The organism is Pseudomonas sp. AOB-7, assembly GCF_003696305.1.
Taxonomy (GTDB): Bacteria; Pseudomonadota; Gammaproteobacteria; order Pseudomonadales; family Pseudomonadaceae; genus Aquipseudomonas.
The window spans coordinates 1-57,671 of sequence record NZ_RFFK01000018.1 but is presented as its reverse complement, the minus strand read 5'-3'; the positions used below and the strand labels follow the sequence as shown (position 1 = coordinate 57,671).

Here is a 57,671-nt window from a genome sequence, read left to right as displayed (position 1 = left end):
GTCTACGACGTGATCATCGTCGGCGGTGGCGGCCACGGTCTGGCCACCGCCTATTACCTGGCCAAGGAGTTCGGCGTGAAGAACGTCGCCGTGGTCGAGAAGGGCTGGCTGGGCGGCGGCAACACCGCGCGCAACACCACCATCGTGCGCTCCAACTACCTGTGGGACGAATCGGCGCAGCTCTACGAGCACGCCATGAAGCTGTGGGAGGGCCTGTCGCAGGACCTCAACTACAACGTCATGTTCTCCCAGCGCGGCGTGTTCAACCTCGGCCACACCCTGCAGGACATGCGCGACATCGAGCGTCGGGTCAGCGCCAACCGCCTCAACGGCATCGACGGCGAAGTGGTCGATGCCAAGCAGGTGGCGGAGATGATCCCCTACCTGGACTGCTCGAAGAACACCCGTTACCCGGTGCTCGGCGCCTCGCTGCAGCGTCGCGGCGGCGTCGCCCGTCACGACGCGGTGGCCTGGGGCTTCGCCCGCGCCGCCGACGCCCTGGGCGTCGACCTGATCCAGCAGACCGAGGTGATCGGTTTCCGCAAGGAAAACGGCGCGGTGATCGGCGTGGAAACCAGCAAGGGCTTCATCGGCGCCAAGCGCGTCGGCGTGGTCACCGCCGGTAACTCCGGGCATATGGCCAAGCTCGCCGGTTTCCGCCTGCCGCTGGAGTCGCACCCGCTGCAGGCGCTGGTCTCCGAGCCGATCAAGCCGATCATCGACACCGTGATCATGTCCAACGCCGTGCACGGCTATATCAGTCAGTCGGACAAGGGCGACCTGGTCATCGGCGCCGGCATCGACGGCTACAACGGCTACGGCCAGCGTGGCTCCTACCCGACCATCGAACACACCCTGCAGGCCATCGTCGAGATGTTCCCGGTGCTCTCGCGGGTGCGCATGAACCGCCAGTGGGGCGGCATCGTCGACACCACCCCGGACGCCTGCCCGATCATCGCCAAGACCCCGGTGAAGAACCTGTTCTTCAACTGTGGCTGGGGCACCGGCGGCTTCAAGGCCACCCCGGGTTCGGGCCACGTGTTCGCCGCCAGCCTGGCCAAGGGCGAGATGCACCCGCTGGCCAAGGCGTTCTCCATCGAGCGCTTCCACAACGGCGCGCTGATCGACGAGCACGGCGCGGCGGGTGTCGCGCACTGATTTTGGCGCCCTCTCTCGCTGAGAGAGGGACGATGGTTTTCTGGAGGTACCGAGCATGTTGCATATCTTCTGCCCTCACTGTGGCGAACTGCGTTCCGAAGAAGAGTTCCACGCCGGCGGCCAGGCGCACATCGCCCGCCCGCTGGACCCGAACGCCTGCACCGACGAGGAGTGGGGCGAGTACCTGTTCTTCCGCGACAACCCGCGCGGCATCCACCACGAGCTGTGGATCCACGCGGCGGGCTGCCGCCAGTACTTCAACGTCACCCGTCACACGGTGAGCTACGAAATCCTCGAAACCTACAAGATCGGCGAGCGCCCCAGCGTGACTGAGGCCTCCCTCGCCGCGAAGAAGGCCGTCGACCAAGGAGTAACGGCATGAGCCAGGTCAATCGTCTTGCCCAGGGCGGCCGCATCGACCGCAGCCAGCCCCTGACTTTCAGCTTCAACGGTCAGACCTTTCAGGGTTACGCCGGCGATACCCTGGCCGCTGCCCTGCTGGCCAACGGCGTCGACGTGGTCGGCCGCAGCTTCAAGTACTCGCGTCCGCGCGGCATAGTCGCCGCCGGTGCCGAAGAGCCCAATGCTGTGCTGCAGATCGGCTCCAGCGAGGCCACCCAGATCCCCAACGTGCGCGCCACCCAGCAGGCGCTTTACCAGGGCCTGACGGCCGCCAGCACCAACGGCTGGCCGAGCGTCAACACCGACCTGATGGGCATTCTCGGCAAGGTCGGCGGCGGCATGATGCCGCCCGGTTTCTACTACAAGACCTTCATGTACCCGCAGAACCTCTGGCTGACCTACGAGAAGTACATCCGTAAGGCCGCAGGCCTGGGCCGTGCGCCGAAGGAAAACGATCCGGACATCTACGACTATATGAACCAGCACTGCGACGTGCTGGTGGTCGGCGCCGGCCCCGCCGGTCTGGCTGCGGCTCTGGCCGCCGGGCGCAGCGGTGCGCGGGTGATCCTCGCCGACGAACAGGAAGAGTTCGGCGGCAGCCTGCTCTCCACCCGCGAGACCCTCGACGGCAAGCCGGCCGCCGAATGGGCCGCCAAGGCCATCGCCGAGCTGGAAAAGATGCCGGAAGTGACCCTGCTGCCGCGCGCCACGGTCAACGGCTACCACGACCACAACTTCCTCACCATCCATCAGCGTCTCACCGATCACCTCGGCGAAGTCGCGCCCATGGGCCAGGCGCGTCAGCGCATGCACCGTGTGCGTGCCGGTCGCGTGGTGCTGGCCACCGGCGCCCACGAGCGGCCGCTGGTGTACGCCGGCAACGACGTGCCCGGCAACATGCTGGCCGATGCGGTATCCACCTACGTGCGCCGCTACGGCGTGGCGCCCGGGCAGAAACTGGTGCTGTCGACCAACAACGATTACGCCTACCGCGTGGTGCTCGACTGGCTGGACGCCGGCCTGCAGGTGGTGGCGGTCGCCGATGCGCGCAGCAACCCGCGCGGCAGCTGGGTCGAGGAGGCGCGCCGGCGTGGCGTGCGCGTGCTCACCGGCAGTGCGGTGGTCGAGGCGCGCGGCAGCAAGCGCGTCACCGGTGCGCGCATCTGCGCCATCGACCTGGCCAAGCACAAGGTCAGCAGCCCCGGCGAAATGCTCGACTGCGACCTGATCGCCAGCTCCGGCGGCTACAGCCCGGTGGTGCACCTGGCCTCGCACCTCGGCGGCCGTCCGCTGTGGCGCGAAGACATCCTCGCCTTCGTCCCCGGCGAAGGCTTCCAGAAGCGCTATTGCGCCGGTGCGGTCAACGGCGTGTTCGGCCTCGGCGACAGCCTCGCCGACGGCTTCGAGGCCGGCGCCAAGGCCGCCGCCGAAGCCGGCTTCAAGGCTGTCGCCGGCAGCCTGCCGAAGGCCGAGAAGCGCATCGAGGAAGCCGCGGTCGCGCTGTTCCAGGTGCCGCACGACAAGGGCACCGCGCGGGCGCCGAAGCAGTTCGTCGACCAGCAGAACGACGTCACCGCGGCCGGCATCGAGCTGGCCACCCGCGAGGGCTTCGAGTCGGTCGAGCACGTCAAGCGCTACACCGCGCTGGGCTTCGGCACCGACCAGGGCAAGCTGGGCAACATTAACGGCCTGGCCATCGCCGCGCGTTCGCTGGGCATCAGCATCGCCGAGATGGGCACCACCATGTTCCGCCCGAACTACACCCCGGTGACCTTCGGCGCCATCGCCGGCCGTCACTGCGGCGAGCTGTTCGAGCCCAAGCGCTACACCGCCATGCACAAGTGGCACCTGGAGAACGGCGCCGAGTTCGAGGACGTCGGCCAGTGGAAGCGTCCCTGGTACTTCCCCAAGAACGGCGAAGACATGCACGCCGCGGTGGCCCGCGAGTGCCTGGCGGTGCGCAACGCGGTGGGCATCCTCGACGCCTCGACCCTGGGCAAGATCGACATCCAGGGCCCGGATGCGCGCGAGTTCCTCAACCGCGTCTACACCAACGCCTGGACCAAGCTGGACGTGGGCAAGGCCCGCTACGGCCTGATGTGCAAGGAAGACGGCATGGTCTTCGACGACGGCGTCACCGCCTGTCTGGCCGACAACCATTTCGTCATGACCACCACCACCGGCGGCGCCGCCCGGGTGATGGAGTGGCTGGAGATCTACCACCAGACCGAGTGGCCGGAGCTGAAGGTGTACTTCACCTCGGTCACCGACCACTGGGCGACCATGACCCTGTCCGGCCCCAATAGCCGCAAGCTGCTGGCGGAAGTGACGGATATCGATCTCGATAAAGACGCCTTCCCCTTCATGAGCTGGAAGGAAGGCAAGGTCGGCGGCGTACCGGCGCGGGTGTTCCGCATCTCCTTCACCGGCGAGCTGTCCTACGAGGTCAACGTGCAGGCCAACTACGCCCTCGGCGTGTGGGAGAAGATCATCGCCGCCGGCCAGAAGCACGGCCTGACCCCCTACGGCACCGAGACCATGCACGTGCTGCGTGCCGAGAAGGGTTTCATCATCATCGGCCAGGACACCGACGGCTCGGTCACCCCGGACGATCTGGGCATGGGCTGGTGCGTCGGTCGCACCAAGCCGTTCTCCTGGATCGGCTGGCGCGGCATGAACCGCGAGGACTGCCTCAAGGAAAACCGCAAGCAGCTGATCGGCCTCAAGCCCCTGGACCCGAACAAGGTCCTGCCCGAAGGCGCGCAGCTGGTGTTCGACCCCAAGCAGCCGGTGCCGATGACCATGGTCGGTCACGTCACCTCCAGCTATATGAGCGCGGCCATGGGTTACAGCTTCGCCATGGCCCTGGTGCGGGGCGGCCTCTCGCGGATCGGCGAGCGCGTGTTCGCGCCGCTGGCCGATGGCAGCGTGATCGAAGCCGAAATCGTCAGCCCCGTGTTCTATGACCCGAAAGGGGATCGCCAGAATGTCTAACGTGAACGTTTACCAGCAACGCCCCGCCGACATCGCCGGGCAATCGCCGCTGCACCACGCCGGCCTGCACGAGCTGGCCGGCAAGGGCCCCAAGCGCGCCGGGGTGACCCTGCGCGAGAAGAAGCTGCTGGGTCACCTGATCCTGCGCGGCGACGCCGACGATGCCGAGTTCGCCGGCGGCGTGCACAAGGCCCTGGGCCTGGAGCTGCCGGTGGCGCTGACCCTGGTGGCCAGCGGCGACAGCTCGCTGCAGTGGCTGGGCCCGGACGAGTGGCTGCTGATCGTGCCTGGCGGCAGCGAGTTCGAGGTCGAGGCCAAGCTGCGCGAGGCGCTGGCCGGCCAGCACATCTCGGTGGTCAACGTCAGCGGCGGGCAGACCCTGCTGGAACTGTCCGGGCCCAAGGTGCGCGAGCTGCTGATGAAGTCCAGCAGCTACGACGTGCACCCGAGCAACTTCCCGGTGGGCAAGGCGGTGGGCACGGTGTTCGCCAAGTCGCAGCTGATCATCCGCCACACCGCCGAGGAAACCTGGGAACTGCTGATCCGCCGCAGCTTCTCCGACTACTTCTGGCTGTGGCTGCAGGATGCCAGCGCCGAGTACGGGCTGGCGGTAGAAGCCTGATCGACAAGGGGCTCTGGGTAGGTTGGTGCCGAGCGCAGCGAGGCCCAACGCAGGGAGCCCCGGAAGGCCGCAGGGAGCGCCGTGCGCCCCTTGTTGGGCTTCGCAAGCTCAGCCCAACCTACGTCGTTGCGCTTTGGAGATCGACATGAGCCGCACCCCCGATACCTGGATTCTCACCGCCCACTGCCCGAGCGTGCTCGGCACGGTGGACGCGGTGACGCGCTTTCTGTTCGAGCAGCGCTGCTACGTCACCGAGCACCACAGTTTCGATGACCGGCTGTCCTCGCGCTTCTTCATTCGCGTCGAGTTCCGCCAGCCGGACGGTTTCGACGAGGCCGCCTTCCGCGCCGGAGTGGCCGAGCGTCTGGCGCCCTTCGCCATGCAGGTGGAGCTGACCCCGCCGGGCTACCGGGCCAAGGTGGTGCTGATGGTGTCCAAGGCCGACCACTGCCTGAACGACCTGCTCTACCGCCAGCGCATCGGCCAGCTGGCCATGGACGTGGTGGCGGTGGTGTCCAACCACCCGGATCTGGAGCCGCTGGCGCGCTGGCACGGCATCCCCTATCACCACTTCCCGCTCGACCCGGCCGACAAGCCGGCGCAGGAGCGCAAGGTCATGCAGGTGGTCGAGGACACCGGCGCCGAGCTGGTGGTGCTCGCCCGCTACATGCAGGTGCTGTCGCCCGAGCTGTGCCGCAAGCTGGACGGCTGGGCGATCAATATCCACCACTCGCTGCTGCCCGGCTTCAAGGGCGCCAAGCCCTACCACCAGGCCTATCAGAAGGGCGTCAAGCTGGTCGGCGCCACCGCCCACTATGTCAACGACCACCTCGACGAGGGGCCGATCATCGCCCAGGGCGTGGAGGCGGTGGACCATGCCCACTACCCCGAGGACCTGATCGCCAAGGGCCGCGACATCGAGTGCCTGACCCTGGCCCGCGCCGTCGGCTACCACATCGACCGCCGCGTGTTCCTCAACGCCAACCGCACGGTGGTGCTCAACCCCTGAGGGCAATCGCAGTCGCGTAGGGTGGGCTTCAGCCCACAGGCTTTTTCGGTGGGCTGAAGCGGATCGCCGCCCGGCCCACCCTAATCAAAACGGTCGCGAGCATCGCCGCGCGCACCGGGTATCACGCAAGAACATAGGTGCGCACGGCGCACCCTAGATTCGTTCACCGCTCTGCCAGGCTTCACCGGCGGTGTCCGGCAACAGACGAAAAGCTCCAGTGCAAGGCCGCGCGGCCCTTCGGTCGCGTCTTGTATCCACAACAACAAAGGAGAGTGACGCATGTCTGGTAATCGTGGTGTGGTTTATCTCGGTGCGGGCAAGGTCGAAGTGCAAAAGATCGACTACCCGAAAATGCAGGACCCGCGCGGCAAGAAGATCGAGCACGGGGTCATCCTGAAAGTGGTTTCCACCAATATCTGCGGCTCCGACCAGCATATGGTGCGCGGTCGTACCACCGCCCAGGTCGGCCTGGTGCTGGGCCACGAGATCACCGGCGAGGTGATCGAGAAGGGCCGCGACGTCGAGCGCCTGCAGATCGGCGACCTGGTTTCGGTGCCGTTCAACGTCGCCTGCGGCCGCTGCCGCAGCTGCAAGGAACAGCACACCGGCGTCTGCCTGACCGTCAACCCGGCGCGTGCCGGCGGCGCCTACGGCTACGTCGACATGGGCGACTGGACCGGCGGCCAGGCCGAATACGTGCTGGTGCCCTACGCCGACTTCAACCTGCTCAAGCTGCCGGATCGCGACAAGGCCATGGAGAAGATCCGCGACCTGACCTGCCTGTCCGACATCCTGCCCACCGGCTATCACGGCGCGGTCACCGCCGGGGTCGGCCCCGGCAGCACCGTCTACGTCGCCGGCGCCGGTCCGGTCGGCCTGGCCGCCGCCGCTTCGGCGCGTCTGCTCGGCGCCGCCGTGGTCATAGTCGGCGACGTCAACCCGGTGCGCCTGGCCCATGCCAAGGCGGTGGGCTTCGAGATCGCCGACCTGTCCAAGGATACTCCGCTGCATGAGCAGATCGCCGCGCTGCTCGGCGAGCCGGAAGTCGACTGCGCCATCGACTGCGTAGGCTTCGAGGCCCGCGGTCACGGCCATGACGGCGTGCAGCACGAGGCTCCGGCCACCGTGCTCAACTCGCTGATGCAGGTCACCCGCGTGGCCGGCAAGATCGGCATTCCCGGCCTCTACGTCACCGAAGACCCGGGCGCGGTGGACGCGGCGGCGAAGATCGGCGCCCTGAGCATCCGCTTCGGCCTCGGCTGGGCCAAGTCGCACAGCTTCCACACCGGCCAGACCCCGGTGATGAAGTACAACCGTGCGCTGATGCAGGCCATCATGTGGGATCGCATCAACATCGCCGAGGTGGTCGGCGTGCAGGTCATCAGCTTGGACCAGGCCCCCAACGGCTACCACGAGTTCGATGCCGGGGTGCCGAAGAAATTCGTCATCGACCCGCACAAGACCTTCAGCGCGGCCTGATCGCGCTGCGCTGCACGGTGGACGGGCCGCGTGCCCGTCCGCCCCGATTCAATGTTGGTGCTACGGCCAGGCGCATTGGTCCGCGCCTTTTTTCGGGAGCCTGCGGGCTCCCTTTTTTCGTGCCGGCGTCACGCGCCCTCGGCGCGAATCTGCGCGATGCGCGCGTCCTTGTCCTGCCACAGCTGCGTCACCCAGCCCTGCAGGTACTGGCGAAATTCGCCGTCGTTCTCGTAGTCGCCCTGCCACAGCGCCGGGTCCAGCTCGCGGGTCTGGATATCCACTATGACCTTCGCCACCTGGCCGCTGAGCAGTGCCCAGAAGCCCGGCACGCCTTGGCCCGGATAGACCAGGGTGACGTCCAGCACGGCGTCGATCTGCTCGCCCAGGGTGGCGAGGACGAAGGCCACGCCGCCGGCCTTGGGCTTGAGCAGATGCTGGTAGGGCGAGCCCTGCTGCGCCTGCTTGGCCGGGGTGAAGCGGGTGCCTTCGAGGTAGTTGACCACGGTCACCGGCAGGCGCTTGAACTTCTCGCAAGCGGCCCTGGTGATCTCCAGGTCCTTGCCCTTCATCTGCGGATTCTTCTCCAGAAACGCTTTCGAATAGCGCTTCATGAAGGGGTAGTCGAGCGCCCAGAAGGCCAGGCCGAGCAGCGGCACCCAGATCAGCTGCTGCTTGAGGAAGAACTTGAAGTAGGGCGTCTTGCGGTTGAACGCCTGCACCAGCGCCGGGATGTCGACCCAGGACTGGTGGTTGCTGATCACCAGGTAGGAGCGGTCGCGGCGCAGCTCGGCGTTGCCGCGGATGTCCCAGTGGGTCGGGGTGGTCAGGGCGAAGATGCGCTTGCAGTTCTCCGCCCAGAACTCGGCCACCCACATCACCCCGCGCGAGCAGGCGTCGCGCGCCGTCTGGCCGGGCAGGACGAACTTGGCCAGGGCGATCAGCAGCAGCGGTCCGATCAGGATCAGGGTGTTGGCGAGCAACAGCACGAGGTTGGCAAGGCCGGTCAGCAGCGGGCGCATATCGACTCCATGATGGGCGGTGGCCAGCCATGATAAGCAAGGCGCGGCGCGGCCTCCAAGGGCAGCGGCGGGCCGCTTGGTAACACCTTGTCACGCCGCCCGGGGAACAGGGCGGCGCCGCGGGCGGTCGGAAATCCGGTCTATCCCCTTACAGGAGTACCGACCTTGAACCATGTCCTGATCTTGCTGGCCGCGCTGCTCAGCCTGCCGGCCCTGGCCAATCAGCAACCCACGCTGTACGGCCGTTACGAGCTGATCGCACTGCCCGAGCTGGGCCAGACCCTCAAGGCCAAGATGGACACCGGCGCCATGACCGCCTCGCTGTCGGCCAAGGACATCCAGCGCTTCGAGCGCGACGGCGAGGACTGGGTGCGCTTTCGCCTGGCGGTGGACGGCGCCGAGCAGCGTGTGCATGAGCACCCGCTGGTGCGCATCGCCGAGATCAAGACGCGCAGCGAGGAGCTGGCCGGCCAGCCGCTGAAGACGGCGGCGGCCTCGCAGCGCCCGGTGATCGAGCTGCCGGTGTGCCTGGGCGAGCAGCAGCGCACCATCGAGGTCAACCTCACCGACCGCAGCACCTTCAACTACCCCCTGCTGATCGGCGCCAGCGCCCTGCGCGATTTCGGCGCGGCGGTGAACCCCGCCGAACGCTACACCCGCGAGCGGCCGCAGTGCTGAACTAGGTTCAGTACGAAAAGTCGTCGAGCGAAGGTCAGGCAAGGCAAAAATCGGTGAGGAAGCGGAGTGTACGAGCTGTACATGAGCATTCCGAACCGATTTTTAACGCAGCATCACCGAGCGCAGGCACTTTTCGTGCAGAACCTAGACTGCGGGCACGGGGCCATAGCCACCTGCCCGCGGTCGCCGAGTGCTCCAGGATGGCGGCCTGTTTCTTGCTTGATGCAGTTTCTTACCTGGCCCGCGAGGGCCCGTGGAACTCGTTGAGGTGTCGCGATGACTGGAGTACTCAAACCGGGTGTGCGGCTGCTGGAGCGGTTCAGCTTCGCGCGCAAGTTTCAGCTGGTGTTCCTGCTGTTCGCCCTGCCGCTGGGCTACGCCCTGTGGGTGATCAGCAGCGACTACCTGGGTCGCCTGCAGGCCATCGACCACGAGCTGGAAGGCGCGCAGGCGCTGCAGTCCATGGCCCTGGTGCAGCGCGAGCTGATCGCCCAGCGCACCCTGCTGGCGCGCTGGAAGGGCACCGATAACGCCGCCGAGGGGCTGCTGCGCCAGCGCGAGGCGCAGCTCGACGAGGCCCTGCAGCAGGCCGCCGTGCCACTGCAGAGCGCGCTGATCGGCGCCCAGGCGCGCGAACATTTCCAGGCGCTGCAAGCCGAACGCGCTGGGCTTCAGGCGCAGGCCCTGGCCCCTGTGGCGTTACCGGATGCGCTGGAACGTTACCAGAAGACCCTGCTGCACCTGCTCGCCCTGCGCGAACAGGTGGCCACCGACAGCGGCCTGATCCTCGATCCGCGCCTGGCCACCTACCTGATGATGGAGCAGCTCACCTACATCCTGCCGCGCCTGCTCGAGCAGCTCGGTACCTTCGCCGCCCAGGGCCATGGTGCGGTGGTGTCGCAGCATTTCACCCTGCAGAGCCGGGTGCTGATCCGCGACCTGCGCCGCGGCCTCGACGAGCAGCGCGCGCAGCTGATCAAGGCGCAGAGCACCCTGCAGCGCGAGGCGCCGCAGGCCATGCGCCAGCTGGCCGGGCCGTTCGAGGCGGCGCTGGCCGGCTTCGACCAGTTCCTCGCGCAGATCGACCGCGACATGTTCGAGGCCAGCCCCATGGCGCTGACCCCGGAGCAGTTCGTGCAGCGCGTCGAGGCCCTGGAGGCGCAGTTGCAGGGGCTGCAGCAGGCGGTCTACGACCAGTTCGCCGCGAGCCTGGGGCAGCATCGCCAGCGCGCGCTGCTGACCATGGTCGAGGTGATCGGCGCCTTCGTCCTGCTCACCCTGCTGGCGCTGTACGTGCTGCTGTGCCTCAACGCCTCGATCCGCCGTAGCACCGCTGGCATCATCGAAGCGGCGGAAAGCCTGCGCGACGGCGACCTGCGCGTGCGCATGCAGGTGCATGGCGCCGACGACCTGGCCTCCATCGCCCAGGCGCTGAACAGCGCCGTGGCGCAGCTGCGCGACTCGCTGCAGGGCGTCGGTCGTGAGAGCCGTCAGCTCGACGACACGGTGCAGCTGCTCGGCGGCCAGGCCCGCGACGCGCTGGATGCGGTGGAGCAGCAGCAGGCGCAGATGAGCCAGATCGCCACCGCCGCCACGCAGATGGCCGCCACCGCGCAGAGCGTGGCGCAGAGCTGCGAGCAGGCCGCGGTGGAGGCGCAGCAGACCCGCGAGGTGGCGCTGGGCAGCAACCAGCGCAGCGCCCGCACCAGCGCCAGCATGCGCCAACTCAGCAGCCGCCTGGGCGACAGCGCCGCGGCGCTGCAGCAGCTGCGCGAGCAGACCCAGCAGATCAACCGGGTGGTGGANTGCAGCAGCTGCGCGAGCAGACCCAGCAGATCAACCGGGTGGTGGAGGTGATCAAGGGCATCGCCGAGCAGACCAACCTGCTCGCGCTCAACGCGGCGATCGAGGCGGCGCGCGCCGGCGAGGCCGGGCGCGGTTTCGCCGTGGTCGCCGACGAGGTGCGCTCGCTGTCCAAGCGCACCCAGGATTCCACCCAGGAAATCGCCCAGACGGTGGACAACCTGCAGCGCGTGGTCGGCCAGTCGGTGAGCCTGATGGAGGAGGCCTGCAGCCAGGCCGACGGCGATATCGGCAGCGTGCTGGCCATGGGCGACGACCTGCAGGCCATAGTCGAGTCGGTGCAGCGGGTCAGCGACCGCCTGGCGCAGATCGCCACCGCCGCCGAACAGCAGGCCGCCACCGCCGACGAGGTCAGCGGCAATATCCAGCAGGTCGATCAGGCCGCCGGCCAGCTGCTCGACGGCGCCCAGGCGGTGAGCAGCGCCGCCGAACAGCTGCGCCGCGGCAGCGAGGGCCTGGCGCAGAACACCGGGCGTTTCCAGCTCGGCTAGCGCCGTTGCGCAGAAAACCGCCAACCCGGCGCAGCCCCCGCGGTGCCGGGCCTGGCAGCGGGCATCCCGAGCTTATCCACAGCGCCGTCCCCAGTATCTGTGCATAGCCAGGGCCCCTGAGGTGCCCCGCACGCAGCACCTGTGACTAACCCTGCGCCACCCTCGCCGTACACAAATCGCACAATCGCCCGCAGCCCCCGGCCAGCGCCGCCTGCAGCGCATTACTCCAAGGTTATCAACAACTTGGCCCCCAGCTTCTGTGGGTTTGTGAACGCCCCCGGGGGGCGCGATGCGCACCGCTGTCTCGCCTGAATGCTCGGCGCCGCGCAGAAATCAGCCAGCCGCCGCAGAGCCAGGCACCATCTGGCCCGGCGCCAACTGCTCCAAGCTTATCCACAGCGCCATCCCCAGTTTCTGTGCATCGATTGCGTCGCCTTGACGGGCTGTTCGGGCTGGCGCAGTCTGCCGGCCGTGACCGCCCCGCCGAGCAGGACGCCCGATGCCGCAGATACTGATAGTCGAAGACGAAGCCGCGATTGCCGATACCCTGGTCTACGCGCTGCAGGCCGAAGGCTTCGCCACCCGCTGGGTGGCGCTCGCCGGCGAGGCGCTGGCGCTGCTGGAAAACCAGGCCTTCGACCTGGCGATACTCGATGTCGGCCTGCCGGACATCAGCGGCTTCGAGGCCTGCAAGCGGCTGCGGCGCTTCTCCGAGGTGCCGGTGATCTTCCTCACCGCGCGCAGCGAGGAGATCGACCGCGTGGTGGGCCTGGAGATCGGCGCCGACGACTACGTGGTCAAACCGTTCAGCCCGCGCGAGGTGGCCGCCAGGGTCAAGGCCATTCTCAAGCGGGTGGCGCCACGCGCCGCCGCGCCTGTGGATAACGCCGCGACCGGGCCCTTTCGCCTCGACCTGGCGCGCTACCAGATCGCCTTCCACGGCCAGCCCCTGGCCCTGACCCGCCACGAGTTCCGCCTGCTGCAGACCCTGCTCGGCCAGCCGCGGCGGGTGTTCTCCCGCGAGCAGTTGCTCGACGCCCTCGGCGTGGCCAGCGAGGCCGGCTACGAGCGCAATATCGACAGCCATGTCAAGAGCCTGCGCGCCAAGCTGCGCGCGGTGGTGGCCGCCGCCGAGCCGATCCAGACCCACCGCGGCCTGGGCTACAGCTACGATCCTGAGGGCTGAACCATGCCCTTGGGCGTGCGCATCTTTCTCGTCTATTTCCTCTTCGTCGGCCTGGCCGGCTGGTTCGTGCTGAGCACGGTGATGGACGAGATCCGCCCCGGCGTGCGCCAGAGCACCGAGGAAACCCTGGTCGACACCGCCAACCTGCTGGCCGAGATTCTGCGCGACGAGGTCAAGGCCGGCAGCCTGCAGCACAGCCGCCTGCCCGAGGCGCTGGAGGCCTATGGCCGGCGCCAGCCCGGGGCGAATATCTGGGGCGTGAGCAAGGCCCAGGTCAACCACCGCATCTACGTCACCGACGCCCGGGGCATCGTCCTGCTCGACTCCAGCGGCCAGGCCGTCGGCCAGGACTACTCGCGCTGGAACGACGTGCTGCTGACCCTGCGCGGCGAGTACGGCGCGCGCTCGACCAGGGAAGACCCCAGCGATCCGGATTCCTCGGTGATGTACGTGGCGGCGCCGATCAAGGACGGCGAGCGGATCATCGGCGTGGTCTCGGTGGCCAAGCCCAACCGCAGCCTGCAGCCCTATATCGAGCGCTCGCAGACCCGCCTGGGCTGGCTCGGCGCCGGCCTGATCGGCCTCGGTCTGCTGATTGGCGCGGCGCTGTCCTGGTGGCTCGGCGCCGCGCTGGGCAAGCTGACCCGCTACGCCCAGGCGGTCAGCGAGGGCCGTCGCGCCGAGGCGCCACGGGTGCGCGGCGGCGAGCTGGGCCAGCTGGCCGTGGCGGTGGAGCGTATGCGCACCGAACTGGAGGGCAAGGCCTACGTCGAGCGCTACGTACACACCCTGACCCACGAACTGAAGAGCCCGCTGGCGGCCATCCGCGGCGCCGCCGAACTGCTCGACGGCGAGATGCCGGCCGCGCAGCGCCAGCGTTTCGTGGCCAATATCCAGCAGGAAAGCGCGCGCCTGCAGCAACTGATCGAACGCCTGCTGCATCTGGCCCAGGTGGAACAGCGCCAGGGCCTGGAGGAGCGGGTGGCGGTGCCGCTGGCGGCGCTGGTGGACGAACTGCTGCAGGCGCAGCAGGCGCGCATCCTCGCCGCCGACCTGAGGGTCGAGCAGGCCGTGCCGGCGAACCTGAGCCTGCGCGGCGAACGCTTTCTGCTGCGCCAGGCGCTGGCCAACCTGCTCGACAACGCCCTGGACTTCACCCCGCCCGGCGGCACGATCCGCATCGGTGCCGAACGCCAAGGCCAGCGGGTGACGCTGCGCCTGTTCAACCAGGGCCAGGCGATCCCCGACTACGCCCTGGCGCGCCTGACCGAACGCTTCTACTCCCTGCCGCGCCCCGGCAGCGGCCGCAAGAGCACCGGCCTGGGCCTCAACTTCGTCCAGGAAGTAGCCGAGCTGCATGGCGGCGAGCTGCACATCGGCAATGTCGAGGGTGGGGTGGAGGTGTGCCTGGTTCTGCCGAGTGGGTAGGCGCTAGCTTGCTGGCGATGGATTGGGTAAGAGGGGTGTAGAAACGGATTAGCACGATGGAGGGGTTTCATATTATGGATCTGTACGGAATCAAATCTCACTTGGAGCGAGCCAAGGCTCATCTGAATAGTCCAGAAGAACACTCACTTCGATACTCTGCACTTGAACTGCGTTTCTGTCTGGAGACAGTGGCCTACCGCCAATTGCAGCAATACGGAGATGTGTTTCCCGGTCATATGGTTGGGGTCTGGAAAGCAGATCAAATTCTGAAGTTGCTGGCTTCTTTCGACCCTCTGTCCAACCAAGAGGGGGAGCTGTCCATAGCTCCGCACGCTAAAGACGGTGAAGTTCCATCCGAATGGACACCGCTCGGGAAGACCAAGATAATTCCCTGGCGAAAATTTAGAACGTTTTACAACAAGCTTGGCTCATTCCTGCATGCTCCCGCCCCCAAGCCGGCTGGGGAGGAGAGAAAGCCGATAACCAGAGAATCTTTTAGCGAAATAATTCAAGCTCTAGAAAGTGTCACTAAGGCAACGGTGATATTGGCAATGAAGGCCGTTATACATGCCAAATGCGATTGCGGGGCTACTGTATATATCGGGCAGAGCGAGTTTGATAACGACGAGCTTGTTGTATGCGGCAATACGAAATGTAATTCGATCTACGCCAAGAACACAACGGAGAGCGGTGAGCAGGTATTGAATCGAATCAATGCCATTACATTTACTTGCCAGAAATGTGAGGCAAAAGTTCCAGTGCTTCTGGAACGTATATGGGCCCCAGTAAGATGCTCTCACTGCTCGGCCACCTACCGGCTTGACCTAGCATTCACTAGTGCAAAGATTGTTGAGTGAGTATGGCGATTCATGGAAGAAATTGGCCGTGGGTGGCGTTTCGCATCAGGCTGGAGCCGGTGAAAGATAACTGTAGTGTTTCTGCGCAGAGGAACAATCGGAGACAGACCACGGTATTGATGCTGAGAGGCCGCTCCTAGCCGGTAACGGCCGATAAGGCAGAAATAATCCCCGCCACCCAACGCCCCCAACCAAGACCCGCCTACAATACGCCCCCGATCACCCTGGGCCATGCATATGGCTGTCTCGAACAAGGAACCCGCCCCTATGGCCTCCCCGGATAAACAGAAAAAGCGCGCCCAGCGGGCCAAAGCCAAGGCCAAGCAGAACCGCATGGGCAAGCCCAAAGCCAATCTGGTGCATCCGCTGCTGGCCAACCCGCTGATCGACGAGCCGTTCGACGATGTCGCCATCGACCTGAGCATCTTCGACTTCAAGGACATCGAGGAGAACGGGTTCGATCCGGCGGACTTCGACGACCTGTTTCAGGCGATGCGGGTCGGCGAGGGCATCAGCCTGCTGGCGCTGTGTCTGGTGTTCCTGCAGTACCCGGTGCTGGAGCTGGTGGTCGCCGAGGAGGCGGAAGATGCGGCCACCGACTTTATGATGGGTCTGCTGATCGTCTATCGCGGGATCTTCCACGATGAAGACGAGGACGCGGCGGTGGAATGGATCGGCAGCGACGCCTTCCAGACGGCCTACAACGAAGCCTCGCTGATCCTGCAGCAGAAGCACGCACGCCGCACCCCGGGCAGCCGCGTCTAGCAGGCCGTTGAAAAACGTAGGCGAGGCAGCCAGTGCAAGGCAAAAACAGGCGGAAAAGCGCAGTTTACGAGTTGTAAATGAGCATTTTGAGCCTGTTTTTAACGCCGCAATGGCAACGCAGGTCGTTTTTCAACAGCCTGCTAGCCGCACGGCGAGCAACGGCCTGGCCCTGCGCTTCCCGCCCGTCGAATTACCTGACTGAAACCTTGGAGCGGGGTTTTGTTTCAGTTTTGTATCTACTGATTCGATTGTTTAGATTGTTTATTTGCGCTTTTTTATCAATTTCGTGCGAGTAGCATAGGTTCCGTAGCCACCTTCCAGCCCGCCCCGGAGCCTGACCATGAAAAAGCACATCCTCGCCAGCCTCGTTATCGCCGCCCTGTCCGCCAGTGCCTTCGCCGCGGCGCAGTCTTCCGTTCAATCCGGCGCTGCGCCGCTGGTGACCGAAGGCGGCGCCGACCGCGTAGGCGTCAATCGCGTCGCCGCCGATGGTGCGGATCGCGTCGGGGCCAATCGTATCGCTGCCGATGGCGCGGATCGCGTCGGTGCCAATCGTATCGCCGCCGATGGTGCGGATCGTGTCGGTGCCAATCGCGTTGCCGCCGATGGTGCGGATCGCGTCGGTGCCAATCGCGTTGCCGCCGACGGTGCGGATCGCGTCGGTGCCAATCGCGTTGCCGCCGATGGTGCGGATCGTGTCGGTGCCAATCGCGTCGCCGCCGATGGTGCGGATCGCGTCGGTGCCAATCGCGTTGCCGCCGATGGTGCGGATCGCGTCGGTGCCAATCGCGTTGCCGCCGACGGTGCGGATCGCGTCGGTGCCAATCGCGTTGCCGCCGATGGTGCGGATCGTGTCGGTGCCAATCGCGTCGCCGCCGATGGTGCGGATCGCGTCGGTGCCAATCGCGTTGCCGCCGATGGTGCGGATCGCGTCGGTGCCAATCGCGTTGCCGCCGACGGTGCGGATCGCGTCGGTGCCAATCGCGTTGCCGCCGATGGTGCGGATCGTGTCGGTGCCAATCGCGTCGCCGCCGACGGTGCGGATCGCGTCGGTGCCAATCGCGTTGCCGCCGATGGTGCGGATCGCGTCGGTATCAACCGCATCGCCGCCGATGGCGCCGACCGCGTCGGGGCCAGCCGTATCGGCTGATGCCGCCTCGCTCAGGTTTCGACTGAAGGCGCCCGCTCGGGCGCCTTCGTCGTTTCCGCCGGTAGGCGCATGGCCTCGACCTGCCACCAGCTCGGCAGCAGGTCGCGCACTTCCGGGCGGGCGAAGCGGTCGTCGATCAGGTAGAGCACGCCCTCGTCCTCCGGCGTGCGGATCACCCGGCCGGCGGCCTGCACCACCTTCTGCAGGCCGGGGTAGAGGTAGGTGTAGTCGTAGCCGTTGCCGAACAGCGCGTGCATGCGCTGGCGGATTTCCTCGTTGATCGGGTTGACCTGGGCCAGGCCGAGGGTGGCGACGAAGGCGCCGATCAGGCGGTCGCCGGGCAGGTCGACGCCCTCGCCGAACACCCCGCCGAGCACGGCGAAGCCGATACCGCGGCCGCCGACCTGGAAGCGTTCGAGAAAACCCTGGCGCGCCGCTTCGTCCATCTGCCGCGACTGCACCCAGACAGGAATCTCGGGATGCTCGCGAGCCAGCAGGTCCAGCACCTGTTGCAGGTACTGGTAGCTGCTGAAGAAGGCCAGGTAGTTACCCGGCCGTTCGCGGTACTGGCGGGCGATCAGCCGGCAGATCGGCGCCAGCGAGGCCTCGCGGTCGCGGTAGCGGGTGGACAGGTTGCGCACCGCGCGCACCTGCAGCTGCGTGGCGGTAAAGGGCGAGGCGACGTCCAGGCACTGGGTCTCCTCCGGCAGGCCGAGCAGGTCGAGGTAGTAGTGGCTGGGGCTGAGGGTGGCGGAGAACAGCGTGGCGCTGTGCGCGTCCTCGAAGCGCGGGCCGAGAAAGGGCGCCGGCAGGACGTTGCGGATGCACAGGGTGGAGTAGCTGCGGCCGTTGCCGGCCTCGACGCGGCTGATGTCGAACAGCGAGTGCGGGCCGAAGCTCTCGGCCAGGCGGCAGAACAGCATGGCGTCGAGGTAGAAGCTGAGCAGCTCGCCGGCATTGCCCTCGGGCTGGTCGGTGAGCAGATCGGTGATGGCGCTGACCGCCTTGCCCAGCGCGGCCAGCAGCAGGTCCGGCGCCAGCGGATGGACCTGATAGGGCACCTGCTGCTCGCGGTGCAGCTGGTTCCAGTGGCGGTCGACCCGCTCCAGCACGCCTTTCAGCTTGGCCGGAGCGTCGCGGCGCATGGCCTTGAAGCGCGCCTGGTCCAGCTCGGCGCTGTACATGCTGCGGCCGCGTTCGACCAGGTTATGCGCCTCGTCCACCAGCAGGCAGACGCGCCACTGGTTGACCAGGGTCAGGCTGTGCAGCAGGGCGCCGAGGTCGAAGTAGTAGTTGTAGTCGCCCACCACCACGTCGCTCCAGCGGCACAGTTCCTGGCTCAGGTAGTAGGGGCAGATGCCGTGGGCGAGGGCGATGGCGCGCACCGCCTGTTGATCCAGCCAGCGTTCCTTCAGCGCCGCGCTGCGCGCCGCCGGCAGGCGGTCATAGAAGCCCTTGGCCAGCGGGCAGGAGTCGCCGTGGCAGGCCTTGTCCGGATGCTCGCAGGCCTTGTCGCGGGCCACGTGCTCCAGCACCCGCAGCGGCGTCTCGGGCTGGCGCAGGCGCTGCAGCGCGTCCAGCGCCAGGCGCCGGCCCGGGGTCTTGGCGCTGAGGAAGAACAGGCGATCGAGCTGCTGGCCGGGCATGGCCTTGAGCTGCGGGAACAGGGTGCCGAGGGTCTTGCCGATGCCGGTGGTGGCCTGCGCCAGCAGGTAATGGCCGTCGCGCGCGGCGCGGTACACGGCCTCGGCCAGTTGCCGCTGGCCATGGCGGAACTCGTCGTAGGGAAAGCGCAGCGTGGTCAGCGCCGCGTTGCGCGCCAGGCGATGGGCCTGCTCCTGGCGCGCCCAGTGGATATAGCGGCGGCATTGCAGCTCGAAGAACTCGCGCAATGCGCAGGCAGAGTGGCGCTCGCGAAATACCGTTTCCTTCTGGCTGATGACGTTGAAGTACACCACCGCCAGGTCTAGCTCATCGAGTTCCAGCGCTTGGCACAGCAGCCAGCCGTAGACCTTGACCTGCGCCCAGTGCAGCAGGCGATGGTTGGCCGGGATGCGCGCGACGTCGCCGCGGTGGGTCTTGATCTCTTCCAGCAGGCGAAACTGCGGATCGAAGCCGTCGATACGGCCGCTGACCGTCAGTTCTTCGAACTCGCCACTTACGGCCAGCTCGGACATATAGTCGGGGCCGCGCCGGGCGACCACCGTGGCGTGCCCCGCGATACCCTCCTGGGCGGTGGGCGAGGGGGTGAAGCGCAGATCGAGGTCGCCTTCCTTGGCGGTGAATTCGCACAGCTCGCGCACGGCGATGCGCAGGCTCACTCAGCCCACTCCACGTAGCAGACGCTGACCGGCATGCCGTGCTCGGCGCAGAACGCCAGCCAGCGTTTCTGGTTGTCCTGCAGGCGGTCGCCCGGGCCTTTCACCTCGATCATCCGGTAGCGCCGCTCGGCCGGCCAGAACTGGATCAGGTCGGGCATGCCGGCGCGGTTCTCGCGGATATCGGCGAGCAGGCGGCGGAACCAGGCGCCCAGGTGCGCCGGCGGCAGGCAGACCAGCGCCTGCTCCAGGCGCTCGGCGTCGAGCAGCTCCCAGAACACGAAGGGCGACTGGATGCCGAACTTCTCGGCATGGGTGCGGCGCATGGCCTCGACGTAGCTGCCGTCGTCCAGGCGTGCCAGGCAGGCGGCGAATAGCTCGCTGCGCCGGGCGTGGAAGTCGGCGCGGTGCAGGTCCACCGGGCCGGTATGGAAGGGGTGGAAGAAGGCGCCGGGCAGCGGGGCGAAGATCACCTCCCAGCAGAGCAGGCCGAACAGCCCGCAGATCAGCGTGTTCTCCACGTAATGCACCGGGGCATCGGGTTCGGCCAGATACGCGGCCACGGCCAGCTCGACGCTGGCGGCGCGTGGCAGGAGCAGGTCGATTCGATCCTCCACCAGCTTCGCCGCCCTGGCCGGAGCCGGCAGACCGAGGCGTCTGCACAGACGGGTACGCGCCCGTTCGGCCAGCTGTGCCTCCTCGCCGTTATATGGCGAATCGATGACCCGTTCGGCCAGGGCCAGCGCCTCGGCATCGCGGCCCAGGCGCTCCAGCACGCGGATCTGCCGCTGCCGTGAGCCGAGCGCGGCGGTGTCGCGGTACAGCGCCAGCGCCGACTCCAGCTCGCCGGCGCGTTCCAGCTGCTGGGCCAGGCGCAGCAGCAGGCGCTGGTGGCGCTCGCCGATATGCGGATTGTCGGTGGAGAAATCACCGAGTAGTTGCAGCACCTCGGTTACCGCCATGCCCGCGTCGAAAGCATCACGGCAGGCGCGCAGATGCAGGTAGTGGTAGACATCCTGGCGGCTGCGGAAACCGCGCGAACCCGGGGTGATCGGCACCTGCTCGTAGCGGAAGATGCCCAGGTCGGCCAGGACGAATTCCGACCAGTCCTGCGCCAGGTTGCCGAAGAACATCAGCCGCAGGCGGTCGCACAGCGGCCCGATGGCCAGGCTCAGCAGACGGTCTTCCAGGCGCGGGCACCAGTCGGCCAGGCTACGCGGCTCGACATGCAGCTCGCGCAGATATTCGAGCAGTTCCCTCTTCTTCAGCGCGCCGCCCGGCAGGTCGGCGGCGAAATGCGCAGCCAGTTCGTCCTTGAGCAGCAGGGCGCCGAGCTCGTCGAACGTCAGCGCGGCGTCGTCGATCAGCCAGCCCTGCGCCAGCAGCGGCGCGGCGGCGGTCGCGATGTCGCCGATCTCGGCGTAGCGCAGTTTGCTCGCGCGAAAGTGCACGCCCTTGCGCATCACCAGGCGTACCAGTAGCGCCTGGGCCGGCAGCGGCAGCTGGATGAAGCTGGCGATGAAGGTCTGCTCGGCCTCGTCCATCAGCTCGCGGTGATGGGCGTCGAGCCAGTCGAGGGCCTTGCGGAAGTTGGCCAGGTAATAGAGTTCGGGGGCGTCGAGGAGGGGCATGGCGCACTGCTGGGTACTGGTTTTTTGTACAGATACCAGGGTGCGCCCTGTCGCGCAACGGCGGCGGGACGGATGGGCGGCTCCCGCTCATCACTACTATGTCCATGATCGATAAGAAATTTTCCGGGTATCGATGGCGTCGATGGTCGCTATCGAGACATGTCCCTTTTGCCAAATTGGGGCGTGCGTAACATGGGCCCCGTAGCCACTTTCCAGCCCCACCCAGGAGCCCGATCATGAAAAAGCAAATCCTCGCCAGCCTCGTTATTGCCAGCCTGTCCGCCGGTGCGTTCGCCCTGCCGCAGGTCTCCGTCGAGCAGTCCAACGCCCCGGCGGTTGCCGCTGACGGCGCCGACCGCGTAGGCACCAACCGCATCGCCGCCGATGGCGCCGACCGCGTAGGCGTCAACCGCATCGCCGCCGATGGCGCCGACCGCGTAGGCGTCAACCGCATCGCCGCCGATGGCGCCGACCGCGTAGGCGTCAACCGCATCGCCGCCGATGGCGCCGACCGCGTAGGCGTCAACCGCATCGCCGCCGATGGCGCCGACCGCGTAGGCGTCAACCGCATCGCCGCCGATGGCGCCGACCGCGTAGGCGTCAACCGCATCGCCGCCGATGGCGCCGACCGCGTAGGCGTCAACCGCATCGCCGCCGATGGCGCCGACCGCGTAGGCGTCAACCGCATCGCCGCCGATGGCGCCGACCGCGTAGGCGTCAACCGCATCGCCGCCGATGGCGCCGACCGCGTAGGCGTCAACCGCATCGCCGCCGATGGCGCCGACCGCGTAGGCGTCAACCGCATCGCCGCCGATGGCGCCGACCGCGTAGGCGTCAACCGCATCGCCGCCGATGGCGCCGACCGCGTAGGCGTCAACCGCATCGCCGCCGATGGCGCCGACCGCGTAGGCGTCAACCGCATCGCCGCCGATGGCGCCGACCGCGTAGGCGTCAACCGCATCGCCGCCGATGGCGCCGACCGCGTAGGCGTCAACCGCATCGCCGCCGATGGCGCCGACCGCGTAGGCGTCAACCGCATCGCCGCCGATGGCGCCGACCGCGTAGGCGTCAACCGCATCGCCGCCGATGGCGCCGACCGCGTAGGCGTCAACCGCATCGCCGCCGATGGCGCCGACCGCGTAGGCGTCAACCGCATCGCCGCCGATGGTGCCGACCGTGTAGGTATCAACCGTATCGCCGCCGATGGTGCCGACCGTGTAGGCGTCAACCGTATCGCCGCCGACGGTGCCGACCGCGTGGGTATCAACCGCATCGCCTGACCCGCCAACCCTTCTGGCGGGAGCAGTTCGATGCCGCACAGCAGCAGTTAATCAGGGCGCCCGCAATCGGCGCCCTGATGCTTTTCCGCTTTCTCCACGCAATCTCCACGTTCCCCCCATAAAGCCCCCACCTGCGCTGCCCAGACTCTGCCGTACCTTCACTCGCTACGGAGAGCCGCGCCATGAGCCGCACCCTGAGCTTCAAGCTGGGCGCCATCGCCCTGTTGATCCTGCTGTTGCTGATTCCCCTGCTGATGATCGACGGCCTGGTCGACGAACGTCAGAACCTGCGCCGCCAGGTGCTGCAGGACATCGCCCGCAGCTCCAGCTACCGCCAGCAGATCACCGGGCCGATCCTGGTGCTGCCCTACGTCAAGACCACCCACGAATGGAAGACCCACGACAAGACCGGCGAGCGTTACCAGCAGGAGCGCCAGCAGCGCGGGCGCCTGTATTTTCTGCCGGAGCGCTTCGTGCTCGACGGCCAGGTGAGCACCGAGCTGCGCGCGCGCGGCATCTACCAGGCGCGCCTGTACCGCAGCGATAGCCAGGTCAGCGGCCAGTTCCGCCTGCCGCCGCGCCTGGGGCTGGGCGACGAGCTGGGTTTCTACCGTTTCGACAAGCCCTTCCTTTCCGTCGGCATCAGCGATATCCGTGGCATCGGCAACGACCTGCAGCTGCGCCTCAACGGCCAGACCCTGGGCTTCGCCCCGGGCAGCGGCGACCCCAGTTTCGGCGCCGGCGTGCATGCGCCGCTGCCGGCGCTCGACGCGCAGGGCGGGCAGCTGCTGGAGTTCGCCTTCGACCTCAAGCTGCAGGGCACCGAGCAGCTTGCCGTGGTGCCGGTGGGGCGCGACAGCCGGGTCAGCCTGAGCTCCGACTGGCCGCACCCGAGCTTCGTCGGCGAGTACCTGCCGAGCCAGCGCGAGGTGAACGCGCAGGGCTTCAGCGCGCAGTGGCAGACCAGCTTCTTCGCCACCAACCTGGAGGAGGCGCTGGCCGACTGCGTGGGCCGCGAGCAGTGTCACGCGCTGCTCGGCCGCAACTTCGGGGTCAGCTTCGTCGACCCGGTGGACCAGTACCTGAAGACCGACCGCGCGATCAAATACGCGCTGCTGTTCATCGCCCTGACCTTCGCCGCCTTCTTCCTCTTCGAGGTGCTCAAGCGCCTGGCGGTGCACCCGGTGCAGTACGCCCTGGTGGGCCTGGCGCTGGCGCTGTTCTACCTGCTGCTCTTGTCGCTGTCCGAGCACCTGGCGTTCGCCCTGGCCTATGGCCTGTCCGCCAGCGCCTGCGTCGGCCTGATCGGCTTCTACGTCAGCTTCGTGCTGCACAGCTGGCGGCGCGGCCTGGGCTTTGGCGCCTTGCTGGCGGCGCTGTACGCCATGCTCTACGGCCTGCTCAGCGCCGAGGACCATGCCCTGCTGATGGGCTCGCTGCTGGTGTTCGGTGTACTCGCCAGCGTCATGGTGCTGACCCGCAAGCTGGACTGGTACGGCGTCGGCCGCACTGCTCCGCACGCCTGAATCCGATCGGCGCGGCGTGGGCCGCGCCCCTTCTCTGGAGCTGATCCCATGCGTCTGTTCATGCAGTTTTCCGCCTGCCTGGCCCTGGGCCTGGTGGTGGCGGTGATGATCCTCATCGGTCTGATGTTCGCCGGCTGGTTCGACCTGATCGACGGCCTGCTGCTGACCGGCAAGCCGCTCGCCCATGTGAGCCTGATGCTGTTGCCCGAGGGCTTCTGGAATGCCCTGACCGGCATACAGGACGCGGCGAACAACGGCACGCTGCGCTCCTTCCTCTCGCTCTGTGCGGCGCTGGGCCAGGTCAGCCTGCTGCTGGCGCTGGGCTTTATGCGCCTGTGGTATCGGCCATGAGCGGGCATATAGGTCTGCGCGAGGAGGCGCGTGCCGGGCATCTGTTGGCGCGGCGTATCGCCGGGTTGTTCGCGCAGGCGCGGCAGGGGCGATTGCGCGGCGAATCTGCACGGGGGCCCAGGGATTACGCAGGTCCTGGATTATTCCCCTGCGGGCCAGCGCAAGCGCGGTTTAGCGATAAAGCTGCTGTCCCGCCTGCGCGGGAATGACGGCTATTTCAGTGTTTCCTTAGACCAAAGTCGTCCCCGTTGATTTTAGGCCGCCGACGCTGGTGCAAGTGCCTGTTAGCTGGGGAAAGACAACTACGCTCGGAACTTCTCCAGGCGGCTAATACCAATGTCTATCTGTCGGTTTGCCGGGGCCTGCTGCTAGTTTGAAGCTGCATCAGAATAACAATAACCGGAGGCGTCTATGACTTCTGAAAAAGCAAATGCCGCGGCCTACTGGAAGGCCAATGTGCGGCTCATCACCTGGAGCCTGGTTGTCTGGGCGCTGGTTTCCTACGGCTTCGCCATGATTCTCCGACCCATGCTCGCGGGCATCATGATCGGCGGCGCTGACCTCGGATTCTGGTTCGCTCAGCAGGGCTCCATTCTCGTATTTATCGGCCTCATTTTTCACTACGCGTGGAGACTGAACAGACTCGATAAAGAATTCGGCGTCGAGGAGTAAGAGGTCATGAGCCAATTCGTCATCAACATGCTGTTCGTGGGTGCGTCCTTCGCGCTCTACATCGGTATCGCCATCTGGGCCCGCGCGGGCTCGACCAAGGAGTTCTACGTCGCCGGTGGCGGCGTGCACCCGGTCACCAACGGCATGGCCACCGCCGCCGACTGGATGTCGGCCGCGTCCTTCATCTCCATGGCCGGTCTGATCGCCGCCGGCGGTTACGCCAACTCCACCTTCCTCATGGGCTGGACCGGCGGCTACGTGCTGCTGGCCATGCTGCTGGCGCCCTACCTGCGCAAGTTCGGCAAGTTCACCGTGCCGGATTTCATCGGTGATCGCTTCTATAGCCGCGGCGCACGCCTGACGGCAGTGATCTGCCTGGTGATCATCTCGGTCACCTACGTGATCGGGCAGATGGCCGGTGCCGGTGTGGCCTTCTCGCGCTTCCTCGAAGTGAGCAACTCGACCGGCATCTGGATCGCCGCGGCCGTGGTGTTCGCCTATGCCGTATTCGGCGGCATGAAGGGCATCACCTACACCCAGGTGGCGCAGTACGTGGTGCTGATCATCGCCTACACCATCCCGGCGATCTTCATCTCCCTGCAGCTGACCGGCAACCCGATCCCGCCGCTGGGCCTGTTCGGCGACCACGTCGACTCCGGCGTGCCGCTGCTGCAGAAGCTCGACGAAGTGGTGCGTGAACTGGGCTTCGCCGCCTACACCGCCGATGTCGACAACAAGCTGAACATGGTGCTGTTCACCATGTCGCTGATGATCGGTACCGCCGGCCTGCCGCACGTGATCATCCGTTTCTTCACCGTGCCGAAGGTGGCCGACGCCCGTTGGTCCGCCGGCTGGACCCTGATCTTCATCGCCCTGCTGTACCTCACCGCGCCGGCCGTGGCCTCGATGGCGCGCCTGAACCTGGCGACCACCATTTATCCGGAAGGTGCTACTGCCCCGGCCCTGGCCTACGAAGAGCGTCCGGAATGGGTCAAGACCTGGGAGCAGACCGGTCTGATCGCCTGGCAGGACAAGAACGGCGACGGCCGCATCCAGATGTACAACGATGCCGCCCCGGCCTTCACCGCGACCGCTCAGGAGCGTGGCTGGAACGGCAACGAGCTGACCGTCAACAACGACATCCTGGTACTGGCCAACCCGGAGATCGCCAACCTGCCCGGCTGGGTGGTGGGGCTGATCGCGGCGGGCGCCATCGCCGCGGCACTGTCGACGGCGGCGGGGCTGTTGCTGGCGATTTCCTCGGCGATCAGTCATGACCTGATCAAGACCTTGATCAATCCGAAGATCAGCGAGAAGAACGAGATGCATGCGGCGCGGATCTCCATGGCTGCCGCGATTCTGCTGGCGACCTACCTGGGCCTGAATCCGCCAGGCTTCGCCGCGCAGGTGGTGGCGCTGGCCTTCGGTATCGCCGCGGCCACGCTGTTCCCGGTGCTGATGATGGGCATCTTCTCCAAGCGGGTGAACGACAAGGGCGCGATCTGCGGCATGGTCGCCGGTCTGGTGGTGACCCTGCTGTACATCTTCACCTACCTGGGCTGGTTCTTCATTCCGGAGACCAACATGCTGCCCAATACCCCGGACCAGTGGTTCATGGGTATCTCCCCGGCCTCCTTCGGTACCATCGGTGCGCTGATCAACTTCGGCGTGGCCTATGCCGTGGCGATGCTGACCACCGCTCCGCCGCAGGAAATCCAGGACCTGGTGGAAAGCGTGCGTACTCCGAAAGGTGCTGGTGGCGCGCTGAGCCACTGAGCATAATCCAGGCCTGAGGCCATCGGTCGATGGTTCAGGGTCTAACGGACGGGCCTCCAGTGGAGGCCCGTCTTATTTCAGGAACAGTCGAATGTTATGGACTTTGCTTGCCATCGTGGTGGCGGGGCTCGGCGCTGCCGGTATCGCCCTGCTGCTGCGAAAGCTGACGCGCAACAAACTGCCGAAGTGGATAGTGCCGCTGTTCGGCGGCCTGGGGATGCTGGGCTACCAGATCTTCTACGAGTATTCCTGGTTCGAGCATCAGCAGCAGCGCCAGCCGCAGGAGTCGGTGGTGGTGGCCAGCGAGGCCGGCCACGTGTTCTGGCGCCCCTGGAGCTACTTCGTGCCGATGATCACGGCCTTTACCGTGCTCGATAGCACGAGCGTGGTGAAGCGCGAGCTCGACGGCCGGGTGGTCGCCGAATTCATGCTCTACCGCTTCGAGAAGCAGCACATCGATCACGTCGCGCATCAGGCGCACCTGCTCAACTGCGACAGCGCCGAACTGCTGCCGCTGAACGCACAGCAGCAGCCGCAGCTCGATCAGCTCAAGCGCATCGCCAAGGACGATCCGCTCTACCTGCAGGTGTGCCGCTAGCGCCGTTTTGCGGTGAACGCGCACGGCGTACCATCCTGACCCATCGTCTCGCCCGGGCGCTTTTGCGCGCCCGATAGACCCAGATCAATATCCACGCCTGCCACCTGCATAGAATCGCCAGCCCCTGATTTTTCGAGCTTGCGGTCATGCCCCGTTTTCCCGAACTGCTGTCGCCGGCCGGCAGCCTGAAGAACATGCGCTATGCCTTCGCCTACGGCGCCGACGCGGTCTATGCCGGGCAGCCGCGCTACAGCCTGCGCGTGCGCAACAACGAGTTCGACCACGCCAACCTGGCCCTCGGCATTGCCGAAGCCCATGCCCAGGGCAAGCGCTTCTACGTGGTGGTCAATATCGCCCCGCACAACGCCAAGCTCAGGACCTTCCTCAAGGACCTGGAACCGGTGATCGCGATGGGCCCGGATGCGCTGATCATGTCCGACCCCGGGCTGATCATGCTGGTGCGCGAGCACTTCCCGCAGATGCCGATCCATCTGTCGGTGCAGGCCAATGCGGTGAACTGGGCCAGCGTGCGGTTCTGGCAGCAGCAGGGGCTGAGCCGGGTGATCCTGTCGCGTGAGCTGGCGCTGGAAGAGATCGAGGAAATCCGCAGCCAGGTGCCCGGCATGCAGCTGGAGGTGTTCGTCCACGGCGCGCTGTGCATGGCCTATTCCGGGCGCTGCCTGCTGTCGGGCTATATCAATCGCCGCGACCCCAACCAGGGCAGCTGCACCAATGCCTGTCGCTGGCAGTACCAGGCCACGCCTGCCGCCGAGAACGAGACGGGCGACATGGTGCGCCTGGTCGAGCCGACCCTGGGCCAGGGCACGCCAACCACCCAGGCATTCGTGCTGCAGGAGGCTGGGCGACCGGATGATGAAATGACCGCGTTCGAGGACGAGCACGGCACCTACATCATGAACTCCAAGGACCTGCGCGCGGTGCAGCACGTCGAGCGCCTGCTGCGCATGGGCGTGCATTCGCTGAAGATCGAGGGGCGCACCAAGAGTCATTTCTACGTGGCGCGCACCGCCCAGGCCTACCGTCAGGCCATCGACGACGCCCTCGCCGGACGGCCCTTCGACAGGGGCCTGATGCAGCGCCTGGAGTCACTGGCCAACCGCGGCTACACCGAGGGTTTCCTGCGCCGCCATGTGCACGACGAGTACCAGAACTATGAGCGCGGCAGCTCGCGCGCCGAGCGCCAGCAGTTCGTCGGTGAGCTGACCGGCGAACGTCGCGGCGCGCTGGCCGAGGTGCGGGTGAAGAATCGCTTCGCCCTCGGCGACTGGCTGGAGCTGATGACCCCGCAGGGCAATCGGCGTTTTTCCCTGGCGCAGTTGGAGAACCGCCAGGGCCAGGCGGTGGACGTGGCCCCGGGCGACGGGCATGTGCTCTATCTACCGCTGCCGGAGAATCTGTCGCTGGAATACGGCCTGCTGCTGCGCGATCTGTAGGGCTGCGTAGGGTGGATGACGCTTTACCCATCCACCAGGATTGTCGGCGGCTGCCCCGTGGTGGATAAAAAGAGCGTTATCCACCTTACGCCCGGATCGTCGGCGCAGGCTACAGCGAATAGGCGCGCTGGCGGCGCCGGCTGTTGAGCGCCTGGAGCAGCGCCGGCAGGCTGTCGAGGCCCTGCTGGCGGGCCTTGCTCAGCAGGATCAGGGCCAGCTCGGCGGTGACCAGGGCGTCGGCGCTGGCGTGGTGGCGCTGCTGCACCTGCAGGCCGAAATGCCGGGTCCAGTCGTCCAGCCCGGCGTGCGCCAGCTTGGCCTTGGGGCACAGCAGCGGGGCCAGTTCGGCGACGTCGAAGAAGGCATGCTGCAGGCGCTGGCCCAGGCTTTCCTTGAGCGCGCGGGCGAGCATGCGCTGGTCGAACTCGGCGTGGTAGGCCAGCAGCGGGCTGTCGCCGACGAACTCCATAAAGGCCAGCAGGGCCTCGGCCGGCTCCTCGCCGCGGGCGATCTCGCTGGGGGCGATACCGTGGATCAGGGTGCTGGCGCTGGCCTGGTGGCCGTCGCGCTGCAGGGTGCACTCGAACTGCTGGCTGAGGTCGATGGCGCCGTGCTCGATCACCACCGCGCCGATCGACAGCACCTGGTCGCGGCGCATATTCAGGCCGCTGGTCTCCAGGTCGAGGACGACGAAACGTTGCGCGTGCAGCGGCCGCTCGTCGAGCGCGGCCGGGGCCGCCAGCTCGCGGCGGCGCTCCAGCTGGCGCTGGGTCAGGGCCGGGCCGCGCCCGGTGAACCAAGTGAACTTGCTCATAGCTGATACCTCAGGGCCAGGCTGCTCTGCAGCCGCTGCGCCTGGCGGAAGGACTCGCGCAGGATGCGCCGGTCCAGGTGGTTGAGGCGGTCGGGGTCGACCCGGTTGGAGTAGGGCAGCTCGTCGCGCGCCTGCAGCTGGTGCTGCTGCATGCGGGTCTGCTGGATGAAGTGGTAGGCCTCCTCGAAGGCGGCGCCGTCCAGGGCCTCGATCACGCCCTTGGCCACCAGCGCGCGCAGGCGCTCCAGGGTGCCGACCGCGGCGACGTTGTGGGCCAGGGCGAGCAGGCGGGCGCCGTCGACGAAGGGGGTCAGGCCCTGCACCTTGAGGTCGAGGGTGTCCTTGTCGGCGCCGGAGCGGACCACCACGAAGTCGCGGAAACGGCCCACCGGCGGACGCTGGCGCAGCGCATTCTCGGCCATCATCTGCTGGAACAGGCTGTTGTTGCCGATACGCCCGAGCAGCTCCTCGCGCAGCTGCTCGCAACCCTCGTCCGGGCCCCAGATCGCCCGCAGGTCGAAGTAGATGGTCGAGCTCAGCAGGTTTTCCGGGGTGGCCTCCAGCACGAAGCCGGCGAAGCGCCGCGACCACTCCTGACGCGACAGGCACAGCTCCGGGTTGCTGGCCATGATGTTGCCCTTGCACAGGGTGAAGCCGCACTGCGCCAGGCGCTGGTTGATGGTGGCGGCCAGCGGCAGCAGGCGCCCGCGGATGGCGGCGGCCTCGGCGGCGTCGGCCGCCTCGAAGAGGATGCCGTTGTCCTGGTCGGTGTGCAGGGTCTGCTCGCGGCGGCCTTCGCTGCCGAAGCACAGCCAGGTGAAGGGTACGCCCGGGTCGCCCATTTCCTCGATCGTCAGCTCGATCACCCGGCACACGGTGTGGTCGTTGAGCAGGGTGACGATATGGGTGATCTGCGTCGAGCTGGCGCCGTGGGCCAGCATGCGGTCGACCAGCAGGCGGATGTCGCTGCGCAGCCCGGCCAGGGTCTCCACCTTGCCCGCGTGGCGGATGGTGCGCGCCAGGTGCACCAGGTCGACGCGCTGCAGGCTGAACAGGTCGCGCTCGGAAATCACCCCGCAGAGCCGCTCGTGTTCCACCAGGCAGACGTGGGCGATATGCCGCTCGGTCATGGCGATGGCGGCGTCGAAGGCGCTGGCGTCCGGCGCCAGGTGGAAGGGCCTGGGGGTCATCAGGTTGCTGATCGGCTGGGCCAGGTCGACGCCGTCGGCCACCACCCGGCGCAGGTCGCGCAGGGTGAAGATGCCCAGCGGCCGCTCGTTCGGGTCGACGATGACGATGCTGCCGACGTGCTGTTCGTGCATCAGCCGCACCGCCTCGCGCAGCGGCGTGACGGGGGCGCAGCCGATGGGTTGGCGCATGGCCAGTTCGCCCAGGCGGGTATCCAGCGAATACTGCGCGCCGAGGGTCTCCACCGCGCGCAGCTGCACCTGCTGGTTGACCTGGTCGAGCAGGCTGCTGACCCCGCGCAGGGCGAAGTCGCGCAGCGGGTTGGACACGGCGAACAGCTTGACGAAGGCGTGCTTGGCCAGCAGCAGGCAGAAGGTGTCCTCGGCGGCCAAGTGTTCGGTGCGGGTGGCGCGTTCGCCGATCAGCGCGGCCAGCGGGAAGCATTCGCCGGCGGTGATCTCGAAAGTGGTCTCGGTGCCGCGCCGCGCGCTGTGCGGGCGCTCGCCATGCACCCGGCCCTGCTTGACGATGTAGAAGTGCTCGACCGGGCCGTCGCTCGGCTTGATGATCGACTCGCCCTCGCCGTAGAAGCGCAGCTGGCAATGCTCGACCAGAAACGCCAGGTGGGCGGTGTCCATCTGGTTGAAGGGCGGAAACTTCTGCAGGAACTCCATGGTGCCGTGGATGTTCTGCAGCACCGCGGTCTTGCCCGCATCGGCCAGGGCGTCGGCCTTGCTCATGGGCTTGCGCCTCGCAGTTTCGAGATGCTGCCAGTGTGGCCGCGCGCGTGGGCCTTGGCCATTGCACCTAAGTAGGGGGAGGTCGCTCTTTTTTCTGTTTTTGTCATAAAAATGACGCCTGAAATACTGATATGTGATAAGGCGCAGGCATATGTCAAAATGCCATCTTTTCGCCGGCGGCTCGTCTTTCCGCATGTCGCGGCCGCCCGAACATATCTGGATGTAGTGCGTGAACCTGAGCAAAAGAAGAGGGCGCGTCGTGCCGTGTGGGGCGCGCCGCGCCACGCTGTTTGTCAACACCCTGCTGCTGAGTGCCTGCCTGCAGGCCCAGCCGCATTACGACGCCTTGCTCGAGCAGGCCCGTGCCGGGCATTACCAACCGGCGCTGAGCTTTCTGCGCGGGCAGGTGGGGGGCTGGGCCTCGCCTCGCTACCTATCCGATCACCTGCTGATCGCCGGCTGGGCGGGCGAGGATGCCGAGGTCGTCAGACTCTATGAGGGCTATGGCGCGCAGGTCGCCTTGCCTGCCGACGTGCTGACCGGCGTGGCTCGGGCCTATCGCAATCTGCGCCTGTGGCAGCCGGCGCTGGCGGTCTACGAACGGGGGCTGACGCGTTTCCCCGACCATCCGCCGATGGCGCTCGGTCAGGTGCTGGTCATGGCCGATGCCGGCCAGACGCAACAGGCGGTACGCCGCGGTCTGCGCCTGGTGCAGCAGGCGCCGCATGACGCCGAGCGCCGGCTGGCGCTGGGCTACGCCCACCTGCGCGACGGCCAGCCCCATGCCGCGCTGTTTCAGATCGACCGCGCCCGCGAGTTGGCGCCGCAGCGCAGCGATGTCGCCAGCGAGTACCTGACCGCTTTGCAGCGCGCCGGTCTGGCCGAGCAGGCGCTGGCGTTCGCCCTGGCTCACCCCGAGCTGCTCGACGCCGCTCGGCAGCGCCAGCTGCAGGCCGACGCGCTGGCCGCGCTGGTGCGCATGGCGGACATGGCGACGCGTGGCGAGGTCGAGCGCTTTCGTCTCGCCGACCAGGCCCTGGCCGATGCCGAACGCCTGCTCCAGGCCTGGGCCGAGCTGCCGCAGGCGCGCGCCGACAGTCTGCGGGTGCGTATCGATCGGCTCGGCGCCCTGCATGCGCGGGTACGCATGGCCGAGCTGCTGGAGCACTACCGGCAGTTGCAGGCCGAAGGCGTCGAGTTGCCGGGCTATGCCCTGCGCTGGGTCGCCTCCGCGCTGCTGTACCTGCGCGAGCCGGAGCAGGCGGCAGAGCTCTACCGGCGGGTGATCGCCGGGGAAAACGACAAGCACCCGCTCTGGCTGGCCGACCATCAAGGGCTGTTCTACGCGCTGGTGGAAAGCGAGCAGCTGGAGGAGGCCCATCGGCTCGCCACGCGGCTGGCGGCGCAGCAGCCGCCGCGGCTGTACCAGCCGGGCAACCCCGAGGCCGAGCCCAATGCGCGCTGGCTGGAGGCGCAGGTCATGCAGGCCAACGCCGAGCTGTACCTGAACGACACGCCGGCAGCCACCCAGGCATTCGCCCAGTTGGCCGGGAACGCGCCGAACAACAGTTCGTTGCGCACCTCGCTCGCCAGCCTGTACCAGGTCCGCGGCTGGCCGCGACGCGCCGAGGACGAGCTGAAGGTGGTGGAGAGCACGGCGCCGCGGCATCTGGGCCTGGAGGTGCAGCAGGGCCTGGGAGCGCTGCAGCTGCAGGAGTGGCGCCAGCTCGACCTGCTGACCGACGACGTGATCCGCCGCTATCCGGAAAACCTGCAGGCGCAGCGTCTGGACAAGCTGCGGCGGGTGCATCACATGGCCGAGTTGCGGATTACCGCCTACCGCGGCCTGGGCTCGGGCAGCAGCGTATCCGGCGGCCATGACCTGGGCATCGACAGCGTCCTCTACAGCGAGCCGCTGCACGACGACTGGCGCCTGTTCGGCGGTGCCGGTTATGCCAGCGCGGATTTCGAGGAAGGGCGCGGCCATCATCGCTGGCAGCGCGGCGGACTCGAGTGGCGGGTGCGCAACCAGCGCCTGGAGGCCGAGGTGTCCCGCCACGACTACGGCCACGGCGACAAGCTGGGCCTGCGCCTGAACGGCTGGTACGACATCGACGATCACTGGCAGTACGGCTGGTCGGCGCAGTCCTTGTCGAGCGAGACGCCGCTGCGGGCGCTGAACGCCGACATAAGCGCCGACAGCCTGAGCGGCTTCCTGCGCTGGCGTGCCGACGAGCGACGCGAATGGCGGGCCTCCCTGGCTGCCGCGCATTTCAGCGACGGCAACGACCGTCTGGGCCTGCTGCTGGCCGGCAGCGAGCGTCTGTACACCGCGCCGACCTGGCAGGCCGACCTGGGGCTGGAGTTCTCCGCTGCCCACAACAACGGCTCGGCCGACGTGCCCTACTTCAATCCTGCGGCCGAGTTCGGCGTGCTGCCCAGCCTGAGTCTTTCGCACAGCCTCTACCGGCGCTACCAGACCGCCTGGAGCCAGCAGCTGCAACTGGGCCTCGGTAGCAACAGCCAGCGCGACTACGGCAGCGCGGCGGTCGGCCTGATCGGCTACGGCCAGCGCCTGCGCCTGGATGACCGTTTCGATGGCGGTATCACCGTGTCGGCCCTGAGCCGCGAGTACGACGGCGACCGCGAGCGCGAAATGAGCGTGCTGCTCGATCTCAATTACCGCTTCTAAGGACCATCCCATGGCCTATTTCCCTCGTTGGCTGCTGCTCGGGCTGAGTGCCCTGCTGCTCGCCGCCTGCGCCGTCGAAGCGCCGCCCTTCACCCCGCCGCTGGAGCGCCCGCGGGCTGCCGCGGAGAGCCCCTGGCCGCAGGGGCGTGTCCTGGCACTGGCCTATCACGATGTCGAGGACGGCGAGGCCGACCAGCGCTTCATGTCGGTACGCACCGCCAATCTGATCGAGCAGCTGGCCTGGCTCAAGGCCAGCGGCTTCCAGGCCGTATCGGTGGATCAGCTGCTGGCTGCCCGGCAGGGCGGCCCGGCGCTGCCGGACAAGCCGCTGCTGCTCAGCTTCGACGACGGCTACGTCAGCTTCTACGAGCGCGTGCTGCCCATCCTTCGGGCCTATCAGTGGCCGGCGGTGCTGGCCCCGGTGGGCGTCTGGCTGGATACGCCGGCGGACCAGCCGGTGGATTTCGGCGGCGCACCGGTGGCGCGCGAGCGCTTCCTCAGCTGGCAGCAGATCGGCGAGATCGCCGCCAGCGGCCTGGTCGAGATCGCCGCGCATACCGACGCCCTGCACTATGGCGCGCAGGCCAATCCGCAGGGCAACCTGCAGCCGGCGGCGGCCACGCGCCTGTACGATCCGGCGCGCCGGCGTTACGAAAGCGATGCCGAGCATGACGCGCGCATCGCCCGCGATGTCGAACGCATCAGTGCCAAGATCCAGGCCGCCAGCGGCCGGGCGCCGCGGGTCTGGGTCTGGCCCTACGGGGAGGCCAGCGGCAGTGCCCTGCGCATCGTCGGCGACAACGGCTACGAGCTGGCCCTGACCCTGGAGAACGGCCTGGGCGACTTCGCCAACCTGCAGCAGGGCCCGCGCATGCTGCTCAGCGGCGACCCGGATACCAGCAACCTGGCCCTGGCGGTCAGCCGGGTCGAGGAGCAGAAGCTGATGCGCGTCGCCCATGTCGACCTGGATTATGTCTACGACCCCGACCCGCAGCAGATGGACGCCAACCTCGGCAAGCTGGTGCAGCGCATCGCCGACCTGCGCATCAGCACGGTGTTCCTGCAGGCCTATGCCGACCCCGAGGGCGACGGCCTGGTCAAATCGCTGTACTTCCCCAACCGCCACCTGCCGGTGCGTGCCGACCTGTTCAACCGCGTCGCCTGGCAGCTGCGCACCCGCGCCAAGGTCGAGGTGTTCGCCTGGATGCCGGTGCTCAGCTTCGACCTCGATCCCGCCCTGCCGCGGGTGCTGCGCTGGTCCGCCGATGCCGCGCCGCAGGTGGACGAGGCGCAGTACCGTCGCCTGTCGCCCTTCGATCCCGAGGTGCGCCGGCAGATCGGCGAGATCTACGAGGACCTGGCGCGTCACGCCAATTTCGCCGGCGTGCTGTATCACGACGATGCGCTGCTCTCGGATTTCGAGGACGCCAGCCCGGCGGCCCTGGCGGCCTATCGCGCTGCCGGTCTGCCCGGCGAGATCGCCCGGCTGCGCGCCGACGAGGACAGCCTGCAGCGCTGGACACGTTTCAAGAGCCGTTACCTGATCGACTTCACCACCGAGCTGACGGCCAAGGTTCGCGCCATTCGCGGCCCGCAGGTGAAGACCGCGCGCAACCTCTATGCGCAACCGGTCATCAACCCCTACAGCGAGACCTGGTTCGCGCAGAACCTCGACGATTTCCTCGCCAGCTACGACTGGACCGCGCCCATGGCCATGCCCCTGATGGAGGGCGTCGAGGCGCAGCAGGCCAATGCCTGGCTGGATCAGCTGGTGCAGCAGATCGCCAGGCGTCCGGGCGCGTTGCAGCGCACGGTGTTCGAGCTGCAGGCGCGCGACTGGCGTAGCGGCAGCCAGGGGCCGATCGACTCACAGCTGCTGGCCCAGTGGATGCGCCGCCTGCAATGGCAGGGCGTGCGCCACTTCGGTTACTACCCGGACGACTTCCATAGCGACCAGCCGCGTCTGCAGACGATTCGGCCGGCGCTCTCCAATGCCTGGTATCCCCTGCCATGATTGATCGCATCTACGCCCTGCTGATCCTGCTGCTGGTGCTCGGCGCCCCGGTCGGGGTGGCCCTGGCCCTGACCGGGGACGTGCTACTGGACTTCGTGTTCTTCTACCCGCTGTTCATGTCGGCACTGTGGATGGCTGGCGGCAGCTACTTCTGGCTGCACTGGGAGCGCCACTGGCCCTGGTCCGACAGCGGCGAGGTGCTGCCGCCGCCGCTGGCCGGCGAACCACTGGTGTCGATCCTGGTACCGTGCTTCAACGAGGGCGAGCACGCCCGGGAAACCATAGGGGCGGCCCTGGCGCAGCGCTACCCGGCCATCGAGGTGATCGCCATCAACGACGGCTCTCGCGACGACACCGCCGCGGTGCTCGATCGCCTGGCGGCCGCCGAGCCGCGCCTGCGCGTGCTGCACCTGGCGCAGAACCAGGGCAAGGCCGTGGCCCTGCGCATGGGCGCCCTGGCGGCGCGCAGCGAATACCTGGTGTGCATCGATGGCGACGCCCTGCTAGATCGGGACGCCGTGGCCTACCTGGTGGCGCCGCTGATCGACAACCCGCGGGTCGGCGCCGTCACCGGCAACCCGCGCATTCGTACCCGCTCGACGCTGGTCGGACGCATCCAGGTGGGCGAGTTCTCCTCCATCATCGGCCTGATCAAGCGGACCCAGCGGGTCTATGGCCGCGTCTTCACGGTGTCCGGGGTGATCGCCGCGTTCCGCCGCAGCGCGCTGAACCGCATCGATTACTGGAGCGCGGACATGATCACCGAGGACATCGACGTCAGCTGGAAGCTGCAGCTCGATCACTGGTCGATCTTCTACGAGCCGCGCGCGCTGTGCTGGATCCTTATGCCGGAAACCCTGCGCGGCCTGTGGAAGCAGCGCCTGCGCTGGGCGCAGGGCGGCGCCGAGGTGTTGTTGAAGAACATCGGCACCATCTGGGCCTGGCGCTTTCGCTACATGTGGCCGCTGCTGATCGAGTTCGCCTTGTCGGCGATCTGGGCCTTCACCTTCGCCCTGTCGATCCTGCTGTGGCTGGTCGGCCAGCTGGTCGAGCTGCCGGCCGAGTTGCAGGTCAGCAGCATCATGCCGCCGGCCTTTACCGGCCTGGTGCTGGCCTGCGTATGCCTGCTGCAGTTCAGCCTCAGCCTGTTCATCGAGCGACGCTACGAAACCGGGCTGGCGCGCGCGTTGTTCTGGATCATCTGGTATCCCCTGGCGTTCTGGATGATCACCCTGTTCACCACCCTGGTCAGCTTCCCCAAGGTCATGCTCAAGCGGCGTCAGCAACGGGCGCGCTGGGTCAGCCCGGATCGCGGGATCAATACCCTCAACGCAAGGAAGCCGTCATGAGTCTGTTGATTCGTAGCCAACAGAGCCGTTTGGGGCGCGCCGTCGATGTGCTGCTGACACTCTCTGCCTGGGCGGCGATGGCCTATCTGCTGGTGCAGGGCGTGGCCTCGCTGCTGGCCAGCGGCCGGCATGGACCGCGGCCGGCCCTGGTAGCGGAAATCATGCCGACGCTCGATACCCTGCTGATCTACCTGCTGGTGGCGCTGGGGCTCGGCACCATCCTGCTGGCCTGGGCCAAGTACAACGAACGCCGCGCCGGCTGGTACCAGCGCCGTTCGCGCATGCCGGACATCGCCGAGGAGACTCTGGCGGCCAATTTCCAGGTCTCCCTGGCGATCCTCGATTGCCTGCAACGTCAGCAGGTGCTGATTCTGCACAATGGCGAGGACGGTGCGCTGGCTGCCATCGAGTTCCCTGGTACCGCGCTGCGCCTGCCGGCCCTGGCCAGCGACGAGCTGCTCGAGTCGCTGCGCAGCGAAGAGGCGCCGAGCGCCGAGCCGCTGGCGGGCTGAGCGCAGCCTCTGGCGTCGGCGACAACGGCCCCTGGGAAAAGAAAATCCCCGCAGCGAGCGGTCGCTGCGGGGATTTCTTTGTCGAGCCGGGGCGAATCAGAGACCGTTCTTGGCCTTGAACTCGCGACGACGGCGGTGCAGCACCGGCTCGGTGTAGCCGTTGGGCTGCTTGGTGCCTTCGATCACCAGCTCCAGCGCGGCCTGGAAGGCGACGTTGTTGTCGAAGTCCGGGGCCAGCGGGCGGTACAGCGGGTCGCTGGCGTTCTGCCGGTCGACCACCGGCGCCATGCGCTTGAGGCTTTCGATCACCTGGGCTTCGCTGACGATGCCGTGGCGCAGCCAGTTGGCCAGCAGCTGGCTGGAGATGCGCAGGGTGGCGCGGTCTTCCATCAGGCCGACGTCGTTGATGTCCGGCACCTTGGAGCAGCCGACGCCCTGGTCGATCCAGCGCACCACGTAGCCGAGGATGCCCTGCGAGTTGTTGTCCAGCTCGTTGAGGATTTCTTCTGCTGACCAGCTGGTGTCCTTGGCCAGCGGGATGGTCAGGATGTCGTCCACCGACGCCGGAGTGCGCTTGGCCAGCTCGGCCTGACGGGCGAACACGTCGACCTTGTGGTAGTGCAGGGCGTGCAGGGTGGCGGCGGTCGGCGAGGGGACCCAGGCGGTGTTGGCGCCGGACAGCGGGTGGGCGATCTTCTGCTCGAGCATGGCGGCCATCAGATCGGGCATGGCCCACATGCCCTTGCCGATCTGCGCGCGGCCCTGCAGGCCGGTGGCCAGGCCGACGTCGACGTTGTTGTTCTCGTAGGCGCCGATCCAGGTCTCGCTCTTCATGGCGGCCTTGCGCACCACGGCGCCGGCTTCCATGGAGGTGTGGATCTCGTCACCGGTGCGGTCGAGGAAGCCGGTGTTGATAAATACCACGCGTTCCGAAGCCGCTTTGATACAGGCTTTCAGGTTGACGGTGGTGCGGCGCTCTTCGTCCATGATGCCGACCTTGAGGGTGTTGCGGGCCAGGCCCAGCACATCCTCGACGCGGGCGAAGATTTCGCTGGCGAAGGCGACTTCTTCCGGGCCGTGCATCTTCGGCTTGACGATGTACACGCTGCCGGTGCGGGTGTTCTTGCGCGTGGTGTTGCCGATCAGGTTGTGCACCGCGATCAGGCTGGTGAACAGCGCGTCCTGGATGCCTTCGGGAATCTCGTTGCCTTCGGCGTCGAGGATGGCCGGGTTGGTCATCAGGTGGCCGACGTTGCGCACGAACAGCAGCGAGCGGCCATGCAGGGTCAGTTCCGAGCCGTCGACCTTGGTGTAGACGCGATCCGGGTTCATGGTGCGGGTGAAGGTCTGGCCGCCCTTGGCGACTTGCTCGGCCAGGTCGCCTTTCATCAGGCCCAGCCAGTTCTTGTAGACCACCACCTTGTCGTCGGCATCGACGGCGGCGACCGAGTCTTCGCAGTCCATGATGGTGGTCAGCGCGGCTTCCATCAGCACGTCTTTCACGCCGGCGGCGTCGGTGCTGCCGATGGGGCTGGCGGCGTCGATCTGGATCTCGAAGTGCAGGCCGTTGTGCTTGAGCAGCACGGCGACCGGCGCACTGGCCTCGCCCTGGAAGCCGATCAGTTGCGCGTCGTCGCGCAGACCGCTGTTGCTGCCGCCCTTGAGCGAAACTACCAGCTTGCCGTCAACGATCTTGTAGCCGGTGGAGTCGACATGGGAGCCGGCGGCCAGCGGCGCGGCCTCGTCGAGGAAGGCGCGGGCGAAGGCGATGACCTTGTCGCCGCGCACCTTGTTGTAGCCCTTGCCCTTCTCGGCGCCGCCTTCTTCGCTGATCACGTCGGTGCCGTAGAGGGCGTCGTACAGCGAGCCCCAGCGGGCGTTGGAGGCGTTCAGGGCGAAGCGCGCGTTCATCACCGGTACCACCAGCTGCGGGCCGGCCAGGCGGGCGATCTCTTCGTCGACGTTGGCGGTGGTGGCCTGGAAGTCTTCCGGCTCCGGCAACAGATAGCCGATTTCCTGGAGGAAGGCCTTGTAGGCAGCGGCGTCATGGGCCTGACCCTGGCGCGCCTGGTGCCAGGCATCGATCTGCGCCTGCAGTTCGTCGCGTTTGGCCAGCAGGGCACGGTTCTTCGGTGCCAGGTCCTTGATGACCGCGGCGGCACCGGCCCAGAACTGGTCGGCAGCGATGCCGGTACCGGGGATGGCTTCGTTGTTCACGAAGTCGTACAGGACTTTGGCGACCTGCAGGCCACCGACTTGAACGCGTTCAGTCATCACTTGCCTCACTCTCTCTGAGCTCTACTCAATAGCCGCTTCGGGCACCTCTAAAAACTACCTGCGTTGCCATCGCTGCGTTAGAAACAGGCTCAGAAGGCTCATTTACACCAAGTAAACTCCGCTTCTTCGCCCGTTCGATTCGCTGGCGCTCACCCTTCGGGCCAGCCTTCGGCTGTTACTCCCGTTGGTCGTTGCGCCTGGCGCTGGCTACCTCGCCTACGTTTTTAGAGGGGCTCGTCGGAGACGGGTTTGCCGTCTTGTAGTCCGAGGCGCGGCATACTACATCAAGATTCCGGGGAAATGCAGTGGGTGTGCGTCAGTCTGCGACCGGAAGGCTCTGCACGGTCACGTTGAATACTCTATGTATGCAAAAAAGTGCGCTATTGTTTCATAAAAATTGTAAAAACGTACACGATTAATTGCGCGAGCTACTGACAAGAGGGCGAATATGGCCTACGCCGCCTTCGCCTATACTGCGCTGATCCGTTCTGGAGCCTGCCATGCCGGTATCCGCCGCCGTTGCCGCCGACCTCGTCGACCTCACCCGCCTGTTCGCCGGCTACCTGGCCTTCTACCAGGTGCTGCGGGCCGAGACGGAGATTGCCGCCTTTCTCCGCCAGCGCCTGCAGCGCGGCGACTCGCAGCTGCTGATCGCCCGCGACGAGCGGGGCGCGGCCCAGGGCTTCGTCCAGCTCTATCCCTTCCACTCGTCCCTGGCGCTGGAACCGGCCTGGCTGCTCAGCGATCTCTATGTCGACGAGTCGGCTCGCCGCGCCGGCGTCGGCGCGGCGCTGATGAACGCCGCCCGTGCTCATGCCGAGGCCAGCGGCGCCTGCGGCCTGCAGCTGGAAACGGCGAAGACCAACCTGGCCGGGCAGCGCCTGTACGAGCGCCTGGGCTATGTGCGCGACGAGCAATTTCTCACCTACTGGCTGGCGCTGCGCGGCTGAGCCTTTCCAATCCTGTGAACGAGTGAGGTAGTACATGGATCATCTGGTACTGACGGTGATTGCCGAGGATCAACCGGGGCTGGTCGAGCGCCTCGCCGCCTGCGTCGCCGAACACGGCGGCAACTGGCTGGAAAGTCGCATGGCGCGCATGGCCGGGCAGTTCGCCGGCATCGTGCGGGTGGACGTGCCGGCCGAGGCGCACGGCGGTCTGATCAAGGCCCTGGAGGCGCTCGGTGCGCAGGGCATTCGTGTGCAACTGGCGGTCAGCGGCAGCGAGCCGGGCGGACGCTTCACCGCGATCCGCCTGGAGCTGGTGGGCAACGACCGCCCCGGTATCGTGCGCGACATCACCCGCTTGTTGGCCGAGCAGGGGGTCAACCTGGAAAGCCTGCTGACCGAAGTGGCGCCGGCGCCGATGAGCGGCGAGCTGCTGTTCACCGCCGAGGCGCTGCTGGCGGTGCCGGAGACGCTGCCGCTGGAGCAGTTGCAGGCGCGCCTGGAGACCCTGGCCGACGACCTGATGGTGGAGCTGAATCTGCGTCAGGAGGACTGAATATCCACGGCTGGCGTGGATCAGCCTGTGGATAAGCTGGGGAGCCCCGGCGCACCCACTAGTGCCCCGGGGCTTTTCTTTGCCTGGCTAAAAAATCAGCAGGATCAAAGGTTTGTGCGCAAATGCCGGGGGGAGCTGTGGCTGAGTCGGGGCCGAAAGGCGCCGCGCCAGGGCTGACGCAGCCTGGCGGCGGTTGGGTGTTTTCTGCTCAGCCGAGTGCGTGCGCTGTGCGCCCCCCCTTACACGCTCGGACGTTTGCGCAGGCTCAGCCAGATATCCAGGCTGTACACCGCCAACCCGGCCCAGATGCAAGCGAAGGCCAGCAGGGTGCTGGGGGCGAAATGCTCGTCGAACAGCAGGATCGCCTGCAGCAGCACCAGGGTCGGCGCGATGTACTGCAGAAAGCCCAGGGTGGTGTAGGGCAGGTGGCGCGCTGCGGCGTTGAAGCACACCAGCGGCACCAGGGTGATGGGCCCGGCGGCCGCCAGCCACAGCGCCTCGCTACTGGTCCAGAAGCTCGCCTGGCTGCTCGCCGCCGCCGGGTGCAGGGCCAGCCAGGCCAGCGCCACCGGCAGCAGTAGCCAGGTCTCCACCACCAGACCGGGCAGGGCGGCGACCGGCGCCTGTTTGCGGATCAGCCCGTAGAAGCCGAAGGTCAGCGCCAGCACCAGCGACACCCAGGGCAGGCTGCCCAGCTGCCAGACCTGCTGCAGCACGCCGAGGGCGGCCAGGCCGACGGCCAGCCACTGCAGGCGGCGCAGGCGCTCGCCGAGAATCAGCAGGCCGAGCAGCACGTTGATCAGCGGGTTGATGTAGTAACCCAGGCTGGCCTCGATCATCCGCTCGTTGTTCACCGCCCAGACGTAGACCAGCCAGTTGGTGGCGATCAGCAGGCCGCAGCCGGCCAGCACCGCCAGGCGCTTGGGATGGTCGCGCAGCTCGCGCCACCAGCTCGGGTGTTTCCACACGAGCAGCAGCAGGCCGCCGAACAGTGCCGACCAGAGCACCCGGTGGACGATGATTTCCAGTGCCGGCACGCTCTGGATGGCCTTGAAGTAGAGCGGGAACAGGCCCCAGATGACGTAGGCGGTGAGGCCGAGGAGATACCCGCGTCGCGGGTTGGCGGTGGCCATGCGGAGTCCTTGCTTAGGCAGCTAACGGTAGCCGCGGAATTCTAGTCCCCGGCCCCCGGGCTTGTCTGTTCGTTCAGTTTTTCTTCATGGCCGCGTGCCGGGAAAGTCGTAAGGCAAAGTTTACGCGGCGCGGGCAACTGTATCGGTCTGGGCCGGCTTGCCGGCGATCATTGCAAGGTTCATCCGGGCTACGTCTCAGAACAGCCGCAGCGGCTCCTCGTCCAGCGCCGCCAGTTGCTCGCGCAAGGAGAGGATCTGGTCGCCCCAGTAGCGCTCGCCGGCGAACCAGGGGAAGGCCAGGGGGAAGGCCGGGTCGTCCCAGCGTCGGGCGATCCAGGCGCTGTGGTGCATCAGGCGCAGCGCGCGCAGGCCCTCGATCAGCGGCAGCTCGCGGGCGTCGAAGTCGTGGAATTCCTGGTAGCCGTCCATCAGCTCGGCCAGTTGACCGAGGCGCTCGTGGCGCTCGCCGGCCAGCATCATCCACAGGTCCTGCACCGCCGGGCCCATGCGGCAGTCGTCGAGGTCAACGATGTGGAAGCTGTCGTCGCGGCACAGCAGGTTGCCGGGGTGGCAGTCGCCGTGCAGGCGGATCGGCTGGTAGCGCACGCGGGCGAACAGCTGATCGAGGCGCGCCAGCAGGTCGCGCGCCACCGACTCGTAGGCCGGCAGCAGGCTGCGCGGGACGAAGCCGCCGCCGAGCAGGGTGGCCAGCGAGGCGTGACCGAAATTGTCCACCGCCAGGGTTTCGCGGTGGGCGAAGGGGCGGCTGGCGCCGACCGCGTGCAGGCGGCCGAGCAACTGGCCGAGGCGGTACAGCTGATCCAGGTTGCCCGGCTCCGGCGCGCGCCCGCCGCGGCGCGGGAACAGGGCGAAGCGGAAACCGCCGTGCTCGAACAGGGTCTCGCCGTCACGCAGCAGCGGCGCCACCACCGGCACCTCGCATTCGGCCAGCTCGAAGCTGAAGCTGTGCTCCTCGCGGATCGCCGCATCGCTCCAGCGGTCGGGACGGTAGAACTTGGCGATCAGCGGCGCCTCGTCCTCGATGCCCACCTGATAGACGCGGTTCTCGTAGCTGTTGAGCGCCAGCACGCGGGCGTCGCTGAGGTAACCGAGGCTCTCCACGGCGTCGAGCACCAGGTCCGGGGTGAGGGTGGAGAAGGGATGGCTCATGACAGGCTCCGCGCGCTAGGGCGCACAGTGTAGCCCTTTGTCCCCGGCCAGCGGGGTCAGACCTGGGTGCCGAGCAATACCTGGCTGGCGGCGAACTGCGCGCGCACCGGGTCGCCGGCGCGCAGGCCCAGCTGCGCCAGGCGCGCGGGGTCGACCAGGGCGCACAGGGTCTGGCCGCTGGCCAGGCCGATGCGCACTTCGCTGGGGCCGTCGTCCGCCGCCAGGACCTGCTCGATCCAGCCGTCCAGGGCATTGCGTGCGGGATCGGGCGGCGCCGACAGCGGCTGCAGTTCCAGCCAGCCGGCCTTGATCAGCGCCACCACGCCGGCGCCGGCACTCAGTTCGAGTTTCTCGGTGCTGTCGCGCGTGATCTGCGCGCGGATCAGCGCGCCGCCCGGCAGTTCCAGTTCGACCAGATCGTTGCGTCCCTGTGCCTGGATCGCCCGCACCCGGCCGCTCAGCTGGTTGCGCGCGCTGGTGCGCAGCAGCAGGCGGCCGAGCAGCTGCAGGTCGGCGTCGTCCTCGGCAGCCTGCAGCAGCTGCGCCTGCAGTGCCTGCACCCGCCGATGCAGGGCCAGCAGGCGTGCGCCGGCCGGGGTCAGGCGCGCGCCGCCGCCGCCCTTGCCGCCGACGCTGCGGCTGACCAGCGGCTGTTCGGCGAGGTTGTTGAGTTCGTCGATGGCGTCCCAGGCGGCCTTGTAGCTGAGCCCGGCGGCCTTGGCGGCGCGGGTGATCGAGCCTTGTACGGCGATCTGCTCGAGCAGGGCCAGGCGTTGCGGGCGGCGGCTGAGCAGTTGGGCGAGGGGATCGGGCTGGGCCATGGGCTGCGGATGGCAAGGGCGATGGGCGGCACGTTGCGCGACTCTGACCGGCAAGTCAAGTCAGCGGTCGCCGGGGCGCGGCGTGCGCGCCAGGCAGTAGACGTCGACCCGCGCGGCGCCGGCGCGGCGCAGCAGGCGGGCGAGGATGCCGGCGGTGGCGCCGGTGGTGAGCACGTCGTCGACCAGTGCCAGGTGGCGCCCGGCGAGTTCGGCGCCGGCGTCGAGGGCGAAGGCCTGGCGCAGGTTGCGCTTGCGCGTGGCGGCGTCCAGGCCCTGCTGCGCCGGGGTGTCCAGGCGCCGTTGCAGCCAGTCGCCGTGCACCGGCAACTGCAGGCGGCGGCCGAGCCAGTCGGCGAGCATCTGCGCCTGGTTGAAACCGCGGCGACGCTGGCGCCGCCGCGCCAGGGGCACCGGCAGCAGCGCCTGCGGCCTGGGCAAACCTTCGTCGTAGGCGTGCTGCAGGTGTTCGGCCAGCAGCTCGGCGAGCAGCCGGCCGTGCGGCCACTGGCCCTGGTGCTTGAAGCGGGTGATCAGGTTGTCCACCGGAAAGGCATAGCGCCACGGCGCCTCCACCCGGGCGAAGCTCGGCGTCTGGCGCTGGCAGGCGCCGCAGATCAGGCCGGCCATCGGCAGCGGCACCGCGCACACCTGGCACTGCTCGCCGAGCCAGGGCAGCTCGGTCTCGCAGGCGCTGCAGATGGCGTGTCGGGGGTGGTCGGCGGGCTCGTCGCAGAGCTGGCAATGGCGGCGCGGTTGCAGCCAGGCGGGAAGCTTGAGGGGGAGCAGGGGCATGACGGCTCGTCCGTGAGCGAAAGCCCTGAGCCTAGTCGGCGCTCAGCGGATCAGCCAGCCCATCAGCACCAGGCCCAGCAGCAACCAGATCACCCCGGCGAAGATGGCTTTGCGCAGCAGCGCGCGCACGCCCTTGTAGAGAAACAGCAGGCCGAGGATCAGCAGGACGAGGCTGAAGATCGACACGTCCATGCCGATGGCCCGCGCCATGCCGCCGAGGAACGCATCGATGGCGTCGGCCACCGCGCCCAGGGCGCCGGAGAACAGATCGACGATAAAGCGGATGGCGCTGCCCAGGGTGTGGCCCAGCCAGTCGAAAAAGCCGGTTAGCTGCATGCAGAAGATTCCGATGACGCGATAGGGGTTTGGCCAGGTGCCAGTATGAAAGTCCGATTGATCAATAAATGATCAGTGGTCAACCTGTGCCTTGTTGGCGGTTGACAGCATCCAAAGGCCACTTATGATGCCCTAAGCCTGAACGTCCCGTCGCCCCGTGCGCGGGCCCCGACAACAGACGCCGCCTAGCGTCGAAGGAAGCTCCCGATGAGTGCAACCGCCGCCACCCCCACCCGCCACGACTGGTCGCTGGCCGAAGTCCGCGCGCTGTTCGAACAGCCGTTCAACGACCTGCTGTTCCAGGCGCAGACGGTGCACCGCGCGCACTTCGACGCCAACCGCGTGCAGGTCTCGACGCTGCTGTCGATCAAGACCGGCGCCTGCCCGGAAGACTGCAAGTACTGCCCGCAGTCCGGTCACTACAACACCGGCCTGGACAAGGAAAAGCTGATGGAGGTGGAGAAGGTGCTCAAGGCCGCCGCCGAGGCCAAGGCCATCGGCTCCACCCGTTTCTGCATGGGCGCGGCGTGGAAGCACCCGTCGGCCAAGGACATGCCCTACGTGCTGGAGATGGTCAAAGGCGTGAAGAAGCTCGGCCTGGAAACCTGCATGACCCTGGGCAAGCTGGATCAGGAGCAGACCCAGGCGCTGGCCGAGGCGGGGCTGGACTACTACAACCACAACCTCGATACCTCGCCGGAGTTCTACGGCAACATCATCACCACCCGCACCTACGGCGAGCGTCTGCAGACCCTGGCCTACGTGCGCGAGGCGGGGATGAAGATCTGCTCCGGCGGCATCCTCGGCATGGGCGAGTCGGTGGACGACCGCGCCGGCCTGTTGATCCAGCTGGCCAACCTGCCGGAGCACCCGGAGAGCGTGCCGATCAACATGCTGGTCAAGGTCAAGGGCACGCCGCTGGCCGAGGAGAAGGACGTCGACCCGTTCGATTTCATCCGCACCCTGGCCGTGGCGCGGATCATGATGCCGAAATCCCACGTGCGCCTGTCCGCCGGCCGCGAGCAGATGAACGAGCAGATGCAGGCCCTGGCCTTTATGGCTGGCGCCAACTCGATCTTCTACGGCGAGAAGCTGCTGACCACCGCCAACCCCCAGGCGGACAAGGACATGGCCCTGTTCAAGCGCCTCGGCATCAAGCCGGAGGAGCGCGAGGAGCATGCCGACGAGGTGCACCAGGCCGCCATCGAGCAGGCCCTGGTCGAGCAGCGCGATTCCAAGCTGTTCTATAACGCCGCGGTCTGAAGTCAGGCGGTGGATGAGCTTCGCGTCATCCACCCTACGTAGTCCTTCTGTAGGGTGGATAACCCGCTTGCGGTTATCCACCAGGTCTTGCCATGAGCTTCGATCTTGCCACTCGCCTCGCCGAGCGCCGCGCCGCCAACCTCTATCGCCAACGCCCGCTGCTTGAATCACCGCAGGGGCCGCTGGTGCAGGTCGATGGCCGCGAGCTGCTGGCCTTCTGCTCCAACGATTACCTGGGCCTGGCCAATCACCCCGAGGTGATCGCGGCCATGCGCGCCGGCGCCGAGAAGTGGGGCGTCGGCGGCGGCGCCTCGCACCTGGTGATCGGCCACAGCACGCCGCACCACCAACTGGAAGAGGCGCTGGCCGAGTTCACCGGGCGGCCGCGCGCGCTGCTGTTCTCCACCGGCTATATGGCCAACCTGGCGGTGGTCACCGCGCTGGTCGGGCAGGGCGACAGCGTGCTGCAGGACCGCCTCAACCACGCCTCGCTGCTGGATGCCGGCCTGCTGTCCGGGGCGCGCTTCTCGCGCTACCTGCACAACGATGCGGTGAGCCTGGCCAATCGCCTGCGCAAGGCCAGCGGCAACTGCCTGGTGGTCAGCGACGGCGTGTTCAGCATGGACGGCGACCTCGCCGATCTGCCCGCGCTGTGCGCCGAAGCCCGCGCCAGGGACGCCTGGGTGATGGTCGACGACGCCCATGGCTTCGGTCCGCTGGGCGCCACCGGCGGCGGCATAGTCGAACACTTCGGCCTGGGCCCGGACGACGTGCAGGTGCTGGTCGGCACCCTGGGCAAGGCGTTCGGCACCGCCGGGGCCTTCGTCGCCGGCAGCGAGGAACTGATCGAGACCCTGATCCAGTTCGCCCGCCCCTATATCTACACCACCAGCCAGCCGCCGGCGGTGGCCTGCGCCACCCTGAAGAGCCTGGAGTTGCTGCGCAGCGAAGGCTGGCGCCGCGAGCACCTGAACCAGTTGATCGCGCGCTTTCGTGCCGGCGCCGCCGAGATCGGCCTGAGCCTGATGGACAGCCCGACGCCGATCCAACCGATCCTGGTCGGCGACAGTGCCCGTGCCCTCAAGCTTTCGGCACTGCTCAAGGAGCGCGGCCTGCTGGTCGGCGCCATCCGCCCGCCCACCGTGCCGGTCGGCGGCGCGCGGCTGCGGGTGACCCTGTCCGCGGCGCACAGCGAGGAGCAGGTGGAGCTGCTGCTGGAGGCGCTGGCCGAATGCTGGCCGCAGGTGCAAGAGCATGACTGAACGACTGATCCTGCTGCCCGGCTGGGGCCTGGACAGCACCCTGTTGCAGCCGTTGGCCGAGGCGCTGGGCGACCAGCTGCGGGTTGAATGGTGCGAACTGCCGGCGCTGACCTCGGCGGCAGTGGACGATTGGCTCGATGAGCTGGACGCGCGCCTGCCGCAAGACTGCTGGCTGGCCGGCTGGTCGCTCGGCGGCATGCTCGCCACCGCGCTGGCGGCGCGCCGCGGCGCGCGCTGCCGGGGGCTGATCGGCCTGGCCGCCAATGCCTGCTTCGTCGCTCGTGAGGACTGGCCGAGCGCCATGCCGGTCGAGACCTTCGCCGCGTTCGAGGCCGGCTGCGCGCAGGACGCCGGTGCCACCCTCAAGCGTTTCGCCATGCTCTGCGCCCAGGGCGCAAGCGACGCCCGCGGCCTGGCGCGCCGCCTGCAGGCGGCGTTGACCGAGGCGGCTGGCGCGCAATTGCTGGCCGGGCTTCGGGTGCTGGCGAGCCTGGACAATCGCGCGGCGCTGGCCGCCTTCACCGGGCCGCAGTTGCACCTGCTGGCCGAGCAGGACGCCCTGGTACCGGCCGCGGCCGGCGCAGCGCTGCTGGCCCTGCTGCCGGCCGGCGAGGTGGATGTGCTGGAAGGCTGCGGCCATGCCTTCGTGCTGGAACAGCCACAGGCCCTGGCGGCGCTGCTGCTCGAGTTTATCCGCGAGGCCAGTGATGGCGAGTCGTAGGGTGCTGGCTTTCTTCCGCGGGGGCCGACCATGAGCGAGCATGCCCAGCCCGGCGGTCTGCCGGACAAGCGCCAGGTCGCGGCCTCCTTCTCCCGTGCGGCGGACAGCTACGATGCGGTGGCCGAGCTGCAGCGCAGCGTCGGCGCGCAGCTGCTCGAGCGCCTGCCCGCCTCGCTGCAGCCGGCGCGCTGGCTGGACCTGGGCTGCGGCACCGGGCATTTCACCCGCGCCCTGGGCGCGCGCTTCCCCCTGAGCGAGGGCCTGGCCGTGGATATCGCCGAGGGCATGCTGCGCCACGCCCGGCCGCTGGGTGGCGCCGCGCATTTCGTCGCCGGCGATGCCGAGGCGCTGCCGCTGCAGGCCGGCAGTGTCGACCTGCTGTTCTCCAGCCTGGCGCTGCAGTGGTGCGCCGATTTCCCGCAGGTGCTCCGCGAGGCGGCGCGGGTGCTGCGCCCCGGCGGCGTGCTGGCCTTTTCCAGCCTGTGCGTGGGCACCCTGCAGGAGCTGCAGGGCAGCTGGCAGGCGGTGGACGGCTTCGTCCACGTCAACCGCTTTCGCCGCTTCGAGGACTACCAGCGCCTGTGCGCCGCCGGCGAGCTGCAGCTGCTGAGCCTGCAGCGCCAGGCCGAGGTGCTGCATTTCCCCGACCTGCGCAGCCTGACCGCCTCGCTCAAGGACCTCGGTGCGCACAACCTCAACCCGGGGCGGCCGGGCGGGCTGACCGGGCGCGCGCGGATTCGCGCGCTGATCGAGGCCTACGAGGGCTTCCGTCAGGCCGAGGGGCTGCCGGCCACCTACCAGGTGGTCTACGGCGTGCTGCAGAAGCCGTTGAGCGTGGATCGAATGGAGCATCCGCAGTGACCCACGCCTACTTCGTCACCGGAACGGATACCCGGCTCGGCATGAGAAGCCGGCAAGACCACTTCGGCAGAGGGTTCGACTGATGACTCAAGCCTACTTCGTTACCGGAACGGACACGGAAATCGGCAAGACCACCATCGCCGCCGGCTTGCTGCATGCCGCTCGCCGGCGCGGACTGAGCACCGCGGCGGCCAAGCCGGTGGCCTCCGGTTGCGCCATGACCGCAGACGGCCTGCGCAACGACGATGCCCTGGCCCTGCTCGGCGAATGCTCGCTGGCGCTGCGCTACGAGGAGGTCAATCCGCTGGCCTTCGCCCCGGCCATCGCCCCGCACCTGGCGGCGCGCGAGGCCGGGGTGCAGCTGGATGTGGCCAGCCTGCTCGGCCCGGTGCGCGCGATTCTGGCCAAGGGCGCCGATTTTTCCCTGGTGGAAGGCGCCGGTGGCTGGCGCGTGCCGCTGGCCGGCGACGAGAACCTCTCCGATCTGGCCGTGGCCCTGGGCCTGCCGGTGATCCTGGTGGTCGGCGTGCGCCTGGGCTGCATCAACCACGCCGTGCTCAGCATGGAGGCCATCGAGCGCGACGGCCTGCGCCTGGCCGGCTGGGTGGCCAATGTGGTCGATGCGCAGACCTCGCGCCTGGAGGAAAACCTCGCCACCCTCGCCGAACGCCTGGCGGCGCCCTGCCTGGGGCGCGTGCCGCGTCTGGCCCAGGCAAGCCCGGCGGCGGTGGCGGCGCATCTGGATCTCGACCGGCTGGTTCAGCGGTAATAAGCAGTTACCCGACCATAGCCTTTTGCCTGTACGTTTTTTAGGCAGTTTCTGCTTCAATACCGGCCATTAGGTTCTAATCGCGCCGGGAGCTGCCGATGGAAATCTCCGCCAACGCATTCAACTCGGGTCTGAGCGGCATTAAGGCCGGGCAGCGCCGTGTCGAACAGGCAGCCAGCGAGATCGCCAGCAACGCCGTCAGCCAGCCGCCGCAAGGCAGCCAGACCCCGCCGCAGAATCAGGTCAATCCGGCGCCGCAAGCCGCCGAACAGACTCGCCCTGACCTGGCGCAAAGCCTGGTCGCCCTGCGCGTCGGCGAGAACGAGGTGCGCGCCAGTGCGCGCGTCGTGGAAACCGCCGACGAGGTGCTTGGCACCCTGATCGATACGCGTGTCTAAGTAGTTCCACCCCGGCCGCGGATGCGGCTAACTGCGGGGTAGGAGTGAGCATATGCAGATCGGCAGCAGCCTGCCGTCGTTCGTCCCCTCGCCGCCCGTCGCGCCGACCCGGCCACTCTCGGCCGCAGTTTCCCCCGATATCGCTCGCGCCGATCAGCCGCCTGCCGCCCCGACGCAGGAGGCGCAGGCCGATTCCTCCGCTTCCGGGCGTGAGGCGGCGGATCGCTCGGCCGAGCGCGATGGCCGTGGCGACGGCGAGCCCAGTGCGCAGCAGCAACGTCTCGAACGACTGGAAATCGCCGAGCTGAGCCAGCGCGACCGCGAAGTGCGCGCCCACGAGCAGGCCCATGCCGCGGTGGGCGGGCAGTACGCCGGGGCGCCCAGTTACAGCTTCAAGCGCGGCCCGGACGGCCAGCGCTACGCCGTTTCCGGCGAAGTCAGCATCGACACCGCCCCCGTGCCCAATGATCCCGAAGCCACCCTGCGCAAGATGGAGGTGGTCCTGCGTGCCGCGCTGGCGCCGGTCGAGCCGTCCGCGCAGGACCTGCGCGTCGCCGCCCAGGCCCAGGCGCAGGCGGCTCAGGCTCGGGTGGAACTGGCCGAGCTGCGCCGCGCGGAGGCCGTCGCCGCGGCCGAGGCGCGCCAGGCCGAGCGGGACGCCGAGGAAGGCGACGAAGAAGACCGCGCCGCGCAGCAGCCCTTGCCGCCAGCGCCTAGTCTTGAGCTGTATCGGCGCCTGGGCGAATGGCCGGCGCCGGATTCGCGCATCGATCTGCTCGCCTAGCCGGGCGATTGGCAGCGCTTGACAAGGGGGTGGCGTAAACGTATGTTTCAAACGCCTGTTTGATTGCTGGACCGCGAATGCGTGGCCCAGCAGCCGGGAGTGATCCCGAAAGCGACCGACAAGCCGGTCACCCCAACTACTAGGAATCCACCGCAGAGGTTTACCGCTATGCCTGATTACAAGGCCCCCTTGCGTGATATTCGTTTCGTCCGTGACGAACTGCTGGGCTACGAAGCGCACTATCAGAGCCTGCCTGGCTGCCAGGACGCCACTCCGGACATGGTCGACGCCATCCTCGAAGAAGGCGCCAAGTTCTGCGAGCAGGTGCTGTCGCCGCTGAACCGTGTGGGTGACATCGAGGGCTGCACCTGGAGCGAATCCGGCGTGAAGACCCCGACCGGCTTCAAAGAGGCCTATCAGCAGTTCGTCGAAGGCGGCTGGCCGAGCCTGGCGCACGACGTCGAGCACGGCGGCCAGGGCCTGCCGGAATCCCTCGGCCTGGCCATCAGCGAGATGGTCGGTTCGGCCAACTGGTCCTGGGGCATGTACCCGGGCCTGTCCCACGGTGCGATGAACACCCTGAGCGCCCACGGCACCGACGAGCAGAAGCACACCTACCTGACCAAGCTGGTGTCCGGCGAGTGGACCGGCACCATGTGCCTGACCGAGCCGCATTGCGGCACCGACCTGGGCATGCTGCGCACCAAGGCCGAACCGCAGGCCGACGGCAGCTACAAGGTCTCCGGCACCAAGATCTTCATCTCCGCTGGCGAGCACGACATGGCCGACAACATCGTCCATATCGTCCTGGCCCGCCTGCCCGATGCGCCGGCCGGTACCAAGGGTATCTCGCTGTTCATCGTGCCGAAGTTCCTGCCCTCGGCCGACGGCGGCGTCGGTGAGCGCAACGCGGTGTCCTGTGGCTCGATCGAGCACAAGATGGGCATCCACGGCAACGCCACCTGCGTGATGAACTTCGACGGCGCCACCGGCTTCCTGATCGGCCCGGCCAACAAGGGCCTGAACTGCATGTTCACCTTCATGAACACCGCTCGCCTGGGGACCGCGCTGCAAGGCCTGGCCCACGCCGAAGTCGGCTTCCAGGGTGGCATCAAGTACGCCCGCGAGCGTCTGCAGATGCGTTCGCTGACCGGCCCGAAAGCGCCGGAAAAAGCCGCCGATCCGATCATCGTGCACCCGGACGTGCGCCGCATGCTGCTGACCATGAAGGCCTTCGCCGAAGGCAACCGCGCCATGGTCTACTTCACCGCCAAGCAGGTCGACATCGTTCAGCACAGCCAGAACGAAGAAGAGAAGAAAGCCGCCGACGAACTGCTGGCTTTCCTCACCCCGATCGCCAAGGCCTTCATGACCGAAGTGGGCTTCGAGTCCGCCTCCCACGGCATGCAGATCTACGGTGGCCACGGCTTCATCAGCGAGTGGGGCATGGAGCAGAACCTGCGCGACTGCCGCATCTCGATGATGTACGAAGGCACCACCGGCGTGCAGGCCCTCGACCTGCTGGGTCGCAAGATCCTCATGACCCAGGGCGGCGCGCTGAAGAACTTCACCAAGATCGTGCACAAGTTCTGCCAGGCCAACGAGGCCAACGATGCCGTCAAGGAGTTCGTCGAGCCGCTGGCCAAGCTGAACAAGGAGTGGGGCGACATCACCATGAAGGTCGGCATGGCGGCGATGAAGGACCGCGAGGAAGTCGGGGCCGCTTCGGTGGACTACCTGATGTACTCCGGCTACGCCTGCCTGGCCTACTTCTGGGCCGACATGGCGCGCCTGGCGGCCGAGAAACTGGCGGCCGGCAGCGGCGACGAGGCCTTCTACAAGGCCAAGCTGCAGACCGCACGCTTCTACTACGCGCGCATCCTGCCGCGTACCCGCATGCACGTCGAAGCCATGCTGTCCGGCGCCAGCAACCTGATGGACATGGACGAAGAGCACTTCGCCCTGGGCTTCTAAGCCTGCCATCCGCTGGTCGAAGAACGCCGCCCCTCGGGGCGGCGTTTTTTTATGCCGGTGCGCTGGCGATAACGGAATGTCGCAACCCGTCGCTGTTTTCGCCGCAGCAAGCAGGCAAAATGCCGTCATCTCCGTGATGGACGTTGCCGCGATGCGTCTCGCCAGCCTGCGCCTCAGCCATTTCCTGTCTTCGCTGCCGTTGCTGCTCGGCGGGCTGCTGGCGGCGCGTTTGCCGGTGCTGAGCGAGTTCTTCGTCTCGCTGTTCAATGTACTGCCGACCCTGTTGCTGCTGCTCGGCGGCGCCTTCTGCCTGGGCTACGGCCGTCAGCGCGAGCTGTTCCTGCTGCTGGTGCTGTACCTCGCCTATTTCCTGCTCGACATCCAGGTCGACCATTTCCGCGCCGGCGGCCAGGTGCGCGAGGATGCGGCCCTGGTGTTCCACCTGGTCTGCCTGCTGTTGCCGCTGTTCTATGCCCTCTACGGGTGTTGGGAGGAGCGCTCGCACCTGGCCCAGGACCTGCTCGCCCGCGGCGCCGTGCTGCTGGCGCTGGGGGGGCTGGCGCTGGGCCTGGCGCGGCGCTATCCGCAGGGGCTGGCCGAGTGGCTGGCGGCGATCCACTGGCCGAGCCTGCACGGCGCCTGGATGAGCCTGGCGCAACTGGCCTATCCGCTGTTTCTGCTGGCCTTCGTCGCCTTGCTGCTGCAGTACCTGCGGCAGCCGCGGCCGTTGCACGCGGCGCAGCTGTGCGGCCTGCTCGGCGTGCTGTGGATGCTGCCGCAGGTGTTCATCCTGCCCCACGCGCTGCAGGTGATGAGCAGCCTGGCGATGCTCATGCTGGTCGCCGCGGTGGCCCACGAGGCCTACCAGATGGCCTTTCGCGACGAACTCACCGGGCTGCCGGGGCGGCGCGCGCTGAACGAACGCCTGCAGCGGCTGGGTCGCGACTACGTGATCGCCATGGTCGACGTCGATCACTTCAAGAACTTCAACGACACTCACGGCCACGACGTCGGCGACCAGGTGCTGCGCCTGGTCGCCAGCCAGCTGCGCAAGGTCGGGGGCGGCGGCAAGGCCTACCGTTACGGCGGCGAGGAATTCACCCTGCTGTTTCCCGGCAAGAGCCTCGAGCAGTGCCAGCCCCATCTGGAGGCGGTGCGCCTGGCCATCGAGCACTACCGCATGCAGCTTCGCGACAAGCAGAGTCGTCCGCGCAGCGACCAGCAGGGCAAGCAGCGCCGCGGCGGCAAGGGCGCGAGCGAGGTGTCGGTGACCGTCAGCATGGGCGTGGCCGCGCGCCAGGCCGAGCAGCGCAGCCCGCAGGCGGTGATCAAGGCGGCGGACAAGGCGCTGTACAGCGCCAAGGCCGCCGGGCGCAACTGCATCCGCAGCGCCGGCCAGCGCCGCGGCGCGGTGAAACTGGCCGGCGAAGCCGACTGAGGCCGCTTATGGCCGCGCATTCAGCCGGCCAACTGTCGTTGTTGCCGGCCGCCGTGCGGCAGTAGCGTGGGGCGACCTGACCGCTGCCCGACTGGAGAACCGCCATGCCCGAGTACAAGGCCCCGCTGCGCGATATGCGCTTTCTGATCGACGACGTCTTCGCCTTTCCCGCCCACTACGCCGCACTCGGCGCCAGCGAGGCGAGCCCCGACATGCTCGGCGCCATCCTCGAGGAGGGCGCCAAGTTCTGCGAGCAGGTGCTGGCGCCGCTCAACCGCAGCGGCGACGAGGAGGGCTGCCGCTTCGACGCAGGCCAGGTGAGCACGCCCAAGGGCTTCAAGGAGGCCTTCGCCCAGTACGCCGAGGGCGGCTGGATGGGCCTGGCGGCCGACCCGGCCTACGGCGGCCAGGGCCTGCCGCAGTCGCTGGGGCTGATCGTCAGCGAGATGGTCGCCTCGGCGAATCAGTCCTGGGCCATGTACCCGGGCCTGACCCACGGCGCCATGTCGGCGATCCATGCCCATGGCAGCGAGGCGCAGAAGCAGACTTACCTGAGCCGCATGAGCGAAGGCCGCTGGACCGGCACCATGTGCCTGACCGAGGCGCACTGCGGCACCGACCTGGGCCTGATCAAGACCCGCGCCGTGCCCCAGGCCGACGGCAGCTACCGGATCAGCGGCAGCAAGATCTTCATCTCCGCCGGCGAGCACGACATGAGCGAGAACATCGTCCATCTGGTGCTGGCCAAGCTGCCCGACGCGCCGGCCGGCACCCGCGGCATCTCGCTGTTTATCGTGCCCAAGTTCCTGCCCGAGGCGGCAGGCGAGGCCGGCGCGCGCAACGCGGTGAGCTGCGGCGCCATCGAGCACAAGATGGGCATCAAGGCATCGGCCACCTGCGTGATCAACTTCGACGGCGCCAGCGGCTACCTGATCGGCGAGGCCAACAAGGGCCTGGCCTGCATGTTCACCATGATGAACCACGCGCGCCTGGGCACCGGCATGCAGGGCCTGTGTCTCGGCGAGGCGAGCTTCCAGGGCGCGCTGAAATACGCCAACGAACGCCTGCAGATGCGCGCGCTGAGCGGGCCGAAGGCGCCGGACAAGGCCGCCGACCCGATCATCGTGCACCCCGACGTGCGCCGCATGCTGCTGACCATGAAGGCCTTCAACGAGGGCAACCGCGCGCTGGCCTATTTCACCGCGCAACTGCTCGACGTGGCGCACCAGGCCGAAAGCGCCGAAGCGCGAGAGGAGGCGGAGAATCTGCTGGCCTTCCTCACCCCGATCTGCAAGGCCTTCATGACCGAGACCGGGCTGGAGGCGACCAACCTCGGCATGCAGGTGTTCGGCGGCCACGGCTATATCCGCGAATGGGGCATGGAGCAGCTGGTGCGCGACTGCCGCATCGCGCCGATCTACGAGGGCACCAACGGCATCCAGGCGCTGGACCTGCTCGGGCGCAAGGTGCTCGGCAGCCAGGGCAAGCTGCTGCGCGGCTTTACCAAGATCGTCCACAAGTTCTGCGAGGCTCAGGCCGGGCATCCGCAGCTCGGCGCGCAGGTGGCCCAGCTGGCCGCATTGAGCCAGCAATGGGGCGAGCTGACCCAGCAGGTCGGTATGGCGGCGATGAAGAATCCGGACGAGGTCGGCGCCGCCTCCGTCGACTACCTGATGTATTCGGGCTACCTGACCCTGGCCTATTTCTGGCTGCGCATGGCCGTGGTGGCCCAGGAGAAGCTGGCGGCTGGCGACGACGACGGCTTCCATCAGGCCAAGCTGGCCACCTGCGCCTTCTACTTCCAGCGCCTGCTGCCGCGGACCGAGGCGCACCGCCTGGCCCTGGCCGCCGGCAGCGCCTGCATGATGGAACTGCCGGCCGAACACTTCGCCTTCTGACCGGCGGTCGTGGTCACTGGAGCCCGCCTGTTGGCGGGCTTTTTCATATCAAGCGGATGCGAACTTTTAGTGAATAATTGGTCACAACACGACCCTATGTGTCTATAAAGTTGTTCCATTAAACTCGGAGTCCTCACGTAACTCCGTTTTCCGAGGATGTGCCATGGCCGATTACCAAGCCCCCCTGCGCGACATGCGCTTCGTGCTCAATGAAGTTTTCGAAGTCTCCAAGCTCTGGGCCGAGCTGCCGGCCCT

General features: G+C 67.5%; 46 protein-coding genes and 3 pseudogenes (1 of these 49 running past the window's edge). 37 read left to right on the top strand and 12 right to left on the bottom strand.

The window, feature by feature from the left end:
- The 6 genes from EA796_RS21535 to fdhA form a co-directional block, all read left to right on the top strand.
- Positions 1-1,158 carry the 3' portion of a sarcosine oxidase subunit beta family protein gene (locus EA796_RS21535; RefSeq protein WP_122110105.1) on the top strand. 93 nt of this gene lie to the left of the window's left edge, so only the last 1,158 of its 1,251 coding nucleotides appear in the window; its start codon lies beyond the left edge, outside the window; its stop codon occupies positions 1,156-1,158.
- A gap of 55 nt (positions 1,159-1,213) precedes the next feature.
- Positions 1,214-1,540 carry a sarcosine oxidase subunit delta gene (locus tag EA796_RS21530; RefSeq protein WP_021445212.1) on the top strand — a complete coding sequence of 109 codons (327 nt, stop codon included), beginning with the start codon at positions 1,214-1,216 and terminating at the stop codon, positions 1,538-1,540.
- Positions 1,537-4,554 (top strand): sarcosine oxidase subunit alpha, encoded by a 3,018-nt coding sequence (locus EA796_RS21525; RefSeq protein ID WP_122110104.1) that lies wholly within the window; start codon positions 1,537-1,539, stop codon positions 4,552-4,554. Before EA796_RS21530 ends, EA796_RS21525 begins: the two co-directional genes overlap by 4 nt.
- Complete coding sequence (locus EA796_RS21520) at positions 4,547-5,176, top strand: sarcosine oxidase subunit gamma (RefSeq protein ID WP_122110103.1); 630 nt, start codon at positions 4,547-4,549, stop codon at positions 5,174-5,176. The genes EA796_RS21525 and EA796_RS21520 overlap by 8 nt, the downstream gene beginning before the upstream one ends.
- Positions 5,177-5,321: 145 nt before the next feature.
- Entirely contained in the window at positions 5,322-6,185 is an 864-nt protein-coding gene (gene purU / locus EA796_RS21515) for a formyltetrahydrofolate deformylase (protein ID WP_122110102.1), read from the top strand.
- 279 nt (positions 6,186-6,464) lie between these two features.
- Positions 6,465-7,664: a formaldehyde dehydrogenase, glutathione-independent gene (fdhA, locus tag EA796_RS21510; RefSeq protein ID WP_122110101.1), complete on the top strand. Its 1,200-nt coding sequence runs from the start codon at positions 6,465-6,467 to the stop codon at positions 7,662-7,664.
- Positions 7,665-7,792: 128 nt separating this feature from the next.
- Here the strand turns inward: fdhA and EA796_RS21505 are convergent, their stop codons facing one another.
- The gene (locus EA796_RS21505; protein ID WP_021444344.1) at positions 7,793-8,683 is read right to left on the bottom strand and encodes an acyltransferase; all 891 of its coding nucleotides are present in this window, start codon (positions 8,681-8,683) and stop codon (positions 7,793-7,795) included.
- 165 nt (positions 8,684-8,848) lie between these two features.
- On the opposite strand from EA796_RS21505, the gene EA796_RS21500 reads away from it, so the two are divergent.
- The 6 genes and pseudogenes from EA796_RS21500 to EA796_RS21475 all read left to right on the top strand — a co-directional run bounded on the left by EA796_RS21500 (position 8,849) and on the right by EA796_RS21475 (position 15,951).
- Entirely contained in the window at positions 8,849-9,361 is a 513-nt protein-coding gene (locus tag EA796_RS21500) for an ATP-dependent zinc protease (RefSeq protein ID WP_122110100.1), read from the top strand.
- Positions 9,362-9,637: 276 nt separating this feature from the next.
- Positions 9,638-11,715: pseudogene (locus EA796_RS21490) on the top strand (methyl-accepting chemotaxis protein).
- A 499-nt stretch (positions 11,716-12,214) separates the two neighbouring features.
- Positions 12,215-12,901: a two-component system response regulator CreB gene (creB, locus tag EA796_RS21485; protein ID WP_122110099.1), complete on the top strand. Its 687-nt coding sequence runs from the start codon at positions 12,215-12,217 to the stop codon at positions 12,899-12,901.
- A gap of 3 nt (positions 12,902-12,904) precedes the next feature.
- A complete protein-coding gene (gene creC / locus EA796_RS21480) occupies positions 12,905-14,329 on the top strand; it encodes a two-component system sensor histidine kinase CreC (protein ID WP_122110098.1) in 1,425 nt (474 codons plus the stop codon).
- A 74-nt stretch (positions 14,330-14,403) separates the two neighbouring features.
- The gene (locus EA796_RS23175; RefSeq protein WP_147459075.1) at positions 14,404-15,186 is read left to right on the top strand and encodes a hypothetical protein; all 783 of its coding nucleotides are present in this window, start codon (positions 14,404-14,406) and stop codon (positions 15,184-15,186) included.
- Between the two features lie 267 nt (positions 15,187-15,453).
- Positions 15,454-15,951, top strand: coding sequence for a hypothetical protein (locus tag EA796_RS21475; RefSeq protein WP_122110097.1), 498 nt, complete (start codon positions 15,454-15,456; stop codon positions 15,949-15,951).
- Positions 15,952-16,141: 190 nt separating this feature from the next.
- Here the strand turns inward: EA796_RS21475 and EA796_RS23225 are convergent, their stop codons facing one another.
- From EA796_RS23225 to EA796_RS21460, 3 genes are read right to left on the bottom strand one after another with little or no spacing between them, the layout of a single operon-like run.
- Positions 16,142-17,188: a hypothetical protein gene (locus EA796_RS23225; RefSeq protein ID WP_158603106.1), complete on the bottom strand. Its 1,047-nt coding sequence runs from the start codon at positions 17,186-17,188 to the stop codon at positions 16,142-16,144.
- Positions 17,113-19,422 (bottom strand): ATP-dependent DNA helicase, encoded by a 2,310-nt coding sequence (locus EA796_RS21465; RefSeq protein WP_122110095.1) that lies wholly within the window; start codon positions 19,420-19,422, stop codon positions 17,113-17,115. The genes EA796_RS23225 and EA796_RS21465 overlap by 76 nt, the downstream gene beginning before the upstream one ends.
- A complete protein-coding gene (locus tag EA796_RS21460) occupies positions 19,419-21,050 on the bottom strand; it encodes a VRR-NUC domain-containing protein (RefSeq protein WP_122110094.1) in 1,632 nt (543 codons plus the stop codon). The genes EA796_RS21465 and EA796_RS21460 overlap by 4 nt, the downstream gene beginning before the upstream one ends.
- Positions 21,051-21,286: 236 nt before the next feature.
- Between EA796_RS21460 and EA796_RS23765 the strand changes: the two are divergent.
- The 8 genes and pseudogenes from EA796_RS23765 to yegQ form a co-directional block, all read left to right on the top strand.
- Positions 21,287-21,661: pseudogene (locus EA796_RS23765) on the top strand (phage infection protein); the annotation flags it as partial.
- A gap of 216 nt (positions 21,662-21,877) precedes the next feature.
- Positions 21,878-22,090, top strand: a pseudogene (locus EA796_RS23760) (phage infection protein); the annotation flags it as partial.
- Between the two features lie 422 nt (positions 22,091-22,512).
- On the top strand, positions 22,513-23,856 hold the full coding sequence (gene creD, locus EA796_RS21445; RefSeq protein WP_122110093.1) for a cell envelope integrity protein CreD: 1,344 nt from the start codon (positions 22,513-22,515) through the stop codon (positions 23,854-23,856).
- Between the two features lie 48 nt (positions 23,857-23,904).
- Positions 23,905-24,207, top strand: a complete 303-nt coding sequence (locus EA796_RS21440) for a hypothetical protein (RefSeq protein ID WP_122110092.1) — start codon at positions 23,905-23,907, stop codon at positions 24,205-24,207.
- A gap of 411 nt (positions 24,208-24,618) precedes the next feature.
- Positions 24,619-24,879 carry a DUF4212 domain-containing protein gene (locus tag EA796_RS21435; protein WP_021442141.1) on the top strand — a complete coding sequence of 87 codons (261 nt, stop codon included), beginning with the start codon at positions 24,619-24,621 and terminating at the stop codon, positions 24,877-24,879.
- Positions 24,880-24,885: 6 nt separating this feature from the next.
- Entirely contained in the window at positions 24,886-26,655 is a 1,770-nt protein-coding gene (locus EA796_RS21430; RefSeq protein ID WP_021442140.1) for a sodium:solute symporter family protein, read from the top strand.
- 91 nt (positions 26,656-26,746) lie between these two features.
- Positions 26,747-27,253, top strand: a complete 507-nt coding sequence (locus EA796_RS21425) for a hypothetical protein (RefSeq protein WP_031302652.1) — start codon at positions 26,747-26,749, stop codon at positions 27,251-27,253.
- 146 nt (positions 27,254-27,399) lie between these two features.
- Positions 27,400-28,707, top strand: a complete 1,308-nt coding sequence (gene yegQ / locus EA796_RS21420; RefSeq protein ID WP_122110091.1) for a tRNA 5-hydroxyuridine modification protein YegQ — start codon at positions 27,400-27,402, stop codon at positions 28,705-28,707.
- A 109-nt stretch (positions 28,708-28,816) separates the two neighbouring features.
- On the opposite strand, the gene EA796_RS21415 is transcribed toward yegQ, so the two are convergent.
- Together EA796_RS21415 and EA796_RS21410 are read right to left on the bottom strand one after the other, a co-directional pair.
- On the bottom strand, positions 28,817-29,521 hold the full coding sequence (locus EA796_RS21415) for a PolC-type DNA polymerase III (protein WP_122110090.1): 705 nt from the start codon (positions 29,519-29,521) through the stop codon (positions 28,817-28,819).
- On the bottom strand, positions 29,518-31,449 hold the full coding sequence (locus tag EA796_RS21410; protein WP_122110089.1) for a putative nucleotidyltransferase substrate binding domain-containing protein: 1,932 nt from the start codon (positions 31,447-31,449) through the stop codon (positions 29,518-29,520). Before EA796_RS21410 ends, EA796_RS21415 begins: the two co-directional genes overlap by 4 nt.
- A 229-nt stretch (positions 31,450-31,678) precedes the next feature.
- Here EA796_RS21410 and pgaA point away from each other — a divergent pair, with 229 nt between their 5' ends.
- From pgaA to pgaD, 4 genes are read left to right on the top strand one after another with little or no spacing between them, the layout of a single operon-like run.
- Positions 31,679-34,141, top strand: coding sequence for a poly-beta-1,6 N-acetyl-D-glucosamine export porin PgaA (pgaA, locus tag EA796_RS21405; protein ID WP_256679241.1), 2,463 nt, complete (start codon positions 31,679-31,681; stop codon positions 34,139-34,141).
- A gap of 10 nt (positions 34,142-34,151) precedes the next feature.
- On the top strand, positions 34,152-36,155 hold the full coding sequence (pgaB, locus tag EA796_RS21400; RefSeq protein ID WP_122110087.1) for a poly-beta-1,6-N-acetyl-D-glucosamine N-deacetylase PgaB: 2,004 nt from the start codon (positions 34,152-34,154) through the stop codon (positions 36,153-36,155).
- Positions 36,152-37,504, top strand: coding sequence for a poly-beta-1,6-N-acetyl-D-glucosamine synthase (pgaC, locus tag EA796_RS21395; RefSeq protein ID WP_122110086.1), 1,353 nt, complete (start codon positions 36,152-36,154; stop codon positions 37,502-37,504). The genes pgaB and pgaC overlap by 4 nt, the downstream gene beginning before the upstream one ends.
- Positions 37,501-38,016: a poly-beta-1,6-N-acetyl-D-glucosamine biosynthesis protein PgaD gene (pgaD, locus tag EA796_RS21390; RefSeq protein ID WP_122110085.1), complete on the top strand. Its 516-nt coding sequence runs from the start codon at positions 37,501-37,503 to the stop codon at positions 38,014-38,016. Before pgaC ends, pgaD begins: the two co-directional genes overlap by 4 nt.
- A 96-nt stretch (positions 38,017-38,112) precedes the next feature.
- Here pgaD and EA796_RS21385 read toward each other — a convergent pair whose 3' ends face one another.
- Complete coding sequence (locus EA796_RS21385) at positions 38,113-40,290, bottom strand: malate synthase G (protein ID WP_122110084.1); 2,178 nt, start codon at positions 40,288-40,290, stop codon at positions 38,113-38,115.
- Positions 40,291-40,793: 503 nt separating this feature from the next.
- Between EA796_RS21385 and EA796_RS21380 the strand changes: the two genes are divergently transcribed.
- Together EA796_RS21380 and EA796_RS21375 are read left to right on the top strand one after the other, a co-directional pair.
- Positions 40,794-41,243 (top strand): N-acetyltransferase, encoded by a 450-nt coding sequence (locus EA796_RS21380; protein ID WP_122110083.1) that lies wholly within the window; start codon positions 40,794-40,796, stop codon positions 41,241-41,243.
- Positions 41,244-41,277: 34 nt separating this feature from the next.
- Positions 41,278-41,796, top strand: a complete 519-nt coding sequence (locus EA796_RS21375) for a glycine cleavage system protein R (RefSeq protein ID WP_021442080.1) — start codon at positions 41,278-41,280, stop codon at positions 41,794-41,796.
- Positions 41,797-42,035: 239 nt separating this feature from the next.
- Here EA796_RS21375 and rarD read toward each other — a convergent pair whose 3' ends face one another.
- The 5 genes from rarD to EA796_RS21350 all read right to left on the bottom strand — a co-directional run bounded on the left by rarD (position 42,036) and on the right by EA796_RS21350 (position 46,048).
- Positions 42,036-42,929 (bottom strand): EamA family transporter RarD, encoded by an 894-nt coding sequence (gene rarD / locus EA796_RS21370; RefSeq protein ID WP_122110082.1) that lies wholly within the window; start codon positions 42,927-42,929, stop codon positions 42,036-42,038.
- Between the two features lie 195 nt (positions 42,930-43,124).
- Positions 43,125-44,099: a serine/threonine protein kinase gene (locus tag EA796_RS21365; protein ID WP_122110081.1), complete on the bottom strand. Its 975-nt coding sequence runs from the start codon at positions 44,097-44,099 to the stop codon at positions 43,125-43,127.
- 56 nt (positions 44,100-44,155) lie between these two features.
- A complete protein-coding gene (locus EA796_RS21360; protein ID WP_122110080.1) occupies positions 44,156-44,920 on the bottom strand; it encodes a TOBE domain-containing protein in 765 nt (254 codons plus the stop codon).
- 60 nt (positions 44,921-44,980) lie between these two features.
- Positions 44,981-45,712, bottom strand: a complete 732-nt coding sequence (locus EA796_RS21355; RefSeq protein ID WP_122110079.1) for a ComF family protein — start codon at positions 45,710-45,712, stop codon at positions 44,981-44,983.
- 42 nt (positions 45,713-45,754) lie between these two features.
- Positions 45,755-46,048 carry a hypothetical protein gene (locus tag EA796_RS21350; protein WP_122110078.1) on the bottom strand — a complete coding sequence of 98 codons (294 nt, stop codon included), beginning with the start codon at positions 46,046-46,048 and terminating at the stop codon, positions 45,755-45,757.
- Between the two features lie 207 nt (positions 46,049-46,255).
- On the opposite strand from EA796_RS21350, the gene bioB reads away from it, so the two are divergent.
- The 11 genes from bioB to EA796_RS21295 form a co-directional block, all read left to right on the top strand.
- Complete coding sequence (gene bioB / locus EA796_RS21345; protein WP_021444586.1) at positions 46,256-47,311, top strand: biotin synthase BioB; 1,056 nt, start codon at positions 46,256-46,258, stop codon at positions 47,309-47,311.
- A gap of 92 nt (positions 47,312-47,403) precedes the next feature.
- Positions 47,404-48,573 carry an 8-amino-7-oxononanoate synthase gene (gene bioF / locus EA796_RS21340; RefSeq protein WP_122110077.1) on the top strand — a complete coding sequence of 390 codons (1,170 nt, stop codon included), beginning with the start codon at positions 47,404-47,406 and terminating at the stop codon, positions 48,571-48,573.
- Positions 48,566-49,294: an alpha/beta fold hydrolase gene (locus EA796_RS21335; protein ID WP_122110076.1), complete on the top strand. Its 729-nt coding sequence runs from the start codon at positions 48,566-48,568 to the stop codon at positions 49,292-49,294. The genes bioF and EA796_RS21335 overlap by 8 nt, the downstream gene beginning before the upstream one ends.
- A gap of 30 nt (positions 49,295-49,324) precedes the next feature.
- Positions 49,325-50,155, top strand: a complete 831-nt coding sequence (gene bioC, locus EA796_RS21330) for a malonyl-ACP O-methyltransferase BioC (protein ID WP_122110075.1) — start codon at positions 49,325-49,327, stop codon at positions 50,153-50,155.
- An 82-nt stretch (positions 50,156-50,237) separates the two neighbouring features.
- Positions 50,238-50,924 (top strand): dethiobiotin synthase, encoded by a 687-nt coding sequence (gene bioD, locus EA796_RS21325; protein WP_021445031.1) that lies wholly within the window; start codon positions 50,238-50,240, stop codon positions 50,922-50,924.
- A gap of 98 nt (positions 50,925-51,022) precedes the next feature.
- Positions 51,023-51,322 (top strand): hypothetical protein, encoded by a 300-nt coding sequence (locus tag EA796_RS21320; protein ID WP_122110074.1) that lies wholly within the window; start codon positions 51,023-51,025, stop codon positions 51,320-51,322.
- 52 nt (positions 51,323-51,374) lie between these two features.
- Positions 51,375-52,106 (top strand): putative metalloprotease CJM1_0395 family protein, encoded by a 732-nt coding sequence (locus EA796_RS21315; RefSeq protein WP_122110073.1) that lies wholly within the window; start codon positions 51,375-51,377, stop codon positions 52,104-52,106.
- A 168-nt stretch (positions 52,107-52,274) separates the two neighbouring features.
- Entirely contained in the window at positions 52,275-54,080 is a 1,806-nt protein-coding gene (locus EA796_RS21310) for a phenylacyl-CoA dehydrogenase (protein ID WP_122110072.1), read from the top strand.
- Between the two features lie 151 nt (positions 54,081-54,231).
- Positions 54,232-55,518, top strand: a complete 1,287-nt coding sequence (locus EA796_RS21305) for a GGDEF domain-containing protein (protein ID WP_122110071.1) — start codon at positions 54,232-54,234, stop codon at positions 55,516-55,518.
- Between the two features lie 104 nt (positions 55,519-55,622).
- A complete protein-coding gene (locus tag EA796_RS21300) occupies positions 55,623-57,416 on the top strand; it encodes an acyl-CoA dehydrogenase C-terminal domain-containing protein (protein ID WP_122110070.1) in 1,794 nt (597 codons plus the stop codon).
- A gap of 163 nt (positions 57,417-57,579) precedes the next feature.
- Positions 57,580-57,671: acyl-CoA dehydrogenase N-terminal domain-containing protein (locus EA796_RS21295; RefSeq protein ID WP_147459074.1), on the top strand; the 92-nt coding region annotated here is incomplete at its 3' end.

Excerpts from the sequence above, each read along its gene's own strand:
- EA796_RS21475 (WP_122110097.1), top strand. The coding sequence starts at position 15,454 with ATGGCCTCCCCGGATAAACAGAAAAAGCGCGCCCAGCGGGCCAAAGCC.
- pgaB (WP_122110087.1), top strand. The coding sequence starts at position 34,152 with ATGGCCTATTTCCCTCGTTGGCTGCTGCTCGGGCTGAGTGCCCTGCTG.
- rarD (WP_122110082.1), bottom strand. The coding sequence starts at position 42,929 with ATGGCCACCGCCAACCCGCGACGCGGGTATCTCCTCGGCCTCACCGCC.
- EA796_RS21415 (WP_122110090.1), bottom strand. The coding sequence starts at position 29,521 with ATGAGCAAGTTCACTTGGTTCACCGGGCGCGGCCCGGCCCTGACCCAG.
- EA796_RS21305 (WP_122110071.1), top strand. The coding sequence starts at position 54,232 with ATGCGTCTCGCCAGCCTGCGCCTCAGCCATTTCCTGTCTTCGCTGCCG.
- creD (WP_122110093.1), top strand. The coding sequence starts at position 22,513 with ATGAGCCGCACCCTGAGCTTCAAGCTGGGCGCCATCGCCCTGTTGATC.
- EA796_RS21360 (WP_122110080.1), bottom strand. The coding sequence starts at position 44,920 with ATGGCCCAGCCCGATCCCCTCGCCCAACTGCTCAGCCGCCGCCCGCAA.
- EA796_RS21310 (WP_122110072.1), top strand. The coding sequence starts at position 52,275 with ATGCCTGATTACAAGGCCCCCTTGCGTGATATTCGTTTCGTCCGTGAC.
- bioD (WP_021445031.1), top strand. The coding sequence starts at position 50,238 with ATGACTCAAGCCTACTTCGTTACCGGAACGGACACGGAAATCGGCAAG.
- creB (WP_122110099.1), top strand. The coding sequence starts at position 12,215 with ATGCCGCAGATACTGATAGTCGAAGACGAAGCCGCGATTGCCGATACC.
- EA796_RS21315 (WP_122110073.1), top strand. The coding sequence starts at position 51,375 with ATGCAGATCGGCAGCAGCCTGCCGTCGTTCGTCCCCTCGCCGCCCGTC.
- EA796_RS21365 (WP_122110081.1), bottom strand. The coding sequence starts at position 44,099 with ATGAGCCATCCCTTCTCCACCCTCACCCCGGACCTGGTGCTCGACGCC.
- EA796_RS21320 (WP_122110074.1), top strand. The coding sequence starts at position 51,023 with ATGGAAATCTCCGCCAACGCATTCAACTCGGGTCTGAGCGGCATTAAG.
- pgaC (WP_122110086.1), top strand. The coding sequence starts at position 36,152 with ATGATTGATCGCATCTACGCCCTGCTGATCCTGCTGCTGGTGCTCGGC.
- EA796_RS21460 (WP_122110094.1), bottom strand. The coding sequence starts at position 21,050 with ATGCCCCTCCTCGACGCCCCCGAACTCTATTACCTGGCCAACTTCCGC.
- fdhA (WP_122110101.1), top strand. The coding sequence starts at position 6,465 with ATGTCTGGTAATCGTGGTGTGGTTTATCTCGGTGCGGGCAAGGTCGAA.
- EA796_RS23175 (WP_147459075.1), top strand. The coding sequence starts at position 14,404 with ATGGATCTGTACGGAATCAAATCTCACTTGGAGCGAGCCAAGGCTCAT.
- EA796_RS21440 (WP_122110092.1), top strand. The coding sequence starts at position 23,905 with ATGCGTCTGTTCATGCAGTTTTCCGCCTGCCTGGCCCTGGGCCTGGTG.
- EA796_RS21425 (WP_031302652.1), top strand. The coding sequence starts at position 26,747 with ATGTTATGGACTTTGCTTGCCATCGTGGTGGCGGGGCTCGGCGCTGCC.
- EA796_RS21530 (WP_021445212.1), top strand. The coding sequence starts at position 1,214 with ATGTTGCATATCTTCTGCCCTCACTGTGGCGAACTGCGTTCCGAAGAA.
- EA796_RS21385 (WP_122110084.1), bottom strand. The coding sequence starts at position 40,290 with ATGACTGAACGCGTTCAAGTCGGTGGCCTGCAGGTCGCCAAAGTCCTG.
- EA796_RS21355 (WP_122110079.1), bottom strand. The coding sequence starts at position 45,712 with ATGCCCCTGCTCCCCCTCAAGCTTCCCGCCTGGCTGCAACCGCGCCGC.
- EA796_RS21410 (WP_122110089.1), bottom strand. The coding sequence starts at position 31,449 with ATGAGCAAGGCCGACGCCCTGGCCGATGCGGGCAAGACCGCGGTGCTG.
- bioF (WP_122110077.1), top strand. The coding sequence starts at position 47,404 with ATGAGCTTCGATCTTGCCACTCGCCTCGCCGAGCGCCGCGCCGCCAAC.
- EA796_RS21520 (WP_122110103.1), top strand. The coding sequence starts at position 4,547 with ATGTCTAACGTGAACGTTTACCAGCAACGCCCCGCCGACATCGCCGGG.
- EA796_RS21350 (WP_122110078.1), bottom strand. The coding sequence starts at position 46,048 with ATGCAGCTAACCGGCTTTTTCGACTGGCTGGGCCACACCCTGGGCAGC.
- EA796_RS21335 (WP_122110076.1), top strand. The coding sequence starts at position 48,566 with ATGACTGAACGACTGATCCTGCTGCCCGGCTGGGGCCTGGACAGCACC.
- pgaD (WP_122110085.1), top strand. The coding sequence starts at position 37,501 with ATGAGTCTGTTGATTCGTAGCCAACAGAGCCGTTTGGGGCGCGCCGTC.
- EA796_RS21525 (WP_122110104.1), top strand. The coding sequence starts at position 1,537 with ATGAGCCAGGTCAATCGTCTTGCCCAGGGCGGCCGCATCGACCGCAGC.
- EA796_RS21380 (WP_122110083.1), top strand. The coding sequence starts at position 40,794 with ATGCCGGTATCCGCCGCCGTTGCCGCCGACCTCGTCGACCTCACCCGC.
- yegQ (WP_122110091.1), top strand. The coding sequence starts at position 27,400 with ATGCCCCGTTTTCCCGAACTGCTGTCGCCGGCCGGCAGCCTGAAGAAC.
- EA796_RS21375 (WP_021442080.1), top strand. The coding sequence starts at position 41,278 with ATGGATCATCTGGTACTGACGGTGATTGCCGAGGATCAACCGGGGCTG.
- purU (WP_122110102.1), top strand. The coding sequence starts at position 5,322 with ATGAGCCGCACCCCCGATACCTGGATTCTCACCGCCCACTGCCCGAGC.
- bioB (WP_021444586.1), top strand. The coding sequence starts at position 46,256 with ATGAGTGCAACCGCCGCCACCCCCACCCGCCACGACTGGTCGCTGGCC.
- EA796_RS21300 (WP_122110070.1), top strand. The coding sequence starts at position 55,623 with ATGCCCGAGTACAAGGCCCCGCTGCGCGATATGCGCTTTCTGATCGAC.
- bioC (WP_122110075.1), top strand. The coding sequence starts at position 49,325 with ATGAGCGAGCATGCCCAGCCCGGCGGTCTGCCGGACAAGCGCCAGGTC.
- creC (WP_122110098.1), top strand. The coding sequence starts at position 12,905 with ATGCCCTTGGGCGTGCGCATCTTTCTCGTCTATTTCCTCTTCGTCGGC.
- EA796_RS21435 (WP_021442141.1), top strand. The coding sequence starts at position 24,619 with ATGACTTCTGAAAAAGCAAATGCCGCGGCCTACTGGAAGGCCAATGTG.
- EA796_RS21430 (WP_021442140.1), top strand. The coding sequence starts at position 24,886 with ATGAGCCAATTCGTCATCAACATGCTGTTCGTGGGTGCGTCCTTCGCG.
- EA796_RS21505 (WP_021444344.1), bottom strand. The coding sequence starts at position 8,683 with ATGCGCCCGCTGCTGACCGGCCTTGCCAACCTCGTGCTGTTGCTCGCC.